The following is a 57,671-nucleotide window of genomic DNA, read 5'->3' as shown; positions in this document are numbered from 1 at the left end:
GGCTGCTGATTGCCAGCAGGGCTCATTCACTGTTCGCAGGTGACACGTTTGTCGAGGAGCTAACGGAGCTTATTCCTGGCCTGGATACCGTCTTGCTGCATGACGACCCCCATCCAGAGCTATGTCTGCAGAGCTGGTTCGAACCGGCCAAGGAATTGCGGTCGTTCCGACCGACACCGGCCGGCGAAGTGGCGTTCTTTCAGCTATCCGGTGGCAGCACCGGCACGCCAAAACTGATTCCCCGCACCCATGACGATTATCTCTACAGCGTTCGGCGCAGCATCGAGATCTGTCAGTTCGACCGCGACACCCGTTATCTCTGTGCACTACCTGCTGCGCACAACTTTCCGCTGAGCTCACCCGGCGCGCTGGGCGTGTTTCTCGCTGGCGGCCGTGTTGTGCTGAGTCCGGATCCCGGTCCGGCCAGTTGTTTTCCCTTGATCGCTCAGCAGCAGGTCAACGTTACCGCGCTAGTGCCGTCGGCCTTGGCCATGTGGCTGCAGGCCGCACGCGGTAGGCACGGTGAGCTCGATTCGCTGCAGTTGATTCAGGTTGGCGGCGCCAAGCTGCCGGAGGCCCAGGCCAGGCGTGTCCCTCAGGTATTGGGATGCAGGCTGCAACAGGTCTTCGGCATGGCTGAAGGATTGGTCAACTACACCCGACTGGATGATAGCGATGAGCACATCTACTTGACCCAGGGCCATCCGATGAGTCCGGCTGATGAGGTCAGGGTCGTAGACCGTGAGGGGCATCCCGTTGCAGGCGGCGATGTCGGGGCGCTGATGACGCGCGGGCCGTACACGATTCGCGGTTACTTCCAAAGTCCTGAGCACAACGCCGTCGCATTCGATGCCGAAGGGTTCTATCGCTCCGGTGACCTCGTCCGTCAGCAGGATGACGGCTACATCGTCGTCGTCGGCCGGATCAAGGATCAGATCAATCGTGGTGGCGAAAAGATCGCCGCCGAAGAAGTGGAAAACCTATTGATGGCGCATCCCGCCGTAACGCAGGCGGCGCTGGTTTCGGTGCCTGATGAGGCCATGGGCGAGAAGAGCTGCGCCTACATCGTCACCCACGACGCAACGCTCAAGGGAGTAGTGCTGCGCAAGTTTCTGCGTGGGCTCGGCCTTGCTGAATACAAGCTTCCCGACCGATTCGAGCACATCGACACGCTCCCGATGACCGCAGTCGGCAAGGTGGACAAGAACCGCCTGCGCCGCCGCGTGGCTGAACAACTGACCGTTACCGAATAAGGATTCGTTTCATGGCAATTCCCACTCTGACGCCATACCGCCTGCCCAGCGAATGGAGCGTGAACAAAGTGCAGTGGTCGCTCGAACCGAATCGCGCGGTTCTGCTGATTCACGACATGCAAGCGTACTTCTGTGATTTCTGGGGCCAGGACAGCGCCTTCATCGACCAACTGGTTTCCCGTCTGGCACAGGTTCGCCAGCGCTGCAAAGCACTGGGGATTCCAGTGGTCTACACCGCCCAGCCGGGCGAGCAAGCCGATGCGGACCGGGCACTGCTGAACGATATGTGGGGGCCGGGCATCACCCAATATCCCGAGCGTCAGACGGTCGTCTCTGGCCTGGCTCCCGCGGAGGGTGACACGGTCTTAGTGAAATGGCGCTACAGCGCCTTCCAGCGTTCACCGCTGGAACACATGATGAACGAGCTAGGCCGCGACCAACTGATCATCGGCGGCATCTACGGCCATATCGGCTGCCTGATGACCGCATGTGATGCCTTCATGCGAGATATCCAACCCTTCGTGCTGGCGGACGGTATCGCTGATTTCGGGGCGGCCGAACACGAGATGGCCCTGAACTACGTGGCGACGCGATGCGGCAAGGTAGTGACTTGCCGCGAAGTGCTCGAACTGGGCTCGGTAAACCGGGCATTACCGAGCAGGGAAGGGCTAGAGGCCCGGTTGCTGTCGATACTCGACGAGATGGATGAGCCCTTCGATCCGGACGAAAACCTGCTCGACTATGGTCTGGATTCGATCCAGATCATGACGCTGCTAAGCGAATGGCGCGAGCAGGGCCTTGAGCTGAGCTTCACCGATCTGGCCAAGACCCCGACGTTGAACGGCTGGTGGGCCCTGATCAGCGAACACGGAGGTGCCCGATGAGAGCGCTCGGGACTGCCCAGCAAGGGCTCTGGTTCGGCTACCTGCTCAACGAAGACCGCGCCATGTTCAATACCGCTGAATGCATAGCGTTCGCCGGCAAGATTCACGCAGTGACGCTGATTGCAGCGGTGCAACAGGCGGTGCGGGAGTGCGAGGCGCTATCCGGGGTATTCGTGGCGGATGAGGACGCGGCATTTTTCAATCCCTGCGAACTGCCAGTTGTTGTGCAACAGGTCCAGGTTCCGGTGACAGAGGATCCGGAAGACTGGGTCCGTGATTGGGCCATGCGCGACATTCGCGTACCGATCGATCTCGAACGCGAACTACCGTGCCGGTTCGTGTTGCTACAGGCAGGAAGTCGCGACTTTCTCTACAGCTGTGTGCATCACATTGCCTTGGATGGTTACGGCACCAACCTGCTTTACCAGCGAATCGCTGAGCTCTACGGCGCCGCACTGAACGGTGACCCAGCACCCGCCAATGGGTTTGGCCGATATGAAGATGTGCTCAAGGAAGACGCCGAGCGGGGCGCCCAGGGCCGTACCGCCGCTGCGCGCGGTTACTGGCTCGAGACCTTGTCACGCATGCCGGAGCCGGCCAGCTTCAGCGAACGCAGTGCGCCCATTTCAGCGTCGTTCATTCGTCATGGCGCCCCGTTCACGGAGCCCCTGTGGCGGGCTCTCAACCAGGTTGCCGAAGCTCACGGCGTGGGCTGGCCGGACCTCCTTCTAGCAGGTATATCCGCTCATCTCAGGCAGGTGAGCGGGGCGCGCTCCCAGGTACTGGGGCTGATGGTGATGAATCGCATCGGCTCGGCATCATTCAATGTGCCGTGCATGCAGATGAACATTGCGCCCTTGTGCCTGGATCTGCCGGACGACGCTGATCTCATCGTCAGTGCCAAGACCATCGGCAAGCTACGTCGGAGCAGCCGCAAACATCAGCATTACCGCTACGAATCGCTGCGTCGGGACCTCGGTCGTGTTGGTGGAGAGCAGCGCCTGTTTGGCCCTCTGATCAACATCATGCCGTTCGACCGTCCACTGGCTTACGGCAACTGCCCGGCGCGAACGCTGAACTTGAGTGCCGGGCCGGTGGAGGATCTGACGCTGGAAGTCCAGATCGGCGCCGACGGTATGCCGATACTCGACTACGACGCCAATCCGGCCTGCTACAGCCTCGACCAAGTGCGCGGCCTGCAGGAGGAACTGTTCGATCTGCTCGAATGCTGGCTGGCCGAGCCGCAGCAGCCACGAGCTGTGCTGCTCGAAGAGCTGTTTGCAGTTCGCCGAGCCTGGCAAGTTATTAAGGCTCCGTGCACTGCGTCCTATGTGCAACCGAGCAACGTGTTAGATGCCATACGCCTACAGGCACAGACCCAGCCCGAGGGCATCGCGCTGGTTCAGCATGAGCAGGCGCTGAGTTACGGCGAACTGCAAGCTCGGGCCGAGATGGTCGCTGCCGCGCTTGTCGATGAGGGGATTGAGCCTGGCCAGCGCGTCGGGGTGATGCTGAGCCGGTCGCCACAGGCGATCCTCGCCCAGTTGGGGGTCTTGCTCGCCGGTGCGGTGTATGTGCCGTTGGACCCGGAGCAGCCCGCCGATCGACAAAGGCTAATCTGCGAGACGGCAGACCTGGCTCTGGTCATCACTGAGGCAGCTTATCGGCATCGGTTGGCGGACATACATTCAGGCCCGATCCAACTGATCGGATTGCTGACCTCGGCCAACCGGACGTTCAGCCCGCGCAACAACGATGCGGGCTGTTATTTGATGTTTACCTCCGGTTCGACAGGTGCGCCGAAGGGGGTCGAAGTCAGCCATCGCGCATTGGCGCATTTCGTTCACGCGGCTCGGCAGCGCTACGGCATCGATTCAGCCGACCGTGTCCTGCAATTCGCACCGTTCAACTTCGATGCGAGCATCGAAGAAGTCTTCGTCAGCTTGTCGGCCGGGGCGACATTGGTGCTGCGTACCGACCCAATGTTGCAGTCGATGTCCTCGTTTGTAGAGGGGCTGGAGCAGCTGGCGATCAGCGTAGTCGACCTGCCCACGGCTTTTTGGAATGAGTGGGTTGTGGCGTTGCGCAGTGGTCAAGCGCAGATTCCAGCATCGCTCAAGACGGTAATCATAGGTGGCGAAGCGGTATACCCCGAGCAGCTTCAGGCCTGGCAGCGCGTCGGGCGGCACGATGTTCGTCTGGTCAATACCTATGGCCCGACCGAGACCACGGTTGTAGCGACTAGCTGTGATTTGCAAAGCCTCGAACCCAATCGCGAACGGCTGCCTATCGGTCAACCATTGGCAGGTGTCGAGGCGCTGGTTCTGGAGCGAGGCAATCGCCCCGGATCGGAAGGTGAGCTGGTGTTGTTTGGTCCGCAGCTGGCCAATGGTTACCTCAACAGCGACTCGCCAGCATTTGCCCATATTCGCATTGGCGACGAGACGATGCGGGTCTACCGCACCGGTGATCGCGTGCGGCTGGTAGACGGGCAGTTAGTGTACCTAGGCCGACTGGACAACGAATTCAAGATCAGCGGCTATCGCATCCAGCCGGGGGAGGTCGAAGCCCGGATGCTGGCACTACCGGGTATAGACGAAGCGTGTGTGCTGGGCCTGGAACTCGATGCCGGGGTGCGTCGGTTGGTGGCGTTTTTTGCTGGCCCGCAGGACGACGTTCGAGCAATCAAGCGCGAGCTGAGCGCTGTACTACCCGCAGCAATGGTGCCGACCGATTACCGTCATTTCGACGTCCTGCCCCGCACCGGTAGCAACAAGCTCGACCGTAAGCGCCTTCAGCAGGCCTACGTGCAAGGCACGTCCGAACGCGTATTGAACGACGAGACGCAGCGGCGCGTCAGCGCTATCTGGCAGCAAATCCTCGGGGTGAGCGGCATTCAACCGGACGACAATTTCTTCGAGCTCGGAGGGCAGTCATTGCAGACCATCCAGATCGTCAATCGACTTGGTGCGGAGTTCGGCACTGCAGTGAAGGTCTCCGATGTCTTCGATCACCCGCAGCTGGCGGACTTCTGCAGCTTTTTGGACAGCCGGCTGCAGCAACGGGAAGAACTCGTGGAAATGGTCTGGTGAAAGGGGGCGTGCAAATGAATGAGCAGATGAGCTTCAACGGGCGCAGCATTTGGGTTACCGGAGCCGGACAGGGGATCGGCCGCGCCGTGGCTGAAGGCTTTGCGCGGCTGGGTGGCCAAGTCATTGGCTTCGACCGCACCTTTTCCGAAGGTGACTACGGCTTCACCACTTACCTGCTTGATGTCGGTGACGCGGACGCGGTGCGCCACGCGTGCCACGAGCTGCTGGACGGGCAACAGCGGGTTGATGTCTTCGCCAGCGTCGCGGGCATCTTGCGGCTTGGGGCTATTGATGAGCTGAGTATGGCCAACTGGGACGATTCGATGCGCGTCAACGTGTCCGGCCCTTTTTATCTGCTACGCGAACTTATCCCGCGGTTCAAGGCGCAAGGCAGCGGAGCGGTGGTGGCGGTGAGCAGCAACGCGACCCACGTTCCGCGCATGCAGATGGCTGCGTACAGCGCATCCAAGGCGGCACTCACCAGCCTGGTCCGAACCGCGGGTCTGGAGTTGGCCGAGCACGGCGTGCGCTGCAACTTGGTCTCGCCAGGGTCTACCGATACCGCCATGCAGCGCGGCATGTGGCACAGCGAGGACGCGCGGGAACGGACCATCGTGGGCTTCCCTGAGCAGTACAAGCTGGGGATTCCGCTGCGCAAGATCGCCACGCCAGAAGAGGTCGCCCGCACCGTGCTGTTCCTCGCGTCGGACCTGGCGAGCCACATTACCCTGCAGGACATCGTCGTCGACGGCGGCGCCACTCTGGCGGCCTGAGACTCCGAGAGGTAGCAGATGCAAAAGAACATAATAGGCCTGCTGAAGCGCTTGGCTCAGCAGGGGGTGCACCTTGCGCTCAACGATCTGCAGCAGCTGGTTTCGCAGTCGAGCAAAGAGGCAATGACCCCCTCGCTCGGGCAGCAGATTCGTGACAACCGCGACGCCATTATCGAGTGCCTGAGGGCCCAACGCGCGTTCGTTGAGCCGATCGTGCCGCAACATCTCAGCGTAGGTCCGCTGTCTTCCTCCCAGAGCGGGCTCTGGTTCATCGAGCAGTACGAGCAGGATTCTCACCTGTACAACATGCCCGTCTTCTTCCGCCTGACGGGCGAGCTGGATGTGGCGGCGCTGGAGTTCGCGTTCGATGCGCTGATAGCTCGTCACGCCAGTTTGCGTACGCGCTTCCAGCGCAGCGCCGAGGGTCGAGGCGAGCAGGAGATACTCCCGCATACCGGGTTCCATCTGGCGCGGGAGAATCTGAGCCACCTCGAGCCGCTGGCGCGTGAGGACCGAGTCGCGCAGCACGTGCGGGAAGAGATCGAGCGTCCGTTCGACATCACCAGTGGGCAACTGACGCGCGTCACGCTGCTGGAGCTGGGCGAGCGTGAGCATGTGTTGATGATCAACCAGCACCACATTATCTCGGATGGCTGGTCGGTGAAGAACATGTTCGCGGACCTCAAGACCGCTTTTCTCGCTTACCAGAATCGCGAGCCGCTTAACTGGTCGTTGCAAAACGTAGGCGAGGCAGGCAAGACGAGGCAAACACAGCCGAAGAAGCGGAGTTTACGTTCGGTAAATGAGCATTCTGAGGCTGTGTTTAACGACGTATTGCCAACGCAGGTAGCTTTGCAGGGGCCAGCTCGCTGGGACGAGCCCGCTGGGACGAGCCCGCACTGACCTACATCGATTACGCACTCTGGTTCAACTCGCCCCTGTTCCGTGACTATCACGAGCAGTTCAAGCCGTTCTGGGTCGAACGCCTGGCGGGCATCCCCGAGGTACACAGCCTACCGCTAGACAAAGCTCGGCCCGCCCAACCCGCCAGCGGTGGCGAGGTGGTGTTCTCGACCATCGACAATACGCTCTGGGGGCGCTTCAAGGGTCTGTGTCAGCAACACAACACTTCCCCTTTCATTGGCTTGCATGCGCTGTTCGCGCTGCTGCTGGCACGCCATTCAGGTGAGCGCGACATTGTCGTTGGCACCCCATTGGCGTACCGCGAGCGGGCGGATATCGAGCCTTTGGTAGGTTTCTTCGTTAACACGCTGGTGTTGCGCACTCAGCTTCCCGAGCAGCAAAGGTTTGTCGACTATTTGCAACAGTGCCGCACCGACGACCTCGAGGCGTTCGATCACCAGCTCTATCGGTTCGAGGCGCTGAGCGAAGCATTGGGCATGGACCGCCACACTGCAATCAACCCGATCTTCCAGATCATGTTGGTGTATCAGGCACGGGTCGACTTCAATGACCTGATCCCCGGCTGTGACGCGGTTGAGGAGACCTCGCCGGTACTGCCTGCCAAGACCGATATTTCAGTCAAGGTCACCGAGCTTGTGGATTCGGTACGAGTCGACTGGCTTTACGCGACGGCGCTGTTCGACCGCAGCAGCATCGAAGGCTATGCGAGTCGCCTGCTGAATCTGTTGAAGGCTGTGGTCGATGCACCGGAGCAGGACATCTGGCAGCTGCCCATGCACGATCCTTTATTGCTGGAGCAGACCGCTGAGCGTCTGTCGGCATTGCCCGCGACTTTTCCCGAAAGACTGACCGCGCTTTCAATGTTCAGCGAGATGGCTCGGCTACATCCAAATCGTCCCGCGCTGCAGCAGGGGGAAGGCTATGTCAGTTATGCGGAGTTGGACGCCCGTGCCAACCGGCTTGCCCACTGGTTGCAGGCTCAGGGCAGCGCGCCGGGCGATCTGCTTGGCGTTCTTGCGCGGCGTGAAAACGCCTTTGCGGTCGCGTTACTTGCCTGCTGGAAAGTCGGTGCGGCCTATGTCCCATTGGACCCGAGCTATCCCCAGCAGCGCCTTAGCTACATCATGCGGGACGCTAACGTGGAGCTGGTCATCGGGCAGGGATCAGCGCCATTCAAACTGGAGCCGACCCAGCGTTGGGTGGATCTGGCCAGCCAGGAAATTCAGGCGCAGCTGGATGCGCAGCCGCCAACCGCGCCGCCGCACGAGCATGACCCGCAGCAACTTGCTCAGGTGATTTACACCTCCGGTTCGACCGGCATGCCGAAGGGCGTGATGATCGAACATGGATCGCTGGTCAACCTGTTGCTCGATCATGGTCGCCGGCTTGATGTCGCTCCGGGTGATCGAATGCTGGACTGCATGTCGTTGTCGTTCGATGCGGGCAACATGTGTGCGCTGGTGCCGTTGGTTCACGGTGCGTGCCTGCTCTGGGCGGACCCCGGCGAGGGCCTGCTGGACGAGATCGAACGCACCGAAACCACACAGATGATCTTCCCCACAGCGCTGCTCGCGACACTGCCGGAGCGCCCATTGCCGGCCATGAAAGCGGTGGGGTTTGGCGGGGAGGCGTGCCCGTCTGCGATTCCGCAGCGTTGGGCAAGTCAGTTCCGCCTGATCGACATGTATGGCCCGACAGAAGCCACCGTTACGGCGCTGACGAAGACGCTCGCTACAGGCACTCGCCTGACCATCGGCCGGCCTATAGACGGGATGCAGGCTGTGATTCTGGATCGGCATGGCGCTGTATGTCCGACAGGGGTTCCGGGGGAGCTCTGTCTTGCGGGGCTGGGGCTGGCTCGTGGTTACCTCAACCAGCCGGAGCGCACAGCAGAGGCGTTCCGTGAGCATGATATCGCCGGGGTGAAGCTGCGGCTGTACCACACCGGGGACCGCGCACGGCTGTTGACGAGTGGTGAGTACGAGTACCTGGGTCGTCTGGATGCGCAGATCAAACTGCGCGGCTATCGCATCGAACCGGGCGAAATCGAAGCCCAGTTACAGGCCAGCTGCGCTGGCCTGCAGGAAGTAAAGGTTATCGTCGCCGGTCAGGATTCGCGTCAGGCGCTGGTCGCCTACGCCACGGTAACCGCTGGCGAAGCGACACCCGAGCCAGACGCAGTGTTGCAGGCAGCGGCCAACCGACTGCCTGAATATATGGTGCCCAAGCGTCTGATCATTCTCGACAAAATGCCACTTACACCCAACGGCAAGCTGGATCAGGGGCTGCTGCCAACGGTTGAACTGGGCGATGCCGAACAGATGGTACCGCCTGCTGGCGATCTGGAACGACAGGTGCTCGAGATTTGGCAGGGTGTGCTGGAGCAGCCGCTGGGCGTTGAAAGTGATTTCTTCCGGTTGGGGGGCGATTCGATCCTGAGCATTCAACTGGCCACACGCCTGCGCGATGCCGGTTATCCCTGCAGCGTAAAGGAAGTATTCGAAGCGAAGACCGTTCGGCGGCTGTGCCGGGTGCTCGAGAAACCTCGCGAGACCCAGATGATCCGCGCCGAGCAGGGTCTTCTCACTGGCGATTTCCCTCTGCAGCCGATCCAGCAGTGGTTTCTCGACCAGCCGTTCGCTCAACCCCAGCATTGGAACCAGGGTGTAGTGCTGAGTCTGCCGACCGAGGTGAGTCAGCTCCAGCTTATGGATTACATGCGGCAATTGTTAGCTCAGCACGATGCGCTTCGGCTGGTAGTTATGCCGTCGGGCCAGTGTTACCGCGAATTTTTGCCGTTGCCCGAGCCTGCATGGCTGGATGCGGCAGAGCTGGGCGAGTCGGGATTACAGCACGCGCTGACTGAACTGCAATCTCGCTTTGATGCAGCGAGCGCTCGAACGCTCGCGTGGGCCGTTATCGAGAACTTGCCGAACGGCCAGCGAGGGCTGTTCATCGCCTTTCACCATATGGTCATCGATGCGGTGTCGTGGCGCATTCTGATTGAAGACCTGCAGCGATTGGCCCGCGGCGATGCGTTGCCGGACAAGACCAGCAGCTACCGACAATGGGGCGAGGGGCTCGGTGCCTATGCAGTGCGTGCCGAAGCGCAGCTGCCGTACTGGCGCGAGCAGGTCGGTGCCATGGGTGAGGCGTCTGGAAATCAAAGGTTCCCTCTCGATTGGTCCTCCAGCGAGCAGTCCGAACCGCAACTGTTGCAGCTGGACGAAGCCGCCACCCGGCGATTGACTCAGAACACGACCAAACGATTTAACGTCGACGTTCGGGAGTTACTGCTGGCTGCGCTGACCCGCACGCTGGTGGAGCTAGGTCTCGGTGAGCAGCAGTGCATCATGCTGGAAGGCCACGGCCGCGAACCCATCGATGCCGGGCTGGACGTGAGCCGCACGGTGGGCTGGTTCACCAGTATGTTCCCGGTAAGGGTGCACAACCAGGCGGATTGGCCAGCGTTGGTTCTGCATGCCGCCGACCAGTTGCGCCAGGTGCCGGACAAGGGTGTTGGCTACTTGCCGCTGCGCAGCAACCCGGCGCTTCGCGAGAGTCTGCCGTTGCCCGCCGTCGCGCTGAATTACCTTGGCAGTTACCAGAGCGGGGCGGGGCAGTGGCAGGCATTGCCACTGCCGGCGGGCAACCCGAGCGGTGCAGGCAACCTGTCAGCAGAACTGATCAGCCTGCATGGTGGCGTATTTGACGGCCTGCTGACATTACGGCAGATCGGCAGTTTGCGCTCGGACCTGGGAACCCGCTTGTTGCAGTTGTTGCGGGCGAATCTGCAAAGCCTGGCTGCACGTGGGGGTGAGCTGCTATGACGTCACTGAACGCGCATCTCGCGCACGTCTTTGTCCGCCACGCCGAGCGGCCAGCGCTTGGATGCCTCGGCGTCAGCTTCAGCTATGTCGAGTTGCAGTCTCGGGTTGCGGCCATTGTCTTGCAATTGCGCGAGGCGGGCCTGACTGCAGGTGATCGCGTCGGGCTGCACCTCGCTCGAGGCCCGGATCTGATCGCTGCGCTCCTTGCGTGCCTGCATGAAGGCCTGTGCTTTGTGCCCCTCGAGCCTGAGTTTCCCCTTGACCGTCTGCAAGGCATCGCCGACGACGCGCGCGTGCTCTTCGTCGTTCAGGATGAGCAGCCGTCGCGCTCGCTGACACCTTCGTTGCGCCTGAGGCCCGACCTGGCAGAGATGCCGGAGCCGCCGGATCTTGATGACGGGTTGCCTGCCTACATGATGTTCACCTCCGGCTCCACCGGAAAACCTAAGGGCGTCGTGATTGGCCGGGCGGCGTTAAGCAACTTTCTCGACGCAGCGACGCGTCGTGTCGGGGTTGGCCCTGACACGCGTTGGTTGTTTACCACCACGCCGGCCTTCGATATTTCTCTGCTTGAGATGCTCGGGCCGCTGTGGATCGGCGGCTATGTCGAAGTGGTCTGCGCGCCAGCTCACAAGGACCCGGTAGCCCTGCTGCAATTGCTCGATAGCCGGCCGGACCTGAACACCCTGCAGGCAACACCCGCGTTCTGGCGAATGCTGCTCAAAGCGGGATGGCAAGGTCGTCAAGGGCTGGTCGCGCTCTGTGGTGGTGAAGCCTTGGACGCTACGCTTGCGGCGCAGCTCAGTGAAACGGCGGGGCAGCTCTGGAACTGCTATGGCCCCACCGAGGCGACAGTCTGGTCAATGATGGCGCAGGTCGAACAGCCATTGGCCGGCCACAGCGTCCGGCTCAGCCAGTCACTCGACGGCTACCGCCACTGGGTACTCGACGAAAGCGGCAACGAAGTCGGGCCGGGCGGCGAGGGTGATCTGTGTATCGAAGGGGTGTCTCTGGCACAGGGCTACTGGCAACGCAGCGACCTGAGCGAGCAGGCCTTCATCAGCTGGCAAGGGCGTCGTCTATACCGTACCGGGGATCGGGTTCGCCGCATCGCTGATGATGAATTCCAGTATCTCGGACGTCGTGACGATCAGATCAAGCTGCGCGGCTTTCGAATCGAACTTGGAGAAATCGAAGCCAATCTGCGGCGCATCGATGGCGTGCAGGATGCTGCGGTGCGGTTGCTGGGTGAAGGGGACGAGGCGTGCCTGGTCGGTTATGTGGAGACACGTGGCGAAGGTGCGCCCGGTCGGGTTCAGATTCGCCGAGCACTGCACCTGATCCTGCCGCACTACATGATTCCGAGTCGCATCGTCCTGTTGGAGTCACTGCCGAAAACACCGAGCGGCAAGATCGACCGCAAGCGTCTGCCCGAACCGGCCTGATTGGTAAGCTCTACCCCGTGGCCAAGCGGCCACGGGGTGTATCTACGTCAGTTTTTTGCGACTGGCTCGGCGTTCTTTTTGCCGACGATGGACTCTACATCTTCGATAACCTGCAGAGCGGCCATCGGCCCACCCAGGGAGGTCCACAAGGATCCATCAACGGCGGCGAAACGCTTGGCCTGAATCGCGGAAAGCTGACGGAAGGCCGGAGTTTCTTCCGCCTGGCGGAGCGCCTCGACCGCTTCACCGCTGGTAGCCAGCGTACCGATCACCAGCCAGTCCGCATCCAGCAGTTCAAGCGATTCAAGGCTGAGCGCCATGGAATGGGTATGGCCGGGATCCTGCTGGTGAGCTGGGCGTACCAGGCCAACATCTTCAACGACGGTGCTGGAGAAGGCGTCTTTGAACATGTAGGACGGACCCTTAGGATTCCAGCGAACAATGCTGAACGTCTGGCCTTGATGATCCTTCAGATTCTCACGTGCTTCGGCTATCCGCGTTTCGTATCGGTCCAGAAAGGCCTTGGCTTCAGCATCCTTGTTCAGGACGTGCGCCGTTCGCTGCATGCTGGCTCGCCAAGGTTCCGCCCATTTGAAAGTCACGACCGTGGGCGCGATTTCGTTGAGGATCGCCAACTGCTCTGGCTTGACCGGCCCGGTGAGGATCAGGTCCGGCTCTAGCTCCAGAAGCGTTTCCAGGTTGGGGTTGTCCAGGTCTCCGACGACCTTGATGCTGGACGGCACCTTGCCTTCCAGATAACGCGGCGGTGCAGCCTGGCCGCGACCGTTGACGGTGCCTATCGGTGTCACACCCAGCGTCAGTGCCGTATCCAGATCGATCTCGTTAAGCGTGACAACCCGCTCAGGCATGGCTGGCACGGTGACGGTATTGCCGAACGCATCTTCCACCTCACGGGTGGCGGCTTGCGCACTGAGGGTCATCAGCCCCGCTAAAAGTGCAATGGTGAAATGCCAGGGGGTTCGTTTGATCATTGGGTCGTGTCCTTTTCAACGGGTTCGAGCACCGCTGGGGTGTGGGTGGCTGATGGTGCTGAGGAGGGATGCGCAGACGCTGCGAGCGAACGGCGACGTGGAACGATCACCGGGGCGCCGTCACCAGGCGCAGGCAGAATGTCCACCTCTGTCTGATAAAGGCGGTCCACCAGCGCTTTGGTCATCACCTCGCGTGCTGGCCCCATGGTCTGAATCTGCCCGTCGGCGAGCGCAATCAGGTCGTCGCAATAGCGCGCGGCGATACCGAGGTCATGGATGACGATCAGTACCGTGCGGCCCTCGGCTGCGATTCGGTGGACTGCTTCCATGACTTCGGCCTGGTGGCCGATATCCAGTGCGCTGGTCGGCTCGTCGAGCAGAATCAGATCGGTGTTCTGCGCCAGGATCATGGCTAGCCACGCTCGCTGCGCCTGTCCGCCGGAGAGCGAGGAAGCCTGGCGATGCCAGATGGCGTCGAGCTGCATGGCGGTACGTGCGCGGGCGACCTGGTGCGCATCCTCATCAGTCCACTGGTTGAACCAGCCTTGATGCGGATGCCGGCCGTACTGCACCAACTGCTCGACACGAATTCCTTCGGCCATCACGGGGCGCTGGGGGAGAAACGCCAGCTGACGAGCGAGGCTTTTCATCGAGTAACGGGAAAGCGACTGCCCGTGCACGTGGATTTCGCCACGTTGCAACGGAAGCTGACGCGCCAATAGCTTGAGCAGGGTGGATTTGCCGCTGCCGTTGGGCCCGACGATTCCGATCAACCGGCTCTTGGGCAGCGAGAAAGTGAGGTCGTCCAGGACCACCTTGTCCTGATAGGCGAAATGAAGGTGTTCGACGCTCAGTACCGTCATCAGTCAGCTCCTCGTCTGTCCTTGAGCAGCAATGCCAGCAGCAGGATGCCGCCAAGTAGCCGTGTCATGATGCCGGTGGGGATCTCTGCCGGCTGCGCCAGTACCCGAACCAGGGTGTCACTGCCCAACAGCAGGACCGCTCCGCAAAGAGCCGATAGCCAAAGTGGGGCTAGGTTATCGCGCGCCAGCCACGACGCCAGAATGGGGGCTGCCATGGCGATAAACACCACTGGCCCGCCAATCGCTGTACCCAGCGAGGCCACTAGAATGGCCAGGCCCAACACACCGAGCTGCACCAGCGGCACGCGGATGCCCAGGTTCTGTGCAGTGGCGTCGCCAAAACGCAGCAAGGCCAGGGGGCGGTTGACCAAGGCCATCAGCGGACACAGCGCGAGCAGCACCATGGCGATTGGGTTGACGGTCTGGTAGCTGACGCCAGCGAAGTGCCCCATGGTCCAGAGATAGAGACTGCCCAGGTGCACCAGCGGTTGAGTGGACATGGCGAAGTCACCGATCGCCCCGAGTAGCTCCGACAGCGCGATACCAATGACAATGAACAGATAGCCTTGCTCACCGGGGCGCCGACACAGGGTGAACAACGCCACAGCGGCCAGTACCGCGCCCAGCGGTGAAGCCCACCAGGGCCAGCTACCTAGCGTCAGGTACAGTGAAAAACCCACTACTGCGAGGGAGGCGCCTTCGTTCACACCGATCATGTCTGGTGTCGCCAGACGATTGCGCACCAGTGTCTGTATCAGGCAGCCCGCCATGCCCATGGCGAGGCCGGCAACGATGGCGGCTGCCACCCGCGGCATACGGATCTTGAACACCATGATCTCGTGCAGCTTGCTGCCATCGCCGAGCAGGGTGGCGATCACATCTTGTAGGCCCATCTTGCCGGAGCCCAGACTGATCGCCAGCGTAGCCAGTACGGCAAGCAACAGGGTCAGCAGGCCACACATCAGCCAGTTGCGGCGATGCAGTAGCAGGCTCAGGCCGCCGATGCGCAGGGCCCATACGCCACTGGGAGTGGTTGATTCCATTCTTACCTCACCGCCAACAGAGAGCGGAAGCCACCGCGCAAGACGATAGCGATCAGCGCCGGCGCGCCAAGCGCGGCCAGCAAGGTCCCGACGGGCAGCTCGAAGGGCTGCAACAGCCAGCGGGCCAGAACGTCAGCTGCCAGCAAAAACAGCATGCCGAACAGCGTTGAGAACAGCAGCTGTCGTAGCAGGGCGACCGGCTCGATCAAGCGAGCGCAATACGCAGCCAAGAACCCCACGAAGCCAACGGGTCCGGCTAACGAGATCGCACAGGCCGTAAGCAAGGTCGACGCGACCAGTACGCCCAGTCGCACCCACGTAGTGTGAATACCCAAGGCCCGGGCTTGGCTGTCACCCATCTGCATCAGGGTCAGTTGTCGGCACAGCAGCCCAGCAAGCGCAAGGCCTATCAGCGCGACGGGCGTGACGGTGCCCACCGCATCGAGCCGGGTGGCCGAGAGGGAACCCAGATTCCAGAACCGAAACTGCTCCAGCGCCACCCGTGTCGACAGCAGCATGAAATTCGAAAGGCCGCCGAATATCGCAGCCAGCGCCACGCCAGCCAAAATGAGTTTCAGCGGGCTGGCCTGGCCCAACATGAGGCCGATGCCGAGTACCACAAGATTGCCCAGCAGGGCACCGGCACCGGACCAGAGCAGGTAGCCCCGTGTCGATTCGACGCCGTAGAAAATGAGGCCGATGACCAGACCCAGTACTGCACCAGCATTCACGCCGAGCAAGCCGGGTTCGGCCAGCGGATTACGTGTCGCGCTTTGCAACAGCGAGGCGGCAATGGCGAGACTTCCACCAACAACAAGCGCTGCCAGCGTGCGTGGCAAACGCAGTGTTTGTACGACCATGGCGAGCTTTTCATCCGCCACGGCGAGTTGGTCTCCGAGCAGAAAGTGCAGCACGTCCACCGCGCCGTAGACTCCGGCGCCGGTGCTCATCGAGATCACCAGCAAACTCATCAGAAGCGCGCCACCCATAACGAGGACAGCTTGCTGGTAGCCGGGGAAAGTCGCGTCAGTTCGTGTCATTGGTTTTAAGCAAATTCCTGAACCCGGCAGCGAGCTGCCGGGGTGTAGCGGGGGTTAGATGTCGTAACTGAAGCCAACGAACACCGTGCGGCCCATGAGGATGTTGTCGACCGACTGGGCGACATCGTCGCGCTTCTCGTTGGTCAGGTTGTTCATGCCGGCTTTCAAGGAAAGCTCGCGGGTGGCCTGATACCTCGCACCAATATTCAGCTGATGGAACGCACCGCTTTCAACGTTTGGCTGGGCTGCCGAGACGTAGAGGAGTTGGCTACCGGTGTACTGGTAATCCAGATTCAGCCCCAAATCCGGCATGGCCTGCCAGTCGAAGCCGATGTTGGCGACATGCTGCGGGCTGTTGCGCAGCTGTTCGTCGGTATCTCGATCCTCTGCATCCGAATAGGTGTAGTTCGCCCGCAGTCCCATGGTATCGCTCAGGTTATAACGACCTTGCAACTCGTAGCCCTGAACACGCGCCTTGCTGACGTTGCTATAGGTCATCACGGCAGGTCGGTAGCCAACACGCCAGGTGTCGGTGATGATCATGTCGTCGATATCGTTGTTGAACAGCATGATGCCGGCCTCAACGCGCTCGTTCTGGTAGAGCGTACCGATCTCGTAGCTGGTTGCTGTCTCGGGCTTGAGGTTTGGGTTGCCGACCAGCGTACACATGCCACGGCAGGCCAAGACGCCATAGGTTTCGTCAGACTGATAAATGCTTGGTGCCTTGAACGAACGACCCACGCCGCCTTTGATTACCCAGTTGTCGGTGAGGTTGTACACGCCGTAGGCGCGAGGGCTAAATTCGCTGCCGAAGCTGTCATGGTCATCGAGGCGTCCACCCAGGGTCACGTCCAGATCACCGATAGAAAATTCGTCTTGCAGGTAGACAGCCTTCTGATCGACCTCGGTTTCGCTGCCCAGGTTCTGGTTGTGTGCCAGCTCGGTACGGCGCAATTCACTGCCGAGGGTAAGCAGGTGGTTGCCGAGAAATGCGGTCACCTGGCCGTCGACTGTGTGGTTCTTCTGCTCGATGTCGCCTTTCATGCCGCGCAGGTTGGTCATGATCTGCGAGTCGTCCATCAACTCCACGTTTTCGTAGTAATAACGAACCCGTGTGTTGAATCCGTCCCAGTTGCCGGTATGGCCGAGGCCAAAGCTCCAGCGCTCCATCTCCTGAATGTTTTGAACGACCGCACCGAAGTTATTCCACTCGGCTTCGCGGTCATCCTTGCGGTGGGTGATATCCAGGTCAACCGTCTGACGTTCGTCCAGCAACCAACTGAGGGAGCCGTATGCGCTGGTGGCCTGGCGCTGTTCGGCTGCATCGGTATTGGGGTTGACCGTTTGTTCGCTGAGCCAGGCGGCCTGGTCGGTTGTTTCAAGAATGAGATTGCCGAGTAGCTTGTTCTCGATCAGCGAGCCGCTGATGTAACCGCTAGCCTTATGGCTGTCGCCCGATTCGCCCTCGGTGGGGTGTTCGTAGGTGTAGGCGATACCGGCCTTGGTCTCTTCGGTGGGCTGACGCAGGATCACGTTGACCACGCCGCCCAGCGCATCAGCACCGTACAACGATGACATCGGGCCGCGAATCACTTCGATGCGCTCGATAGCCGCCATCGGGATCGAGGACAGATCGAAGTCGTTGGCATAGTTGGAGGACAGCGCATCGCGTGAATTGATCCGGCGGCCGTTGACCAGCAACAGGGTGTAGTCCGAGTCCATTCCGCGCAGCTTGATTTCCTGCCGCCCGTAGGTAGACGACGGGTTGAGATGGACGCCCGGCAGGTACTTCACCGCATCGGCCAGGTTGTACACCGGACGCTGCTCAAGCTCTTCGCGGGTAACGACCGATACGCTGGCCGGCGCACTGAGTTCGCTGTGCGAGGTCTGCGTGGCGGTGATGACTTGCTGTTCCAGGGCAACAGGCTCGGCCGCGAGGGCGGCAAGCGGCATAAGGCTGGCCAGAATGGTCAGGGATAGGTGACGGGGACGGCTGATACCCCGGTTTAGTGCGATAGACATAGCATGCTCCGTTGCTGCTCGAGGGTCGAAAGGACTGATCACGTATCCGCGGCGGGTTAGCCCGCCTGTTGTTTGGTTGAGGTCGGGCTCATGTCGCGCTGTCTGATGCCATGAAGCAGGTAAAGCACGCCGAGACCGGCCACGACGCCCGCTAAGGCGTAGAAGGCTGCTAGCTGTTCGAAGCCGATCACCTGGTGTTGAGGGCCTTCGCTCAGGTAGCGCGCTGAAAACAGACTGCCGAGTCCCGCTGCGATGTTCGAAACCGTTCCCTGAAAGGCCATGAACGCTGCGCGTTGGTGAGCATGGGGAACGCCGGCGGCAATGGTCATGCTGCTGTTGGTGCGCACGGCACTCAGCGCCATGAACAGCGTGAAGATGACGTAAAGGGACATGCCAACCGGGGCGGCGAACCCAAGCAGCGTCACCAGCGAGAGGCAGCCACTGCTGACAAGCACCACTGTTACGGCGCTGCCGCGATCAATCCAGGCGCCGCCGATCCTCATGGCCGCAAGGCTGGCCACACCGCCGAGCAGATACAGCAGCCCGAGATGCGCGCGGGGAAAATTCAGGTTGAATTCGAAGTAAGTGGCGAAGTGGGGCACCAACAGGAAGTGCCCGAACATCTGTAACGATGTGATGCCGAGCGCGGCCAGGCAGAGGCGCGAAGCCAGCAGCGATTTGACCGAGGCTTTCGGGCGCTCAATGGTCACGGGTTTGGGAAGCAACAACTGGCACAGTAATGCCAGCAGCAGCCCAGTGCCGCCCAACAGTAAGAAAGGAGCGGTCCAGTCCAAGCGAATCGAGCATTCCAAGGCCAATGGAATGATCAGGATCGCAGCAAGTGAAAATCCCATTCCAACGTAGGCGAGCTGACGGCCGCGTTCTGCGGGCGGTATCAGGTCGAGCATGGTGGCCATCAGGATTGCGCCCATCGGTCCCGCCACCAGACCGGACAACACGAAAATCGCAATTAGTTGGTTGGGCCCGGTCACCCAGGCACAACTGAGCAGCAGGAGAAAGCGCAAAACGATGAGGGCGACCAGTGCACGCTTACGGTCGAAATGATCCAACCAGGGTGCACTGACGAATCCGCTCAACGCGGCAGCCAAGGTGGCGCCGCCGCTGATGTAGCCGATGTGACTAGCCTGCATGCCGAGCTCGCGCACGAGGTCCGGCCCCAGCGGCATGACCATCATCAGGCTGCCAATGGACAGCATGTTGATCAGCATCGCTAGGTGAACGGCGATCCTCGTCTGGACGGCAACTTTCATCGGATTGCGGCACGCTCGGTTAGTCAGGCGGGCTGCATCCTAAGACAAGCTTAACGCTATATCAAACACAAATCGTTCGCATTAGCATAATCAGGCGATGCCGGTTGTTGCCTTCAGATGCAACAGCAACATTGCGCAACGCGCGAAACCGCAACCCGCATGTACAAACCGCAGCGTTGTGGCGGCTTATTTCGCGGCGGAGTGGGTGGGTTCGGTCGACCAGCATGTCGAGACCAAACGCGCGCGAGCGTGACCGTCTACGCTAATGCAGCCGGTCACCCACGCCAGTCAGCCGATGGTCATCAGGCTGGCATTGCCGCCCGCCGCAGCGGTATTGATGCTCAACGCCCGCTCGATCAAGAGCCGCTCAAGCGGAATGTCGGTGTCGCCGCTCATCATTCCCTGCACGCCGATAATCGGACCGCTGCGCTGCGACAGCCGCTGGCTGACCTCAAGCAGCTGGTCGGTGTCGCCGTGGTACAGCACGGCATCGAAACGCGTCGCGTCGCTGGTCCAATCCGGTGTCAGCGTGATCCTGGCTTGAACTGCCTGCGGGAGCGTGCCGTGCAGCGCTTGTACCGACGGTAGATCCGCCATTACCGCCTCGCTGCCTACGGCCAATACCGCAGCCAGCTGGGTCAACAGGTCGCCTTCGTCATCCGCCAGACACAGGACATGTTCCCGTGGTAGCAGGCTGTAGCTGTTACGTTCACCGGTGGGGCCGTTAAGCAGGCGAGTGGTGCCGCTCTGAGATTGACTGGCGTAACGGTCGCACAACGCGGCAATTGATTCCCGGCCGTTTCGCCGGGCCCAGTCCTGGAACTGCCTGGCGGCGTCGACCTGGGCGGGGGAACGACGCACTTCGGGCTGCGCAGGAGAACCGCCGAAGTCGAGTGCGCGCAACAGTGCGTCGTCCGGTCGCTCTGACAGCAGACGATATAGATACAGTGGGCCGCCAGCCTTGGGGCCGGTACCGGAAAGCCCTTCGCCGCCGAACGGCTGCACCCCGACGACCGCGCCGACGATGTTGCGATTGACGTACAGATTGCCCACCTTGGCCCGGTCGATGACCCTGGCGATGGTTTCGTCGATGCGCGTATGCACCCCTAGCGTCAGTCCATAGCCCGCCGCGTTGATCTGGTTCAGTAATTGATCAAGCTCGGTGCGGCGGTAGCGCAACACATGCAGTACCGGGCCGAAGACTTCCTGCTGCAGCTCATCAAGGCGTTCGAGTTCGATCAGCGTAGGTGTTACATAAGTGCCATGAGCACAGACTTTTTCATCGGCACGGGCCAGCTGATGCACGCGGCGACCCTTGTCGCGCATGGCTTGCAGGTGCCGCTCGATGTTGTCGCGCGCCTCGGCGTCGATTACCGGGCCGACATCCACTGACAAGCGCTGCGGGTTCCCCATACGCGCTTCGCCCATGGCACCCTTGAGCATGCCGATAACTCTTTCGGCGACATCCTCCTGTATGCAAAACACCCGCAGGGCTGAGCAGCGTTGACCGGCACTGTCGAAAGCCGAGGCCATCACGTCCATGACCACCTGCTCGGCCAATGCTGACGAATCAACGATCATCGCATTCTGGCCACCGGTTTCAGCAATCAAGGGAATGCTACGGCCGCGCTCATCCAGGCGACCGGCGATGCTGCGCTGCAGGATCGAAGCGACCGCGGTGGAGCCGGTGAACATCACGCCGCGGATGCGCTCGTCGGCGATCAGCTGGGCACCGACGGTTTCGCCGCGTCCCGGCAGTAGCTGCAGCGCGCTTTTAGGCACGCCTGCTTCATGCAGGATCTGCACGCCCAGCATGGCAATCAAGGGTGTCTGCTCCGCAGGCTTGGCCAGTACCGTATTGCCGGCGCCCAGCGCGGCGCAGACCTGGCCGGTAAAGATTGCCAATGGGAAGTTCCAAGGGCTGATGCAGACCACCGGGCCGAGCGGGAGATGAGTGTCGTTGTGGAAGTTGTCACGCACCTCGGCGCCGTAGAAGCGCAGGAAATCGACGGCTTCGCGCACCTCCGCTATCGCATTGGCGTATGACTTGCCAGCCTCACGGATGAGCACACCTAGCAGCTGCTGCATGCGCTGTTCCATCAATTCCGCAGCTTTTTCCAATGCCGCGGCGCGCTCTGCCGGTGGTGTGGTTCGCCAGGCACTCGCACTGTCGAGAGCACAGCGCAGGGCATTATCGACGTCCGTTTCGCTCGCTTCTTGCACGTGACCGACGATGTCTCGGTGGTCAGCAGGATTGAGCAAGGGGGCAGCAGAGGTCGTCGAAACGGTGTCGCAGCCGAGCAGTGGGCTGGCGGTGAGGCGCACGCGTGCACCGGCAAGCAAGGCGGACGAAAGCGAGGCCAGCCTTTGCTCGTTGGACAGGTCGATACCGCAGGCGTTGAGACGGCCTTCGCCATAGAGATTGTGCGGCAACGGAATCCGTGGATGCGGCAGGCCGAGGGTGCCTTCCGAGGAGAACAACTGCTCGACCGTCGTTACCGGGTCGGCCACCAGTTCGTCCAACGAGATGCTTTTGTCCGCAATGCGGTTGACGAAGGAAGTATTGGCGCCGTTTTCCAGCAGGCGACGCACCAGATAGGCCAGTAGGGTTTCATGGCTGCCAACCGGTGCGTAGATCCGGCAAGGCCGGTTTAGACGGTCTTCACCCTTGCCAACTACCTGTTCGTACAGCGGCTCGCCCATGCCGTGCAGGCACTGAAATTCATATTGGCCGGGGTAATAGTTCTGGCCGGCCAGGTGGTAGACCGCAGCCAGCGTGTGCGCATTGTGCGTGGCAAACTGCGGATAGATCGCCTCGGGCGCAGCGAGCAGTTTGCGTGCACAGGCAATGAACGACACGTCGGTATAAGCCTTGCGCGTATAGACCGGGTAGCCCTCCAGTCCGTTAAGTTGCGCCAGTTTGATCTCGCTGTCCCAGTAAGCGCCCTTGACCAGGCGGATCATCAAGCGATGGTGGCTGCGCTTGGCCAGGTCGATCAGGAAATCCACTACATAGGGGCAGCGCTTCTGGTAAGCCTGAATGACAAAGCCGATGCCATTCCAGTCGGCCAGTGACGGCTCGAAGCAGAGCCGTTCGAGCAGTTCCAGCGACAGCTCGAGACGGTCCGCTTCCTCGGCATCAATGTTGATGCCAATGTCGTAGCGCCGTGCCAGTTCAGTCAGCGACACCAGGACCGGATAGAGCTCGGCCATCACCCGATCGTACTGCGCACGGCTGTAACGCGGGTGCAGCGCCGACAGTTTGATCGAGATGCCGGGCCCTTCGTAGATCCCCCGACCGCGCGAAGCCATGCCGATGGAGTGAATCGCCTGTTCGTACGAGGCCAGATAACGGCGAGCGTCTGCGGCGGTCAGTGCCGCTTCGCCAAGCATGTCGTAGGAGTAGCGGAAGCCTCTTGCCTCCATGGTTTGGGCATTGGCCAGCGCCTCGTTGATGGTTTCGCCGGTAACGAACTGCTCGCCCATCAGCCGCATCGCCATATCCACGCCCTTGCGGATGAGCGGCTCGCCACCTTTGCCGATCAGGCGATTCAATGATGAAGAAAGGCTGGTTTCATTGTGCGTGGCCACCAGCCGGCCGGTGAGCATCAAGCCCCAGGTGGCGGCGTTGACGAAGACCGACTGGCTGTTGCCCAGGTGCGGTTGCCAGTTGCCGGTGCTGATCTTGTCGCGGATCAATGCATCACGTGTGCCTTTGTCCGGCACCCTGAGCAGCGCTTCGGCCAGGCACATCAGGGCGACGCCTTCCTGGGATGACAACGAGAATTCCTGAAGCAGCCCTTGAACCAGGCCCTGACGTCCGCCGGCACTTTTCTGATTACGCAGTTTCTCGGCGATGCGCAGCGCGAGACGGTGGGTCGCTTCGGCCTTTTCCGGTGACAGCCGCGCCTGCTCCAACAACATCGGCAATGCCTCTGGTTCAGGGCGGCGATAGGCTGCAGTAATGGCCGCGCGGAGCACCGACTGCGGCAGGATGCTTTCCGCAAACTCGAGAAATGGCTGACTGCCAGGGGTGACTTCAGCCGTCTGGTCCGGGCTGGCCTGCGGCGGCGGCTCGGTGTCGTGTGGTTGAGTGTCGCTCTCGACCTGTTCAAGGTAGCGCAGCAGCGCTTGCTCGATCACCCACTGCGGAGGACGCTCAAGCCGGTTGGCTGCCTCCTCGAGCCGATTGCGCATTGCCTCGTCGAGCTCGACACCGAGCGTGCTGGTGACCATGTGGCTGTCCTCCGGGGTGAGGTGAGGCTGGATACCTGAGCGGCGGCACGGTCAATGCAGTCTGTCATGTCGACCGATAGCCGAATGCGAACGTGGTCGGCATCCGTGTCTCTCCTCCTCAGCGTAGACCCTTGCAGTGCGTTAGACCGTCCTCCGGAGAACGGTGCAGGCCGTTGCCGGAGTGCGTGGTCATCTGCGCGCTGGCTCAACCGCATGCAACTGGGCTTCTCGAGGGCGAGCAGTGGCCAGCGACGCGCAAGCATCGCAACTCCTATGAGCAAGCGTGAAGGAGCCCAATTCAGCCGGTTCAACGGGATGTGAATGCACGCCACTGAGCGCCAATTCTCGCCGGGTCGCTGCTCGCCTGTCCGGTACTCGGTGCCCTATCCACGCCCGAGTAACCTGTTCAGTTCAACGCTTTTCAGGCTCAGGCACGTCGGTCACGCTGACTCCTTCCTCGCGTATTTTGTCCTCCGCTTCAAGTTCATCGTCCTCGTCGCCTTGCAGGCTTTGCTGATCAGGCGCTGGGTCGTATTGCAGTTCGACCAGCACGGGGAAATGGTCAGAGCCGAACGCCGGCAGGCGTTGGATGCGTACCAGTTGGAAATGGTGGCTATGAAACAGGTGGTCCAGCGGCCAGCGTAGAAACCAGTGCTGGGCATGAAAACTGTTGACCATGCCGCGCCCGACCCGGGGGTCCAGCAAGCCGCTGATCTTGCGAAACAGACGTGTGTTGGGTGACCAGGCTACATCGTTGAGATCGCCGGTGACGATGACCGGGATGTCTTCCAAATCGTCCCGAACGCTCTCAGCCACTACCAGCAGTTCGACGTCGCGCTCGGTTGATTCGTCGTTTTCCGTGGGGCTAGGCGGGGCGGGGTGCAGGAAGTGCATGCGAATCGCCAACTGATCATTCAGATGAACCTTGGCGTGCATAGACGGCACATCGTCTTCGACCAGGAAACGGGTCTCCGCGTTTTCCAGCGGCAACCGGGACCAGACATGCATACCGTAAAGGTTGTCCAGCGGGCACCGGCAGGAGTAGGGGTAATCGTCGCTCAGTTCCTCGAGCTGATCCTCCCACCATTGGTCTGTTTCGAGCGTCACCAGAATGTCGGGGCGATACTCACGGACAAGCGCCTTGAGCTTGTCCGTCTGGCGGTTAGGCGTCAGGACGTTGGCCGCCATGACGCGTATGCGAGGCTTGTCGCGGCCTGGGACGGCGGTTTTGACCTCGGAGCGCCACAAACGGGTGTAGGGAATGATCCACCAGGCCTGATAGGCGAGGCAGAAAATCGCCAGGGCGCTGATCAGAACCTGCAGCGGTTCTGAATAGGACAGCAATAATGCCTGGGCCAGTAGCAATGCAAAGGCGAGTACGCACAGTTGCAGGCGAGGAAAATCCAGCCCGCGTACCCACCAGACTGGGTTCTTCCATAGCGGTAGAAGCGTTAGCACGACCAGCAGGCCAGTCGCTGCCAACAAGATCCCTTCCGTCATGATCGACTCTCCATGGAGTTCGGCGCGATGTGATATCGGCCTTTTGGGTACCTGAAAGCAGGCATTAGGGATTCGTCCCGTTGATGCCTTCATTGGTTCCGCTTGTTATGTGCTGGAGCGAACGGGGAGAGGGTGGCAGCGTTAAGGAAGCGCTGAGTAAAAGGAGCCCACAAAAAAGCCTGACACGCAAAACGTGTCAGGCCTTCGCTGGAACGGTTATCTCTTGCTGTTACAGCGGCTCGCCAATGGCTGCGCAGCTGTTCGGGGTCGCGGCATGCTTTCTCAACACCGCCAACTGGGGCTGCTCCGCGCCTCCTGCTACGTCCAGGGCAAGAATGTAGTTGCCCCACCAGGGGCCGCCGGCCCAGTAGGTCATTGGAACGCAGTTCTCGCGTAGATAGCCGAGCAGGTTATCCATCGCGACGATCGCATCGGGGGCGTAGTTGGGCACGCCCATCTCGCCGATGAAACCGCGCAGGTTGTTGCTCCGCAGCCAGTCCACGAAAGGCTTGGCGCGATTGATGCCGAGCTCCGGGGCAAAGGTTTCGGTCTTGTCGGCGTACATGCCCGAGGTGTCCCGGTCCAGGTACATGTGAGCTTCGAAGATCAGGTTGTTGTTCGGATCGCGCATCCAGGGATCCGCGATCAGCTGGGTGTTGGATTGTGGCCAATGCCAGGCGCTTGAGAAGCGGTCGCCAGCCACGTAGATCCAATGTGTGCGGTCGATTTTGCGGATTTCCTTCGCGGCGGCCAGCGCCGCTTGGGGCCAAAGTCCCTTGGTGTTTGGCTCATTCATCAGTCCGTAACCACTCAGTGCCGGATGATTGCCGATTTTCTGCGCGATACGCTTCCAGGTATTGGCGAACGACTGGATCGATACAGTTTCGGATCCGATCGGTTGGCGGTAGTAGCGATAGTAGTTATGCATGTCCAGCACAACCTTGACGCCGTGCTTGTGGGCAAAGTCGAGTGACTGGGTAAGCAATGTCAGTTGCGCAGTGTCGAGTTCAGTGTCCAGCCGGGGTTGGATGCGCTCCCATAGGAATGGCAACCGGACCAGTTTCAGGCCTTGTTCGGCGTACTTCTTGTAATAGGACTCGGCCGGATAGATGTAATTGGTACCGTGCTTGCCCGGCAAAACAGAAGGACCGAAGGCGGCGCCGGACAGGGCTACACCGACCAGTTGAACAGGCTTGATTGTTGGCAGCGTGACATTGCCTATCGGCGAAGATCCGGCGGGCAGAAGAGCCGGCCCTGCGGCCAGCCTCAGTTTGTTTGGGTACCCAACACGATTGCCGTCAAGCGCAGGGCCATCCATGAACACAGACAGCGCGCCGCTGGCGGGCTTCACCGAGGTGATGGTGCGCACTTGGCCGTCGGCCGTGCGTACCGATGCGCCAACTATGAAGGCGGCCTTGTTCTGTGCCGTCGCAGCGACTGAGACGCCCGCCGAGGCGCGCCAGGAGCCGTTCAGCCAGTAGCTGTTGTTGAATTTGTTGATCAGCGCGGCATGGTTCGGGGCGGAAACCGGCGCAGGGCTCGCTTCGGATGGCAGCGGCAAGGTACTAGCCACGGCGCTTATGCGAAGCCTGTTGGGGTAACCGACCAGATTGCCGTTGAGCACCGGACCGTTCATGAACACCGTCAGCGCCCCGCTGGCGGGTTTGAGCGCGGTGACAGTTCGAATCTGTCCATCTGCCGTTCGCACCGCGGTGCCGACTTTGAACGCGGCCATATTCTGCTGGGTCGCGGCAACCGATACGCCTGCCGAAGCGCGCCAGGAGCCGTTCAGCCAGTAGCTGTTGGTGAATTTATTAATCAGCGCCGAGTAGGAGACGGTCGAGACGCCCGTAGTCGGGGTGGTAGCGGCGTAGAGACCGCTTACAGGGACCATAGCAAAAAGCGCGGACAGGGCAATTGCGGACATGGGCCCTTTGCAGGCCTTAGAAACAAACGAGGTAAACATCGGCTCACCGTGATCATGAACATCGAAACGCAGGTTTCGATGAAGCGACAGGGGGAGGTTGATCAATAAGCGGCGCTGCAAAGGCAGGCGGGATACCACAAACAGAACGAACCAATGGGTAAGCGAAATGGGCACCCGTGGCCGCCCGTTCCGCTTGGATAGTTATAATTTATTTCATATATCGCTAAAACATTAAGCGCCTTGTATAAGTCGTCAAAAAACAGTCAGCTTATAAGCTTGATATCAATTTGATGTTCAAATGCCATGCTCACCGGATTTCGAGAAGGGCTGGAAGCCGCTAGCTATAAAGGCGGCAGTAATAGTGGCGTCATTTTTTTGAATTCACCGTTAACGCCGTCTCGCTTCAGGCGGCAGAGATAATCCGATAAACGGCATCATTATTTTTGAACTATTTGCAAGCGGGTGAAGTTCATGGCGAATCGGTACACGGATAAGCCACCCGAAGCGAGGCTTGCGCTCACGCAGTTCGCGAGTTTGTGGCTACGTTGAGGAAGGGTTTTGGTTGTGCTTGTAAAGCGCTGATGCTTCGGGCAGGGTCGAAGCCAGGCTTCTATCTACGGAGTGAACTCATGTCGGAGCTATATCCCCGCGTCGACCCCGATGGACTGATCGAATATTCAGTTGTCTACACGGACCGATCGCTAAACCACATGTCCAAGTCGTTCCAGGGCGTCATGAACGACATATCCACCACACTGAAATCTGTCTACAACGCCCACTCGGTTGTTGTGGTGCCCGGCAGTGGCACTTTCGGAATGGAAGCAGTTGCGCGCCAGCTTGCGCATGACCGCAACTGCCTGGTCATCCGAAACGGCTGGTTCAGCTATCGATGGACGCAAATATTTGATATGGGCAGCATTCCGGCGCAGTCCACGGTGCTGAAAGCCCGACCGGTAGATCAGGCGGCGCAAGCTGCTTTCATGCCCCCGCCAATAGAAGAAGTCGTCGCCAGCATCGCCGCCAATAAGCCGGATCTCGTGTTCGCTCCGCACGTGGAAACATCGTCCGGGATCATCCTCCCCGACGACTACCTGCGCGCCGTCAGCGATGCGGTACACGCGGTGGGGGGGCTGTTTGTTCTGGACTGCATCGCCTCAGGTGCGCTTTGGGTGGATATGCAGGCAAGCGGTGTGGATGTGCTGATCAGTGCGCCACAAAAAGGCTGGAGCGCGTCACCCTGCTGCGCGCTGGTGATGCTCAGCGAGGCTGCCCAGGCACGCGTCGAGGCGACACAGAGCAGCAGTTTCGCTTGCGACCTCAAGAAGTGGCTGCAGATCATGCAGGCCTACGAGCAGGGCGGTCATGCCTATCACGCGACCATGCCAAGCGACGGATTGGCGCGATTTCGCGACGTCATGTTGGAGACACGGGATTACGGCTTCGAAACCGTTCGTGCACAGCAACTGGAACTCGGTCAGCGAGTTCGATCGTTGCTGACTCAACAAGGCTTCAAGAGTGTGGCTGCCGAAGGATTCGAAGCGCCCGGCGTAGTGGTCTGCTACACCGATGATGCAGGCATCAAGAACGGCAGCAAGTTTGCGGCGCAGGGGCTGCAAATTGCCGCGGGTGTGCCCCTACAGTGCGACGAACCAGCGGATTTCCAGACTTTCCGTATGGGGCTGTTTGGTCTGGAGAAACTGAAAAATATCGATCGGACCCTGAACATCTTGCAGCGCGCACTAGATGAGATTGTTCCCGTCTAGGTCACGGCTATTAGAGAGGTCCGGAAGAATAGAGACCGCTCGTCGAGCAATCAAAAGGCGTCAATACGATTCGCGGCCCAGTTGTTTAGCCATTCCGTGTGCCGGAGGCCTCGTGAATACTGTCGTTGGGAGGGGGTTAAGCGGCTGGAACCTGCGAGATAGACACATTCTTGAAACAAAATTGTGTTTGCACGAGCCGTTATGCTGACTACGCTGAAATTGTACAAAGCTTATTACAACAAGAAAGAGGGGCTAACTATGACCAACAACCAGAATGCTCAGGTCGTTGCACTCGAGTTATGGCGCTTTTGCGCACACTGCGTTGCTGCCATCGTTGTTGTAGGAGCGGTACTGATTGGGTTCCTTGGATCATGGGAGCTGGGCCTCAAGGTCGGCGTGCTGCCGTTACTGGCGCTCGTTGCCGCAGACATGTTGGCCAGACGTCGGGAGCATGACATTCAACTAAGGAATTCCTGACCACCTGCCATCCTGCGCCGACCCGTGCGGTTTGCGCAGGATAAACATCCCTTCTGGTTACCCGTTGCCTTTCCTCCTGCCGCTTAGCCACTGTTTCCAGTTCATCGTGCGCAGCCAAGACGCCATCTCATCGCCCACTGATGTCATCAATGGTAACGATCACGCCACTGGCGCAAGGGAACGTGCCATCCCTCCAGCTACTCCCATAAGTGCCCATAACAGAGCGCCCTAGCCCTGCCTTTCCGCTTCTGAGTCCGTCTGCATGCCTCAACCCCGCCTCACCTCCGCACGCGCCTGGCTTGATCGCCTCGACAAGTCACGTCACGCGATGACGCTGCTATTCCTAGCCTCCATGATGGAAACCTTGCTGATCCCCATCCCGATCGAGGTCATCCTCATCCCTTGGATGCTTTGCCACGCGGACCGTAAATGGCGAATCGCGACGGTCGCGCTGGCAGGGAACCTGACCGCAGCCACACTGGGTTACTACCTCGGTATGTTCGCGATGGATCAATGGGGCGACACGCTGGTCGGGCTCTTTGGCGGTGAGGCTGCGTATGAGGAATTCGACAAGCAGTTCCAGGAAGACGGTTTCATGGCAATCCTGGCCATCGGGATTGTCCCTATACCGTTTCAGATCGCCATGCTCGTAGCGGGCGCCAGCGCCTATCCCATCGTTCTCTTTCTCGCCGCTGCCTGTCTCGCCCGAGGGGCTCGTTATTTCGGCCTTGCGCTGTTGATAGCGGTGGCGGGCAAGGCGGCCCTGGATATCTGGAATCGACATGCCAAACCCATAGGTATTGCCGGGCTTGTGTTGTTTGGCGTTTGGGTATGGTTCAAATGGGGCGCTTGAGCCGCTGCGTCTTTAAGAGCTGAAAAAAGCGCTTTGGCTCCGCGGTGGCGACTACTCGAATTTGTCCGTTTCAAGATAATCACGGTAGTAGTCCAGCGTGGCGAGGTTCTTGTCCTTGGCCTCGAACATCATGTCGAACCGGTCGAGGAATTCACGCGCATAAAGGTTGGTCCACCGATTCCACATGCGTTTGCTGTGACTGTAGAGGTCACGTTTGCTGACCTTTTCCAGCAGCGCCGGTATTTCCAGCTTGTCATCGGCGTTGAATCCCAGCTCCATCAGGCTTTCCGGCGGCTGCGAGTAATGCATGGTCGGCCGTACACCGTGCCAGCTGTCGATGATGCGCGCCACACGCGGGTCCTGTGGGTCGATATACCGGTCTTCATTGATCCAGCAGTGGTGGATGTCCAGCACCACCGGCGCAAGGTCGGCAAGCTGGAGGCAGTCGTCGACGCCGTAGGTCTTTTCCTCGTTCTCGAAGGTGATGCAATTACGCGCCTCGGTAGAGAGTCGCGGCCAGATCGTGCGGATGCCTTCGCCGCCCAGGCGACCGGCTATGTGCACGTTGCATTTGAAGTCCTGGAACTGCCGACCGAAGCCCATCATGCGGATCATGTCGGCGTGATATTCGAACTCGGCCAGGCTGTTCTCGACGACCTGAGGCTTGTCCGAGCCGAGCACGCAATATTGACCCGGGTGCAGCGAAAGCCTGATGCCGGCTGCTCGTGCGCGCTCGCCAATCAGGGCAAAGCCTTTCTCCGTCGCCGCTTGCACCTCGGCCTGACGGTAGAAGTCGGCTGCTTCCGGATGGCTGTAGAACGGCAGCAAGTCGCTGCTCAGGCGCAACATGCGCAGTGGTGGTGGCAAGGTCTCGACGTATTCGAGCAAGCGTAACTGCGCGGCCAGGTTGTGTTCGATGATGCCGTTCAGCTTCTCGCGCGCCGCGTCCTGCGACACGCTGTTGAGCCAGCGCAGCGTGGTCGAGCGCGGATTGAAGGCGCGTTCGATGGCTTCCAGCTCCTTCAGCGACTCGCTGTGGCCGGGGTGTCGGTACATGCAGGCGAAACCGATTTTGTACATAAATGACCTATGCCGGACGGCTGGTGTAGCCGCTACAAGTGACTGTCTTGTTTAGTACTCGGACGCTGCGGCAGGTGCCCTGCCTCTGATGAACAGTCGACCGCCGCGGTCCGAACGTTATGTGTAAACCCTGTGGGGGCAGCAAGGGTCGCATTCGTATCTTGGTCCGTGCACAGGCGCGTCGAGCCATCGTCCCGCAGGCACGGTGATGCAGTCGGGGATAAGTGATTGCTGGTCGACGTGACCATTGCTCGCTCGGTCATCAGTCAGCGATGAAAAACCCGTACCATATCAACCACCTGTTGACGCCTTGGTTGTTAATTTCAATGTTTTCTGCCGTCAAGCGCTACAAGCTCCTGGTGTCGGGTGCCTTGGCGCGTTGTTTCCCTCGTACCTCCGCTTATCTGCAGTCGGAAGAGGAGCTGTTAGTGCGGCGCTGGCCGAACGCCGTGTCCAAACAGACGTTGCCACGTACGTGCAAAAAGTCAGCTGCAGCGGCGAAGATCGGCCGTACGACCAAGTCCCCTGCGGGGGCAGCTACCCCAGCCAAGCCCCGCGCAAAAGCTCGCAAGCCGGCCAGTGAAGGCATTTATGGGCCGGCTAAGTTGACGGTCGATGAGCAGCAGATTCAGGCAATGCGTCTTCGTGTCGGTCGCGCGGTAGAGGCTGGCGTGATCTGCGCGCCGTCGGATGAGCAATGGGCAATGATCCTTGGAGACAGCCCAGTGACGCGCATCTTCGCGGGCGCCGGCTCGGGCAAGTCCACCACCCTGGTGCTGCGTGTGGTGTTCATGCTCTGCCATTTGGGCATCGCGCCAGAACGGCTGACCGTCATTTCCTTCACTAATGCATCCTGCACTCAACTGCGCGAACAGCTGATCCGGGTGCTGGGATTCTGGAATTTCGATTTCGATCCCGCTAGTGCGCGGCAGTGCGTGAGGACGTTCCATTCGGCCATGGCAGCAATGACCAGGGACGTGCTGGGCAAGCCGGTCTGGTTCGAGCAACTGGACGAAAAGGGTGCCTCGCCTCTAGATCTGGATAACCCCCTGACCGCTTCACGCATGCGGCCGGCACAACAGCGACTGCTCAAACAGGCCTATCAGACCTGCTATGCCGAAGAGGATCGTTTTCGCACGCTGGTGCACGAGCTACTGCGCTTGCCATCGCCAGACGATAAAAAGCGCGCTCCAAAGGCGCCTCTGGACGTATTCAAGTTGGCCGGCGAGTTCACCCCAGCGCCGCTGTTCGAGGCGTTCTACGCGCAAGCCGGGTTTATCGAAAGCATCGGTATTCGCATCGACCAGATGCAACCCGCCCGACTGCAGGGTTCGTCGGTGGAACGTGCCTTCAGCGAGGCCTTGGTGCTGTTCTGGCGGCATTTCCAGGCGCTGCTCGCATCTCAGGGATTGACCACCTTCAACGGTGCGTTTCAAGCATTGACCCAACGTCTTGCGGCGGCCGACCGCAGTGTGTCGTCAGCGGCATTGACGCCGTTCAGCCACTTGCTGATCGATGAATTTCAGGACATCTCACCGCAGATCGTTCAGTGGCTACAGGCGCTGCACCGTGCGCTGTCGAGCCTGGGCGAGGCCGTCAGCTTGATGGCCATTGGCGACGACTGGCAGTCGATCTACGGCTGGCGCGGCAGTTCGCCGGAGCTGTTCATGGATTTCGACAAATACTTCCCTGGCCGCGGCGCATCGAAGAAGAGCAGGGTGCTGATGCTGGAAACCAACTACCGTTCAATCGAGCCAGTCATCCGCGATGGCGAGGCCGTGTTGAGCGGGGTGACGTTCAAGCAGACCAAGGTCAGCCAGGCGGCCAAGGCGACGCAACAGGGCGATCATGGCTTAAAACTGGTAACCCGCTTCGATGTGAAGAGCCGGCTGCCAGAGCTGATCCGCGAGATCCAGGCCCAATGCGAACATGTTGCCGCTCGCCCGAATGCTGACCGCAACGCGGTGCTGGTACTCAGCCGGCGCAACGAGCCATTGCGGGCCATCGAGGCGCAGCTGGACCGCAAGCTGCCGGTCAAGACCTACACCATTCATCGCGCCAAGGGCCTGCAGGCCGAGGTCGCGATCATCGTCGATGATTGTCTGCCGGCCGAGCGCCATCCTTTGCGAAACGCGCTGTATGCCTACTCAGGTTTCTTCCGTAACAGTTATGACCAGGCGATGGCCGACGAGAGCCTGCGCCTGGCTTACGTGGCGATCACCCGTGGCGTTAGCCGGGTGTTCTGGTATACCCAGAAAGTCCAGGGCGCAACGCGGCTGCTAGCCGACCATCGCAAGGCGCAGTGAGTAAGGCCGGCCGGCGGCCGATAGCCGTCAGCCGCTAGGGTGAAAGCGCTGAAATCCGATATCGACGCACGGGAGCACATCGAATGCTGAAACTTTGGGGGCGAACTAACTCGACCAACGTGAAAAAAGCACTCTGGTGCCTGGAAGAGCTGAATATCGAATACACCCGTGTCGATGCCGGCGGGGTCTTCGGGGTGGTTGGCGAGGCGGACTACATTGCGAAGAATCCCAACCAGCTGGTGCCTTGCCTGGAGGATGGCGAATTGGTGCTGTGGGAATCCAATGCCATCGTTCGTTATCTGGCGGCGCAGTACGGTGAGGGCACCTTGTGGCAGGTCGATCCGGCGCAACGCGCCCAGGCTGACAAGTGGATGGACTGGGTTACCTCGTCCCTGGCTGCGCCGTTTCGCACGGTGTTCTGGAACATGGTGCGCACCCCGCCGGGGCAGCGCGACATGCCTGCGGTGCACGCCGCAACAGCGGAGTGCGGCAAGTTGCTGGCGATTGCCGACCGGACACTGTCGGACCAACCCTATCTGTCCGGCGCGTCGTTCGCCATGGGTGACATTCCGCTGGGTTGTTTCGCCTATGCCTGGTTCGAGATGCCCATCGAACGTCCTGACCTGCCGCACCTGCAGGCCTGGTATGAGCGGCTTCAGCAGCGTAGGGCGTATCAGATCGCTGTTGTTACGCCTTTGACATGATGCAGTTCGCCCGGGCCCGTTGAAGACGCTTCAGCGCTGGAACCTGTCGGTAATTCAATCGTCGGTCAACCCGGGGTCGCCTGACCGAAAACTTGCCTGATCAGCAGGGGCAACTGTTCGCCAGCCGGCCCGGCCAACGCAAATTCCCGCTCGCTGTGATCGGTTTGGGGTTGCGGATTGACGTGGACGACCACAGCACCGGCGTGCCAGGCCAAGCCCGGAACCTCGGCGGCGGGGTAGACCATCCCAGACGTGCCGACGGAGATCAGCAGGTCGCACGATTGCGCGGCAGCGAAAGCGGTGTTCAACGCCTCAGTTGGCAGGCTTTCGCCAAACCAGACCACACCTGGACGCAGCTGACCACCGCATGCCGCGCAGCGTGGCGGCTCCAGACGGCGGCCACCTTCGGGCTCGTCCGGCATGGTTGGCGATGTGTCCGGGCTTTCACCGCAGTTGAAACAGCGAGGCTGATGGAGGCTGCCGTGCAAATGGATAACGTCGGTGCTGCCGGCTCGCTCATGCAAATCGTCGACGTTCTGGGTGACGAGCGTGAGACGGGGGACGTGCCGAGCCAATTCGGCAATCGCCATGTGGGCGGGGTTCGGCTGAGCCTGCAGCACCTTCATGCGCCGCCACTCGTACCACCCCCAGACCAGAGCCGGGTCAGCTCGGAAGGCTTCTGGCGTAGCCAGCGATGCGGCGTCGAAGCGTTCCCACAGGCCGGTGAGCGAGTCGCGAAATGTCGGAATGCCGCTTTCCGCTGACACGCCTGCGCCTGAAAAAACCACAACGTGCCTTGCACGGTGCAGCGCGTCGATCAGTGGGTCCGGGATCATAGACTGACTCCTTTGCATCAGCGGCTAAACGGGCATCGATCAATACCACTGAAGACACCGATACGCCAGCGGCAGCGATTTCTCCCAGGTCTTGCTCGGCTACTTCGACTGTTCAAGCTCCATCCCTGGGATGGTGGAGACTTGTCACATGCCACTGATTGATGCGCTACAACAGGGAGCATGTCTGCCTGATGTTTCAGTGAAAGCGCAACTCCGCGAGGGGTAGCAAGCGATGGCCTCAGGGCGCCAGTGTTCAACTGGGCCCTAAGGAATTCGGTCAACGAATGGCGAAGCGACCGCTGAGTGTGCCCAGTCGAGAAGCCAGTGCACTCAACCCGGCACTGTCCTGCTCCAGCTGGCTCGCATCCACGGCATTCTGTTCGGCAATCTGCTGAACACTCTGCAGGTGGCTGGCGATATCCGCAGAGACCGCGGTTTGCTCGTGGGTGGCGGCGGCTATCAGTTCGTTCATATGGCTGATGGCTTCGATTTCCTGCGCCATGGATTCCAGCAGTACCGTAGTTTTCTGACTGTCGTCGACGCAGCGGGCCACGCTCAGTCGGCTGTCCTGCATCGAATCGGCCGCTTTTCGGCTGCTCTGCTGCAGGCGCGTGATGATCTCCTGGATCTCGCGGGTCGAGGTCGACGTTTTCTGCGCGAGGTTACGCACCTCATCGGCAACCACGGCAAACCCTCGACCTTGCTCCCCGGCCCGAGCGGCTTCGATGGCGGCGTTCAAGGCCAGGAGGTTGGTCTGTTCAGCGATGCTGCGGATCACTTCCAAAACGCGGCCGATCTGCTCGGACTGTGCAGCCAGGTCTTGCATGACCTCGTCGGTTCCGTCGATGCGGTGCGCCAGCAGCGTGATCTCCTCACGGCTGGTCAGGACCGATTGGCGGCCCTGTCCCGCCTTCGCGTTTGCAGCCTGTGCCGCCTGTGAGGCCCGATCGGCGTGGCCGGCAACTTCCTCGATGGCGGTCGACATCTGCTGCATCGCATCGACCATCTGTGCGGTTTCACCCAGTTGCAGGTCAGCACCATTACGCATTTGCCGGGTGGCAGTGTTCAGGCTGCCAGCCGTGCCGTCGAGGCCGCGCGCATCCGCTACCACCGCACTCACCAGTTCGGAGAGTTGATCGAGCAAGTGATTGAAGCGCTCGCCCACAGGGCCACTGGCAGCAGAGCGCTGGTTGAGGTCTATCCGTTCTGGGTTGCGGGTGATCTCTGCCGCAGCGCGGAGCAATGCTTCGCCTTCGCGCGCTTCGGCATTGGCGCGTACCGCCAGGTAAATGAGGATTGCACTCTCAAGCACCACATAAAACGCATGCAGGAAGACCTCGCCCCAATCGCCCTCAGGCATCAAAAACACACCGGCACCTTGTTGCTGCAGTGCAAAGAAGGACAAGTGATGCACTGCGATTGTCGCCGCAGCCACGACGATGGGCAGCCAGTCCCGGTAGTACACCAGAAACGCGAGCAGGGCGAAGATGCCGAAGTGCATTTCCAGCATGCCGTGTTCCTGATTGATGTGCAGCGCTGACATGACCATGAACGCCGCACCGATGAGGCAACGCATCAACCGCTCGGCTGCAATCAGTGCGTTGAGCACCGTCATCGCGAGGGCGGTACCGCCGCCAATGACGAAGGCCTGTGCCCAGCTGCCACTCATCGCAGCCAGACCGAGCGCATATACGAAGAGAAACCACAGCACGCCGAGCATGATGCGGTCGGCCTTGCGGTAATGGTCTTGCATGGTGGTGGTCGTGTTGCTCATAGAGTGTCTCTCGTAAAGCGCTCGGGCGCGCATCGCTATATCGGCTGGGCTTGAACTGGCTATCAGACCGTTCATCGCCTCAGCGGCAACGTGTGGCTTTATACAAGCAGGGATGCTTTAGGGCAGGGCGCTCAAGCCAGTTGACACGACACGTCGGTGACGATCAACGGTGCGGGGTAGGCTGTTCTATGGGACGAGCCAGAAGCTTCGCGACGGGTTCACGCGATCCTCCGATGCAGCCAGCGAATCATCGAGCCAACGACGGGAAGGTGTTGATAAAGCAGGGCGCCCGCGTCGAAGTAGTCGCGATGACGCACCACTTTGCCTGCAGCGTCCCAGCGCAGCATGGTGCAGCCTTCCAGGCTGATGAGCTGGCCTTGACTGAGGCGGGGGTGACGAAAACTCATGATCCAGCGTAGATAGCCTTCGCCTTCGCGCACCTCGTCGAAGGCGAAGAATGCGAAGTCGAGGGCAGTGACGTTGGCGTAAAGCTCCGCGAAATACTCGTGCAGTTCGGCCAGTCCGCAGATTTCATGCAGCGGATCTGTGAAGTGAACGTTTTCTGCATAGAGCTCACTCAGGCGGTCTAGGTTCTGGGCATTAAGCTGGGCGAAGTTGGCTGAGAATTGCTGCAGAAAGCCGCTCACAGCGCCTCCCCCAGTTGCCTGAAGGCCGTAAGCGCGCGGTCACGGCTCATCGGCAAATCGATGATAGGGGTCGGGTAATCGACGGCAGCAAACAGACCGTTGAGTTTCGCAGGGTTGTGAATCGCGCGTTTGTCCAACTCGGCCAGCTCAGGCAGCCAACGCCGCAAGAAACGGCCGTCCGGGTCGAACTTGGCAGACTGACTGAGCGGATTGAACAGTCGGAAATAGGGCACCGAGTCGGTTCCCGTCGAGGCGCTCCACTGCCAGCCGCCATTGTTGGCTGCGAGGTCGCCGTCGATCAGGTTTTGCATGAACCACCGCTCACCTTCACGCCAGTCGATGAGCAGGTTCTTGCTCAGAAACATGGCGACGATCATGCGCAGGCGGTTATGCATCCAGCCGGTCGCCAGCAACTGGCGCATTGCCGCGTCGATGATCGGAAAACCGGTACGGCCCTGCTGCCAGGCGACCAGCTCATCGGGTGCGTGACGCCAGGGCAGGGCTTCGGTTTCTCGCCGGAAGCCTCGGCCCATAGAGACGTGTGGATAGCCCACCAGAATATGTTTGTAGAACTCGCGCCAGAGCAGCTCATTGATCCAGGTGACGGCACCTGGATTGCCGCTGTCGTGTTCACCGCGATTTGCTCTCAGCGCGGCATGCAGACATTGCCGAGGCGAAACGACGCCTGCAGCCAGATAGGCGGAAATCTGGCTGGTACCAGGCTCGGCAGGGAAGTCACGACGCTGTTGATAGTCTGCAAGGTCGTCTTCGGCAAACTGGGCGAGGCGCAGCTGGGCGAAGTCTTCGCCTGCCGGCCACAGCGAGCGCAGATAATCGCTGGGTTGGGCGAATCCATCGACTGTTTGCGGTACCGAGTCGCTGGGAATCAGCAGTGATGCCTGGCGATCCGGAACGGGTAGACACGCGGGAAGTGACCCTGCCAGCCGGGCATAGCACACCTTTCGAAACTGGCTGAAGACTTTGAAGTAGCCACCCGACAACGTAGTGATAGTTCCTGGTGCAAACAGCAGCTGATCAAGGTGGCGTCGCATGCTTGTGGGTGTTTTCCGAAGCGCTTCGGCGACTGCCTCGTCACGGCGCTGCTCGTTCACTCCATACTCGTCATTGACATGCAGGGTGCCGATCTCGTGGGTGCCGCAAAGGTCGGCGATCACAGCGGGCACTGCCTGCCAGTCTTGAACGGTGCGAATCAGCAACGGAACGTTCAGTTCTGAGAGGCGTAGCGACAGCTCAGCCAGGTTGCGTAGCCAGAAATCGACCTTGCAAGGCGCATCGTCATGGGCATGCCATTGGCCCGGCGTGATCAGATAGAGTGCCACCGTGGGGCCGGCGCTCATTGCGGCTGCCAGGGCGCTGTTGTCACTGACGCGCAAGTCGGTGCGTAGCCAGAGAAGCTGGTTCATTCCAGATACCCTTTGGGGTTTTCAAGCAGCGACCCAGCCTGCAGGGCTTCGAGCGCGGCGAGCGGGTCAATGGCGAGGGTCAGGCCGGGTATGTCACGCAGTTCAGCAAAGTGAATACTGGCTGCCGGCCCCGCCAGCAGCAGCGGCATGTCTTCCGGGTCGGCCAGGCGCGGCAGATGCCGCTTGAGGTAGCCGCTGTCCAGTGACTGGCTGGCATACAGCAGCAGACCCCGCGGCTTGATTCGCTCCAGGGCCAGTGGTAGTTCCGCCAGTGGTACACACCACTCGATCACTTCGGCAGCGCAACCTGCACTGGACACCAACCAAGCGCTGAGCCACAGCCCCGGATCGAAGCGCTGATCGCACAGGGTCGTCAACAGCAGCGGTGCGCCGCCATGCTGACGGTTGCTGTGATAGATGCGAGTACCGAGTTTGGTTCGCAGCCACGAACAGAACAATCCACGCTCGACTTCTGCGCCGAAAGAGCTGGTCCAACGTTGTTCGAGACTCAGCAGCAGTGGCAGCAACAGGTGCTTGCACAAGGTCAATGGCGGATACAGCGAAAGCGCACGGTTGAAACTGTCGTCGAGCTGTCGTTCGGAGAGTTCGGTGACGGCCAGAAACATCTGGTCATGCAGACCGCCCCATGGGCTGTGCTCGTTCAGACTGAGACTCTGGCGAGCATCCAGCAACTGCTTGACCTGGCCGACGGCTACACCCCGATTCAGCCATTTGAGAATGCTCTGAATCCGCTTGACGTGGCTGTCGTCATAGAGCCGATGGCCCTTGGGTGTGCGACGCGGCACGATCAGCCCGTAGCGACGTTCCCACGCACGCAGCGTGACCGGATTGACGCCGGTGAGGCGCGCAACTTCCCTGATCGGGAACCAGCCGTCTTCACGGCTCAGATCGATGTCGTCATCAACAGTCAGGGTCATGTCTAGATGCCGTTGCGCAGGCTGAGGTCTTCGGGGTGCGGCTGCAGATATACCTGGCTGGCCACATAGCGATCCGGATGACGGCGGAAGTGATGTTTGAGCAATGTCATCGGTACGACGAGCGGCACGATGCCCTCGCGGTATTGGCTGATAAGGCGTTGCAGTTCCTGCTTGTCGTCGCCGCAAAGATCGTTCTTCAAGTACCCGCTCAGGTGCTGCAGTACATTGCTGTGGGTGCCGCGCGATGCGGTGGTCTTGAGCGCGGCCATCAGCTGGCTGAAGTAGATCGGTGCGAACTCATCGAGCGGCTTTATGCCCACCGTTGCGACCATCCGGCCGAGGGCTTTGTATTGCCCAGGGTTTGTCGCCATCAGCTGATACTTGTGACGCGAGTGAAATTCGACCAGTCCCTTGCGGGTAAGCCCGGCTTCGAGCAAACGCTGCCATTCGGCGTAGGCAAAGATTCTTGTGAGGAAATTTTCTCGCAGTACGGGGTCGTTCAGCCGACCGTCTTCCTCGATGGGCAGGTCCGGTCGCGCTTCCATCAGCGCATGAGCGAACAGGCCGGTGCCGCCGCCGTCGATAGGATGCCCATTGGCATGGTAGACCTTGACCCGTTCCATCCCGCAGGAGGGGGATTTCTGCATCAGGATATAGCCGCTGATATCGCTCAGTTCGCGAGCGATCTGCTTGCCGTATGCAGTCAGGGCTTCGCTTACGTCCAGCTCCGGGTGCACGGTGCCCACTGCGCGAGGACTGTCGGGATCACCGACCAGGCGGATTGGCTCACGTGGCGTGCCGAGACCTATGGCGACCTCAGGGCAGACCGGCACGAATTCGAAATGCCTGGCCAACGTTTCGCTGCATAGGCGCGATTCCTTATGGCCGCCATTGAAACGCACCGGGCTGCCCAGCAGGCAGGCACTGATACCGACTTTGATAGGGGGACGAGAGCTATTAAGCATGTGATCGACCTCGCTGCACTTGTACAGGTAAGGTTTTCTGTACAATATGAGGCCATCATAAGTGATTACTTGTACAAGTCAATACTACATGTACAAGATTCCGTGAGGCAGCTGATGCTGCCTGCTAAGCGCCTACTTTAACGCCACCCGAACAGCCATTGCTGATCGTCGCGCAGGACCTGCCAGTCGATCCACTGGCTTCGTTGAGTGAGGACAGCCTGAAGCTCAACTTGCAGCACAACGTCGTTTTCATCCCGCAACAGCTCGGTAATGAGGAAGTGCTTTTCCTTGTTTTGGGGCGTAGTGGACGTCCACTTGGAAAGCAGCAGTTTGTCTGGATTGAATCGATTCATAACGACCTGACACCGGAAAAAGACTGAAAGAGCATTGGCAGCCTGTTGAGCGGTTGTACATAGGCTACGCTTGCATTACCAAGTTATACAGAAGTTGATTTCTGTATAGGTGTAACATCAGAATGTAGCAGCCCGCTGAGTCATCGGTGCGGGCCCACAGCTGAGATGCGGAGGCTGCAATGAACATATTGCTCACCGGCGGGACTGGCCTGATTGGTCAGGCGCTGTGTAAACACTGGTTGCCACAGGGGCATCGGCTCTGGGTCTGGAGTCGGTCACCCGAGCAGGTTTCGGAGCGTTGCGGCGAGTCGGTAAAAGGCATTGGCGAGCTTCGCGAACTGGACCAGGTCCAGCTCGATGCGGTTATTAACCTGGCAGGTGCACCGATTGCCGATCGGCCCTGGACCAAGTCCCGTCGGTTGCTGCTGTGGAACAGTCGCATCAAATTGACCGAGCAACTGGTGGAATGGCTTGCGACCCGGCAGCAGAAACCCAATGTGCTGATCTCCGGCTCTGCGGTCGGTTGGTATGGCGACGGTGGTGAGCGGGAACTGAGCGAGGACGATAGTCCGGTTACCAACGATTTCGCTAGCCAGCTGTGTGCTGCGTGGGAAGAGAGTGCCATGCGAGCGGAGTCGTTGGGTATTCGCGTGGTCCTGATCCGGACCGGCTTGGTGCTGGCACCTCAAGGCGGCTTTCTGCAACGTCTCAGGCCGCTGTTTGCGCTTGGGCTTGGCGGCAGACAGGGCAATGGCCGTCAGTGGATGCCTTGGATTCACATAGACGATCAGATCGGCCTGATAGATTTTCTGTTACACCAGCCCGAAGCAGGCGGCCCCTACAATGCGTGCGCACCACAGCCGGCACGCAATGCCGAGTTTGCTAAAGCCTTCGCAGCGAGCATGGGGCGTCCGGCAATACTGCCGGTGCCTGCGCTGACCTTGAAGGTCGGCTTGGGCGAACTTTCCGGGCTGATCCTTGGCGGACAAAAAGTGCGACCGTTGCGATTGCAGGTCGCAGGATTTCAGTTTCGTTTCGAGACATTGGATGCGGCATTGGCAGACCTGCGCAAGGCGTGACCGCTGTGTGAAAATAGCGTCGCGACCCGAGGGTTGCGGCGCGATCCATTAAATCAGTAGTTGGAAATGTGCATGTCCGAGCAGGCGTTGTTGTTGGTCAATCTGGGTTCTCCGGCGTCCACCGAAGTGGCCGATGTTCGCCGCTATCTCAATCAGTTTCTGATGGACCCTTATGTCATCGACCTGCCTTGGCCCGTTCGCCGGCTGCTGGTCTCGCTCATCCTGATCAAGCGCCCGGAACAGTCGGCACATGCCTATGCGTCCATCTGGTGGCCGGAAGGATCACCTCTGATGGTGCTCAGCCAACGCCTGGCCGACGCTGTTCGGCCGTATTGGAAAGAGGGCCCGGTCGAGCTGGCGATGCGCTATGGCGAACTGTCTATTGAGCGCTCGCTGCTGAAATTGGCAGGGCAGGGCATCAGGCAGGTCACTCTGGCGCCGCTGTATCCACAATTCGCGGACAGCACCACGACCACCGTCATCGAAGAGGCACGGCGGGTGATTCGCGAACGCGGCCTCGACATTCAGCTGTCCATTCTGCAGCCTTTCTTCGACCAGCCGGAATATCTCGAGGCGCTGGTTACGAGTGCCCAACCGCACCTGGAACAATCGTTCGACCACCTTCTGCTGAGCTATCACGGCTTGCCTGAGCGGCATTTGCGCAAAACGGATCCGACCGGCGCGCATTGCCTGAAAACCGATGATTGCTGCCAGCGTGCCGAAGGCGCGGTGCTCGCCAGCTGCTACCGCGCGCAGTGCATTCAGAGCGCAGCGGCATTTGCCGAGCGTGCCGGCTTGCAACCCGAACAGTGGTCGGTGTCATTCCAGTCTCGACTGGGGCGTGCCAAGTGGATCGAGCCCTATACCGAGGCGCAGCTGGAAGAGCTGGCGGCCAGAGGCGTGAAGAAGTTGCTGGTGATGTGCCCGGCGTTCGTGTCTGACTGCATCGAAACGCTTGAGGAAATCGGTGATCGAGGCCGCGAACAGTTCGTTGCGGCCGGTGGTACGGATCTACAGCTGGTCCCTTGCCTGAATACCCATGAGCAGTGGGTGCAGGCGCTGGTCACCCTGTGTCGCCGGGCCCCGCTGGCGCTGTAAGCGGCCCATCTCGGCGTGAGGTACGCGAATGCGACCCTCACGCCACGGGTTCGAGCTCCAGCGCTTCGAACGCTTCTAGCGGCACGGGACGGCTGAACAGATAACCCTGGAACATGTCGCAACCATTGGCAACCAACAGGGACCGTTGCTCTTCCGTCTCGACCCCTTCGGCGATCACTTCCAGATTGAGCCCGGAGGCAAGCGCGCAGGTGGTACGGATGATGGTCTGGCTGCTGACGTCATCGACCAGCTGACGAACGAACGACTGGTCGATTTTCAGTTGGTCGAGCGGCAACCGCTGCAGGTAGGCCATGGACGAATAACCTGTGCCGAAGTCGTCGATCGAGAACCGAATGCCGTGCTGCTTCAGCGTCCTCATTCGAACTACCGCTTCTTCCATATCATCGAGCAACAGGGATTCGGTAATTTCAAGCTTGAGCAGTCGCGGATTGGCACCGGTGCGTTCGAGCAACGCGAGCACACGATCAACGAAGTCGGCCTGATAGAGCAGGCTTGCACTCAAGTTGACGGCAAGCGTCAGTGTCGCCCAGCGTGGCTGTTTGGCCCAAGCGGCGAGCTGTTCGCAGGCCTGTGTGAGCACCACGAAATCCAATGTCTCGATCAGCCCGGCCCTTTCGGCCGGCCCGATGAAGTGGAAAGGGCTGAGCAAGCCGCGTTGCGGATGCTGCCAGCGAACCAGAACTTCAGCACCCACGATCCCACGATGGCGTTCAATTTGGGGCTGGAAATGAATCACGAACTCGCCGGCTGTCAGGCCTCGGCGGATTTCGTCTTCAAGGCGCAGGCGTTCTTGTACAGCCTGCTGCATGCGCGGGTCGAAGAAGCGCAGGGCGTTCTTGCCGGCCTGTTTGGCTTCGTACATCGACATGTCGGCGCGCTTCATCAGCTCTTCTGCGTCCCCGTCATTGCTGTTCAGCAAAACCACACCAATGCTGGCGCTACTGTGCAGCAACAGGGCGCCCAGTCGGTAAGGCTGACCCAATGCCGACAGAATCCTTTCGCCTATCTGCTCGGCCTGGGCGGCTGCGTATTCCGCCTTGGCATCCAGATCTTCGAGCATGACCACGAATTCGTCGCCGCCGAGGCGGGCAACGGTGTTGATGCCACGGACCTCACCGCTCAGGCGTTCGGCCACCATGCAGAGCAATTGGTCGCCGGCCTGGTGGCCATGAAGATCATTGATGTTCTTGAAGTTATCCAGATCGATGAACATCAGCGCGCCGTAATGCTGGCTGCGTACAGTGGCTGCCAGGGCCTGCTTGAGGCGATCGAGCAACAGACGACGGTTGGGCAGGCCGCTCAGGGGGTCGTAAAAAGCGAGGTTATGAATGCGTTCTTCGGCTTGCTTGCGTTCGGTAATGTCGGTGAAGGCCGCCACGTAGTTGGACACAGCGCCCTGAGCGTCGAGCACGGTGCTGATCGACAGCCACTCGGGGTATACCTCGCCAGTCTTGCGGCGGTTCCAGATCTCGCCCTGCCACGCCCCTGTCTGCTGGATACTGCGCCACATGGTCAGGTAGAAATCGGGCGCGTGGCGACCAGAGGCGAGCAGGCGCGTGTCTTGTCCGATGGCCTCGTCTGCGCTGTAGCCGCTGATCTCGGTGAATGCCTGGTTAACCTGAAGAATGCGGTTCTTGGCGTCGGTGATGATCATGCCCTGCTGGGATTCGAAGGCAATTGCGGCGATGCGACGCTCCTGTTCGGCTTTGGCACGCTCGCTGATGTCACGGCTCAAACACACCACGGCTGGCTTGTACGGTTGCGCCAGTGGCAGGCGCTGGGCGCGTACTTCGAATATCTTCAAGCCATTTGCGGTCTGGATAGAATATTCAAGCAGGCCGGGTGTGCCGCTGGAAAGTGTGTCACGAATCAGTTCGCGGAAGCGTTCTGCCTGGATGGGAGGGAGCACATCATCCACAGTCTTACCGATCAGGTTTTGGCTGCCTCCTTGAAGCAGCGACGAGTCGTTGGCGATCACCTCCAGGTAGCGACCGTCCTCATCAAGCACCAACAGCACGTCGGGGATTGCCTGAGTGATTGCCCTTAAACGTGCCTCACTGAGATGCATCGCGCGTTCGATCTGGTCGCGTCTGAGCAGATCGGCCAATAGCAGACCTAATAGCATTACCGCTGTTGGCAGCACCAGCAACATAGGCACCGCAACCTGCTCGAGTGTAGGTGCGACAAGCTGAGCCGGTAACAACAACAGTGAGGCTACGACACCGCCATGCAGGACCAGGCCAAAGATCAGCAATTGCCAGCTGCCGACGGCGATCTGGCCGCGGCGATGGAAATGACGGTAGGCAAGGCCCAGGGCGACGGGTAACAGTACGTTGATCAACCCGACCCAGACGCCTACACCACCCACCCACAGCCGATACGCGCCGGCAACCAGCGCCGCGATACCCGCGGCGATCGGGCCTCCAAACAAGGCCGCCATGCTCAGCACAACAGTGCGCGCATCGAAGATGACACCGTCCTGGACGGATATGGGCATCAGCATGCCAACGATGCAGGCTCCGCCGAACCAGATACCAGCCGTGCATTGGGCCCATATCTGGTGGCTCTGGCCCCAATGACGCGCGGTAACCGATAGCAGCCAGCAAAGCGCAAGCAGCACCGTTGCGTTTTCAACGAAAGCGTAGGAAGTCAAAGAAGCGGACCTGAATTCAGCCGCCGTCCAAGTTGGCGGGAATGTAATGGCAGATGGCAATTATTCGTGTTTTCCCAGCAGTCTGCATCAATAAATGCACTTTCTGGTCACAAGTGTTGCCGCGACTTCAGGCTGAAGCGCCTAGCAGCCTTATCGGCAGCCCTGATGAAGGCTGGAGTGCCACGTAGTACGTACCGATATGTGGCAGGCTGGTTAGCTCCGGAGGGCAGCAAGCTGCTCCCGGAGTTGCTGGACTTCGGCTTCAAGCTCACGGACTCGTTGCTTGGCTTCGACTTCCGGGGTGACGTCCTTCTGGATACCGATGTAATAGGTGAGCTGATCACCGTCGTTAAACACAGGTGTAATGGACAGTTCGTTCCAGAAGGCACTGCCGTCCTTACGGTAGTTACGAATAATCTGGCGGCAGGGAGTGTTGCTTCGAACTGCTTCACGAATCGCTGCAAGACCCGGCTGGTCACGGTCGTCCGCCTGCAGGAAACGGCAGTCCTGGTAGAGGATGTCGTCGACCTCATAGCCCGTGAGGCGCTGAAACGCAGGATTAGCGTAGATCAGAATATTGTCGTCGCCTTCCTGCTCGGCTACCACGATCCCGTCGTTGGAGGCTTCGATTACCAGTTGCAGCAGTTTGGCATTGATCATCAGGGTGTCTCTTGTGCGTTTTTCGGCATTCTAGAACAACTACCTGAAGGCTGGCACAAGGCTTTTTGTAGCGAGGCGGTTCTGCCGGTTGGCAAGTCGGTTGACGCCTCAACGGTGGCTGCGAAAGCGCTCAGTCGTTGCGCGCCCTCAGTGCCTGGTAAACGGCTGGGCTATTGGTTGCGAAGTTGCGGTCGTCAGCCCGAGTGCGGGGCGGTCGCCATGGGCCGAGCGCCTCGGCACGGCCCCGGCAGATCTATAGGGTCTGGCGCAGAGCAGATGCTCCGGTACCGGCGGTAGAAAGTGCGGCCGAGCGATGGATAGCCCGTCAGCTGACGAGGGGAGTGGTTCAGGCGAGGCGTTGCCCGCCGCTGGCAGCGAGCGTAATGGAAACCGATTCGGCAAACCGCAGCGCATGTGGCTTGTCGACCTCGACCTCGGCGTACTCAACGCTGGGCAGCCGCATAACCAGGTCCAGGATTTCCTGTGTCATGCGCTCCAGCAGGCTGAACCGATTGTGCTCGACGTGGGAGATGACCGCTTTGGTCAGCGTCCGGTAGTTCAATGCAGTGTCTATGTCGTTATCGCGAACCGCATCGACGGCCTTGTAGAGCACCGTCAGGTTGATCAGCACGTCCTGCTTGTTGAGGATTTCATCCTCATTGATGCCGATGTAGGTGCGCAGACGTAAATCCTTGACGCGGATGCGGGCCATGCCGGATTCCAGACGAGGCATTAGCGATTCCCCCCAATTAGCTGCAGGAATTCCATTCGGGTGGTGCAGGACTCCCGGAAGGCACCCAACATCACCGACGTGTTCATCAGCGAGTTCTGCTTCTCGACCCCGCGCATCATCATGCACATGTGCTTGGCTTCGATGACCACCGCAACGCCAGCTGCGCGAGTTACTTCCTGAATCGCCTCGGCGATCTGGCGGGTGAGGTTCTCTTGAATCTGCAAACGGCGCGCATACATGTCGACGATGCGTGCAATCTTGGACAGACCGAGCACCTTGCCGGTCGGGATGTAAGCAACGTGTGCTTTGCCAATGAAGGGCAGCATGTGGTGTTCGCAGAGAGAATAGAGCTCGATGTCACGGACGATGACCATTTCGTCGCTATCCGAGGCAAACAGGGCGCCGTTGACCACTTCCTCGAGGCTCTTGCCGTACCCATTGCACAAGTACTGCATGGCCTTGGCGGCGCGCTTCGGGGTGTCGAGCAAGCCTTCGCGCTGCGGGTCTTCACCGACCCCCAGAAGTATTTGGTGAAAATGGCCGGGCAGTTCGTTCATGGGTGATCCTCTGGGAATCCGTCCGTAGGCAAACCCTACGTGCTTGGGGCGTGGCGAAGGCGTCAATGGCGAGCAGCCTGTACAGCCTCGCTGGTGAGGCAAAGCTATACCAAATAATTTATCTGTACAAGAAAATTACAATAGCCTGGCGCCATGAGATCAGAGCTTGAACCGCTTAACTGGCTTTATCTCCCCCGTCTTGTAGCGTTTCCTGAGCAGTTGAGCTGAACAATGCAGCATGCATGAGCATCTGTGCCTGTAGAGGTTTTTCTGGGCGGCAAGGTGTCAAAAAGGATCGCAACGGTCGGTACAACGGCTGCTGCCTTCGGGATGGGGTAGCCAGCCAAGATGAGGTCGCGCCAGGCTGAACAGCCAATAGGCGAGCAGGAGCAGGGGTCGTAACGGACGCCAACCCAGAGGCGCGGCCCATTTGCCAAGGCCTGCCGCGCGCCAGCTCCAGTAGGTCGCGTCAAGACCTGTAAGCCAGTGCCCATCGGCGCTGCGCGCGTGAAGCTTGCCGCGGAGCTGGTCAAGCGATCGCTCCTCGCTAACGAAACCAGGCGAACTGATGTCCACCAGTCGCAGGCGCTCCTGTGTGGCATGACGCCGCAACCAAATGACTTCGCGGGCACAGAGCGGGCAGGCACCGTCGACATAGAGCGTAAGCGGTAGCTTAGGAGACATTGCACAATCCTGTACTTGTATAACTTCTGTACAGCCTATGCCTGCAGGCCCTGAGTTACAATGCGCCCATTCCTTTGCATGAGCTGTGCGCGTCATGACCGAATTTGCCCGTGCCTCTTCGCTGCTTTCTTCTTCATCCCTTAAGCAGGAAGAGTTGTTCCCGATCCGAGAGGTTTCACGCCTGACGGGTGTCAACCCGGTCACCTTGCGTGCCTGGGAACGACGCTATGGCTTGATCCAACCGACTCGCACCGAAAGCGGTCATCGCCTTTATTCGATGGCTGATGTCGAGGCGGTGCGCAGCATCGTGGCTTGGACGGAACGTGGCGTGGCAGTGAGCAAGGTGGGCAGCATTCTGTCACGCAGCGCTGCAACCCGAGCGGCGGTGCCGCCTGAACAGCAGGAGGCCGTCGCCGGCGAGTGGGGTGAATGGCAGGCTCAGGTGCAGCGGGCAGTGAGCAGTTTCGATGAGAGCCGCCTCGATCAAGTGTATGGACAGGTCTTCTCGACGTATCCACTACCCGTGGTATTTCAGGACGTGCTGTTGCCTTTGTGGCAACAGTTGCTGGTGCGCCAGGATGAGTTCGGTCAAACCAGCGAGTGGCTCTTCCTCGACAACTTCCTGCGTGCTCGCGTGTTGCAGCGGCTGCAACTTGCCCGAGCCCAGGCGCAAGATCGCGTGCTTTTGGCGGCTGTCCCTGGTCAATGCCGCGAACTGGAATTACTGATTGCCGGCCTGTTGCTTTCCAGCGACGAGGTCGCCGCCAGCGTATTGGCCATCGGCCAGCCATTGGATGAGCTGACTCTGATCTGCGAGAAGGTCCGCCCGCGCGCATTGGTGTTGTACTCCAACGTTCCGCCCAATGCAGCTTTGCTAAAGCAACTGGCCAAGCTTGCGCTGAGCCTCGACTGCCCCTTGGCTATGGCGGGCGAAGCGGCCGAGTTTTCTCAGGAAGGGCTGCGCGGATCGCCGATCGCCTGTCTGGGCAATGCCGGCAAATTGATGCAGCGCCGTCTGCTGCAGTTTCTCGACGGGCATCTGGACACCTGACGACCGCGGGCTTTGCCGAGCCTGATCAGGGTTCGAGACTTAGGCATCATTGTGTCAAGCGAACCTCGGCGCGATCCTCCAACTCTCAGCCGGAACACGTTGCCAATGCACTCGTCAGCCGATCCCGCCCAGCGACCACCGCAAAAAAACCTTACCCATGGTTTGCGCGTGCGCCTGTTGCCGTTGGTTGGCGGCACGAAGGCGGCAGCACTGGTGCGAGTGCACGCCGGCTCGCATGACGCGCCGAGTGCCTATCCGGGACTGGCGCACTTTCTTGAGCACCTGCTGTTTCTCGGCAGTCACAACTACTCTGCAGCAGAAGGTCTGATGCCCTTCGTCCAACGGTGCGGAGGGCAGCTGAACGCCTCGACCCGAGAGCGGCATACCGACTTCTTTTTTCAACTACCGGCCAGTCAGTTCGAAGAAGGCTTGCACCGTCTCCTGGATATGCTCGCCCATCCGCTGCTCGACCCCGAAGCGCAGCTGCGCGAACGCGAGGTGTTGCAGGCTGAGTATCTGGCGCGTGCGCAGGATGCCGAAACGCTGTGCGATGCGGCTTTCGGGCATGCAACCGGCTTAGCCCATCCGTTCGGCGGCTTTCATGCGGGCAACCGCAGCACGCTGCCGGTAGAGGACGCTGCCTTTCAGCAGGCGCTGCTTAGCTATCATCGGCGCTTCTATCACACCGGCCAGATCGAGTTACTGCTGGCCGGGCCTCAGGATAAGGACACGTTGCAGCGTCTCGCCGAGCGGATGGACGCTGAACTTGCTAGCCATTCGTTCGTGCCACATGAGGCTCAGCCATTGCGCTGGAACACCAACGCCTGGTTTCGCTTGCAACTCAGCAACGCTCAGCCACGCCTGCACCTGGCGTTTGTGCTTGATCAGTTGCCGGAGCATGCCGGGCCTGCGCTGGATTATCTGTTTGTCTGGCTCGCCTCCGAAGCGCCAGATGGTCTTTCTCAACGGTTGCGAGAAGCCGGACTGTGCCAGTCGGTGAAGCTGCGCACCCCATACTGGTATGCAGGGCAAGGCGTTGCGGTCATCGAGCTGTTGCTGACAGAGCGGGGGTTGGACGCTCGCGCCGCTGTCGTCGATGCGGTGCTCGACTGGATAGGTTTCTTCTCGGATGACGCGCGTTGGCAGCCATGCCGCGAGGAATACCAACTGATCCGTGAGCGAAGCCTGCATAACGCGGAGCCTCTGGCACGGTTACGTTACTGGGTGGATCCGCAGGCATGGGGCCTCGACAGCGATGAAGCCGAGATTCGCCAGGCGCTGCGGTCGCTTACGGCGCAGATGCTAGGGGCCCCGCCACTGGTCCTCATCACCGACAAGAGCGACTGTCTGCCCATCGAAACCTGCGGTTTTCCGCTGCGCTTGAAAACGGAGCCGCCGCAGCATACGGTCCCGGCTGACTGGCGCTGGCAACAACCCGCTGCGAATCCCTGGTTGAAGCCCAACATTGTTCGCCATGAGGCGGGTGCTATCACGCCTGCACTGCGTTGGCAGGGTCCGGAAGACATGAGCGGACAGGGCGCCCTGTTTCTGCGCTGGCAGTGGGTGCGAGGCCAATCTTGCACGGCTTTGTGGCACACCGTGGCGCATGCCCTGCAGCCGGCTGCATGGGCTGCGCAGCAAGCGGGCGTAACGCTGCGTTTCGAGGATTTCGGGAGTGCCTGGTGTCTCAGGCTGGAAGGTTTTGCCGACGCCATACCGGCAATTATCACTGACATTATTTCAGTGCTTGGCGTGCCGCCAGCCGCAGCGTTCGCCGAGGGCGTTGCACTGGCCGAGCGTGATGCTGCGCTCGGCAACGATGAGATGCTGATTCGCCAGTTACTTAAACATCTGCCTCGACTGCTGACGAACTCTGCTGTGGTTGACGGCCAGCCGGCGGACATCTGTCCTGGCTCACTGTCTCGGCTGTGGCAATCAGCTCAGTGGCATGGTCTGGCCATCGGCTTCGCGCCGTCCCTGGGTGGACCGCTGGCCGACGCCATCAAAGCATTGCCTGGAACGCCTGCGGTAATACCCCCTGATCGGCGTAAGCCCGCAGCTTTGAAGCATTGGCACGACGTCCGCGGCGACGGCGCGATGGTCGAAACCGGATTCCTGCTGTTCTGCCCGTTGCCGGACCGCACCGCCAAGTGCGAAGCGTCCTGGCGGCTGTTGGCGCGAGTGATCGAAGCCGACTTCTTCCGGCGGTTAAGGAGCGAGTTGCAACTGGGCTACGCTATCTTCAGCCGCTTCTGTCAGTTCGGTGAGCATGCTGGAATACTTTTCGCGGTGCAGTCACCGAGGGCGTCGGCCAAGGAAATCCTCGAGCATGTCGTGAAGTTTTTCGACGACAGCGCGGTGAAACTGGCCGACCAAGCTGACATTGAGGCCGAGCGAGCTGCACGCCAGGCCGGTGACCAGCACGTAGCCAGCAGAGCAGACTTTCGCGCCCAAGCCGAACAGGCATGGCAGTGCCTGCAGGCTGGACATGAACTCGATCGACCTGCCGAAGTTGCCGCCGAAATGCGCATGCTTCAGCGACAGGATCTGATGGCAGCCCTGGATGCACTGCGCCGGGATGACGCCAGCTGGATAGCGGTGGCCAACGCGCCGGCCCCAGACTTGAGCTGGCGCTGACCTCAACAGCTCCTAAAAACACGCTCCGTTGGAACTGCCTGACCGCGCATATGCGTGTCCGGAGCTGCCGCCTTGCGTCTGCTGCTCTACTTAAGCGCAACGGCGTAAGACCTAAGCGCTACTCCGAACGGAACGGCAGGGAGGGCCTTAACGCCTGATTCGTTAAGCGTGGCGAAAGTAGTAGCCAGTCGCCGCCATTGGAGCGTATGGCCCTCCGGTTGTGCTTTCGATAATCCGCCTCGACACGACTGCCTGTCGTCACATCAGCGGAGAGCGCCATGCACAACAAGAAGAAAGCGGTTACCACACTATTGCCTTTGGCTCTGGCCAGCGCGATTGGCATGACCCTAAGCCAGTCGGCAGTTGCCGAAATCATGCTTTACGACAAAGACGACACCACCTTTACCGTAGACGGCTACTTCAACACCTTCTACGTCAGCAGCGATGTCGATCGCGCTGGGGAGCAATTCGACCGGGATCAGTCCCGCGTGAAGATGGGCTTCCTGCCCAATTACATCGGCTTCAACTTCGGCAAGCAGCTCGACGACCTCAAGGTCGGCGGCCGCTCTTCCTTCTGGGTCACGATCAACGACAGTGACACCAACGGCACCGAGACCGGCATCGACGTTCGTCAGTTCTACGGCACGGCGTCTAACGACCAGTGGGGCGAGGTGCTTTTCGGTAAGGACTTCGGCCTGTTCGGCCGCTCCAACATTTTCCTCGACGAGATGCTGACCGGCTATGGTCAGGTTAGCGACACCCTGGGCCTGGTTGATTTCGGTGGCGTGTCCTTTGGCAACATTGGCACGGGTTACCCCTATCCGTTCCCAACCTCCCAGGTCACCTACCGCTCGCCGGTGATGAGCGGCCTGCGTGTGGCCGTGGGCATCATGGACCCCGTCGATACCACGAACGACGCCAGCAGCGCGTTGGACGAGGCCTACCAGGACAGCCCGCGCTTCGAAACCGAGATTACCTATCAGTTCGAGGTTGGCGGTGCTCAGATCTATTCCTGGGTCAACGGCATGCAGCAGACCTCGAAAAACACCGACAGCACCGTCGACGAAGTGGATTCCCAAGGCATCGGCTACGGCGTACAGGCCAAGATGGCCGGTTTCTCCGTGACCGCGTCAGGCTTCCAGGCCGAGGGCATCAACCCCTTCTACACCAACAACGCAGGCGAAGCGCAGCTGCGTGACGTGGACAGCGATGGCTATCTGCTGCAAGGCTCCTACACCTTTGGCAAGAACCGCATCGCACTGTCATCCGGCAAGACCAAGGATGACGGCAATGGTCTGGGAACGGCGGCCGATTACGAAACCCGTGGCATCGCCTATTTCCGCACCATCAATGACAACCTGAAGCTGGTGGCCGAAGTGAACCAGTTCGAGTTGACCGGTCGAGATACCAGTGCCATTGATGAAGAAACCCGCACCTACGCCATTGGTGCCACGCTGAGCTTCTAACCCCAGCCGGCGACAATCAGACGGATGCCTTTCGGGGCATCCGTTTTTTTGTTTGGGGCGCCACCCGCAGCCGCAGCAACAGGCGCCGTGGTGTTTCGTCGCTTTGCTACCTTGGCAGGCCGCAGCCGGTACTGAAGTAGCATGTTCGTACCCTATGCCCTGACCAAGAATGCGGTCATACGATATCGATGTATGGGGTGGGGTGCGTGGTCGAGCAAGAATCCTTAGCAGTGCGCACAGCAATGTCTGAAGCGCGGGACGCCGAAACGGTGGCCCAGGACCTGGCACGCCAGCTGATTCATCCGCATCTCGGCTTTGTCCTGTTCTTTTGTTCTGCTGAGTACGATCTGCCAGCACTGGGCGATGCGCTGCACCAGTACTTCGGTGGCGTCCGCATGGTCGGCTGTACGTCGGCGGGTGAGATCACCTCGCAGGGCTATGGGCGCAGCTGCGTGACCGCGGTTGGCTTTGATCACCGCAACTTTTCCATCGCCTGCGAGCTGATCGATGAGATGGACCGTTTCAGCCTCACCGATGCTCAGCAACTGGTCGAGCGGCTGGGCAGCGATTGCCGCAGCAACTCGCTGGCGCCGATCAAGGATCACAGCTTTGCACTGACCCTGTTGGACGGGCTGTCCAGCCGCGAAGAAATCGTGCTCTCCGCACTTAGCGCTGCCTTTGGCAGCATTCCGCATTTCGGCGGCTCCGCCGGCGACGACAATCACCTGGCCGACACGCACGTCTACTACGACGGCAAGTTCCACAGCGGGGCAGCGGCGGTCGTACTGATCAATACCTGGCTGGATTTCGAGGTGTTCACCACACATCACATGCTGCCACGCACCGACAAGCTGGTGGTGACACGCGTGGACAGCCATGCGCGGCGTGTCTATGAACTGAACGCTGAGCCCGCCGCCGAAGAATACGCACGGCTTATCGGTGTCGAGGTCAGCGATCTCGATCACCGCCTGTTCGCTGCGCATCCGCTGGCGGTGCGTATCAACGAGCATTACTACGTACGCTCGATTCAGAAGGTCAACGATGATCTGAGCCTGACGTTCTATTGCGCGGTTGAGAACGGCATCGTACTGACCGCGATGCATCCGGGGCCGCTGATGCCCAACCTCGAAGCCGTGTTCGAGCGTCTCGAACAGCGTCTCGGCCCGCCGTTGCTGACCATCGGCTGCGACTGTTTTCTGCGACGGCTGGAGATCGACGGCAATGGCTCCAGCGACGACATCTCGGCGTTCCTTCGACGCCAGCAGGTGATCGGTTTCAACACCTACGGAGAGCAGTTCAATGGCATGCATATCAACCAGACCTTCACCGGCGTCGCCATCGGCCGGCCAGGTGGACGGGCTGGAGAAAGAGGTGCCCGTTGAGCAACTCGACCGGCAGGCCGAGCTCGAGCGCGAAAACCATAAGCTGCGGCGCATCAACGCGGCGCTGATCGAGCGAATCGAGTCCAGCAGCACCGGGCGCGACGCGTCTTACGCGGCCTTCCAGCATTCGGTAGAGCTGGCCGAGCAGGTGCGCGAACGCACCGATGCGCTGAACCAGGCGATGGCCGAGCTGAAAGCCAGCAACCGCCTGCTCAGCGACGCCCGCCTGCGTGCCGAAACTGCGCATCAGCATCTGGTCGATGCCATCGAGAGCATTTCCGATGCCTTCGTGCTGTTCGACAAGGACCAGCGCATCGTTCTGTTCAACAAGCGCTTCAAGGCGCTCTGGAGCCGAACCCGAGCGCGCATCAACAGCGGCACTCGGCTCTCGGAGCTCAAACGGTTGGCTGAAAGCAGCGGGCTGATCGCCGAGGAACACCGGGGCAAGGCCAACGAACCGACCGTCTACCGTTTGCAAAATGGACGCTGGGTGCAGCTCAGCGAGCGGCCTACCCGCGAGGGTGGCCTGGTGATGCTTTACACCGACATCACCGAGGTGAAAATCAGCGAAACCATGCGCCGCGAGCAGGCCTTGGCGCAGAAGTCCCGCTTGTTGCAGCGCGCCGTAGACAACCTTTCCCAAGGCGTGGCCATGGTCAGCGCCGATGGTGGCCTGGAGCTGTGGAACGGTCGCTTTCTTGAGCTCTGCGGCCTGGCGCCCATCGAGGCGCATCGACCATTCGACGAGGTGATGGCCGACAGTGAGCTGAAACTGCTGACGCCCAACACGCTTGACGCCGAAGGCCAGCCCTTGAAGGAGTTGGAACAGCACCTGTTCGACGGGCGGACGCTTGAAGTTCGGACACATCCGTTGCCCACAGGCGGCTTCGTCAACACCTTCACCGACATCACCGAACGTTACCGCCATGCCGAAGCGCTGCGTGAGAGCGAGCGCTGGATCCGCCTGATTACCGACCACGTGCCGGCGCTCATCGCCTATGTGTCAGCCGACCTGACCTACGAATTCACCAACAAGGTCTACGAGGAATGGTATCGCTGGCCCAGTGAAGGCATGCTCGGCCAGTCGCTGCGTGACATCCACAGCGGCGAACACTGGCAGCAGCTCGAACCCTATATTGATCGAGCCCTGTGCGGCGAAAGCGTCAGTTTCGAGATGGCTGAGCACAACCACTCGGGGCAGCAGCGTTACATGCTGCGCTCTTACGTACCAAACCGTCAGGCCAGCGGCGAGGTGGTTGGTATCTTTGTGCTGATTCAAGACATTACGGATCGCCGGCGCACGGCCGAAGCGCTGCACCAGGCCTATCAGAACCTCGAACAGCGAGTCCGTGAGCGCACGGCAGAACTCACCAGCCTCAACGACCAGCTGCTATGCGAAATCGACGAGCGCGCCCACGCCGAGGCGCGGTTGCGTGAAGCCAAGCGCGAAGCGGAACTGGCCAACCTGTCGAAGACCAAGTTTCTCGCCGCAGTGAGCCACGATTTGCTGCAACCCCTGAACGCTGCTCGGCTGTTCACCAGCGCACTGCTGGAGCAACCTTCAGCACCGAGTGGCGGACTGATCCGCAACATCAGCAATTCATTGGAAGACGTGGAAAACCTGCTGGGTACGCTGGTCGACATTTCCAAGCTCGATGCGGGCGTGATCAAGCCCGATATTGCCCCGTTTGCCGTCAGTGAACTGCTGGAGACCCTGGCTGCGGAGTTTCGCCAGATCGCCGGCAGTGAACAGCTGCAGCTGGACTTCATTCCCTGTTCCGCATTGGTACGCAGCGATATCCAGTTATTGGCGCGCATCCTGCGCAACTTGCTGACCAATGCCATTCGCTACACCCCACATGGTCGCGTGCTGCTGGGTTGCCGTCGCCGGCGGCAGAGCCTGTCAATCGAGGTGTGGGACACGGGAATCGGCATCCACGAGGACAAGCTCGAGGAGGTCTTCCACGAGTTCAAACGCGGCGAAGGCGTGAGGCCTCAGCAGGATCGTGGGCTTGGGTTGGGTCTGGCGATTGTCGAGAAGATCGCGCGTATTCTCGGTCACCGGATTCAAGTCAGTTCGGTGCCTGGGCGCGGCTCCAAATTCGCCATTGAAGTGCCGCTGGCCAAGCGGGCGCCGAAAGCCAGCGTAGAGCCGTCAGCTACCGACCAGTTGCTCGAACGACTCAAAGGCGCGCGCGTATGGGTTCTGGATAACGACACCGCGATCTGTGCCGGCATGCGCACATTGCTTGAGGGCTGGGGCTGTCATGTTGTAACGGCGCTCTCGGAACAGGACCTGGCCGGTCAGGTCGACAACTTCCACGCCGATGCCGATCTGATCATCGCCGACTACCACCTGGACAACGGCTGCAACGGCGTCGATGTTGTCGAGACGGTCAATGCCCGGCGTGCCAGCCCGCTACCGGCGCTGATGA

General features: G+C 60.3%; 41 protein-coding genes (2 of these 41 cut by a window edge). 19 read left to right on the top strand and 22 right to left on the bottom strand.

All coding sequences use genetic code 11. The annotated features are described in order from the left end of the window. The 7 genes in view from ACSSNI_RS15135 to ACSSNI_RS15105 are tightly spaced (at most 18 nt apart) and all read left to right on the top strand, a layout consistent with a single transcriptional unit that may run on beyond the window. A protein-coding gene (locus ACSSNI_RS15135; RefSeq protein WP_200639625.1) for a (2,3-dihydroxybenzoyl)adenylate synthase crosses the window boundary here: on the top strand, positions 1–1,253 show its 3' portion. 373 nt of this gene lie to the left of the window's left edge; 1,253 of the gene's 1,626 nt are visible here — the last part of the coding sequence; the start codon falls outside the window, past its left edge; its stop codon occupies positions 1,251–1,253. Between the two features lie 11 nt (positions 1,254–1,264). Further along, positions 1,265–2,137, top strand: coding sequence for an isochorismatase family protein (locus ACSSNI_RS15130; RefSeq protein ID WP_200639626.1), 873 nt, complete (start codon positions 1,265–1,267; stop codon positions 2,135–2,137). After that, a complete protein-coding gene (locus ACSSNI_RS15125) occupies positions 2,134–5,229 on the top strand; it encodes a non-ribosomal peptide synthetase (RefSeq protein ID WP_200639627.1) in 3,096 nt (1,031 codons plus the stop codon). The genes ACSSNI_RS15130 and ACSSNI_RS15125 overlap by 4 nt, the downstream gene beginning before the upstream one ends. A gap of 14 nt (positions 5,230–5,243) precedes the next feature. Then, positions 5,244–6,002 carry a 2,3-dihydro-2,3-dihydroxybenzoate dehydrogenase gene (dhbA, locus tag ACSSNI_RS15120; RefSeq protein WP_418952674.1) on the top strand — a complete coding sequence of 253 codons (759 nt, stop codon included), beginning with the start codon at positions 5,244–5,246 and terminating at the stop codon, positions 6,000–6,002. Between the two features lie 18 nt (positions 6,003–6,020). Beyond that, on the top strand, positions 6,021–6,905 hold the full coding sequence (locus tag ACSSNI_RS15115) for a condensation domain-containing protein (RefSeq protein WP_325166590.1): 885 nt from the start codon (positions 6,021–6,023) through the stop codon (positions 6,903–6,905). Continuing rightward, positions 6,836–10,756, top strand: coding sequence for an amino acid adenylation domain-containing protein (locus ACSSNI_RS15110; RefSeq protein WP_448259601.1), 3,921 nt, complete (start codon positions 6,836–6,838; stop codon positions 10,754–10,756). Before ACSSNI_RS15115 ends, ACSSNI_RS15110 begins: the two co-directional genes overlap by 70 nt. Then, positions 10,753–12,201, top strand: a complete 1,449-nt coding sequence (locus ACSSNI_RS15105; protein ID WP_200639631.1) for an amino acid adenylation domain-containing protein — start codon at positions 10,753–10,755, stop codon at positions 12,199–12,201. The genes ACSSNI_RS15110 and ACSSNI_RS15105 overlap by 4 nt, the downstream gene beginning before the upstream one ends. Positions 12,202–12,248: 47 nt before the next feature. Here the strand turns inward: ACSSNI_RS15105 and ACSSNI_RS15100 are convergent, their stop codons facing one another. The 9 genes from ACSSNI_RS15100 to ACSSNI_RS15060 form a co-directional block, all read right to left on the bottom strand. Beyond that, a complete protein-coding gene (locus tag ACSSNI_RS15100) occupies positions 12,249–13,193 on the bottom strand; it encodes an ABC transporter substrate-binding protein (RefSeq protein ID WP_200639633.1) in 945 nt (314 codons plus the stop codon). Continuing rightward, positions 13,190–14,056, bottom strand: coding sequence for an ABC transporter ATP-binding protein (locus ACSSNI_RS15095; protein WP_200639634.1), 867 nt, complete (start codon positions 14,054–14,056; stop codon positions 13,190–13,192). Before ACSSNI_RS15095 ends, ACSSNI_RS15100 begins: the two co-directional genes overlap by 4 nt. Next, positions 14,056–15,099: a FecCD family ABC transporter permease gene (locus ACSSNI_RS15090; RefSeq protein WP_200639635.1), complete on the bottom strand. Its 1,044-nt coding sequence runs from the start codon at positions 15,097–15,099 to the stop codon at positions 14,056–14,058. The genes ACSSNI_RS15095 and ACSSNI_RS15090 overlap by 1 nt, the downstream gene beginning before the upstream one ends. A 2-nt stretch (positions 15,100–15,101) precedes the next feature. Continuing rightward, complete coding sequence (locus tag ACSSNI_RS15085) at positions 15,102–16,139, bottom strand: FecCD family ABC transporter permease (protein ID WP_200639636.1); 1,038 nt, start codon at positions 16,137–16,139, stop codon at positions 15,102–15,104. Positions 16,140–16,193: 54 nt separating this feature from the next. Then, positions 16,194–18,161 (bottom strand): TonB-dependent receptor domain-containing protein, encoded by a 1,968-nt coding sequence (locus ACSSNI_RS15080; RefSeq protein WP_200639638.1) that lies wholly within the window; start codon positions 18,159–18,161, stop codon positions 16,194–16,196. A 56-nt stretch (positions 18,162–18,217) separates the two neighbouring features. Continuing rightward, entirely contained in the window at positions 18,218–19,432 is a 1,215-nt protein-coding gene (locus ACSSNI_RS15075) for an MFS transporter (protein ID WP_200639639.1), read from the bottom strand. A gap of 288 nt (positions 19,433–19,720) precedes the next feature. After that, complete coding sequence (gene putA / locus ACSSNI_RS15070; RefSeq protein WP_200639642.1) at positions 19,721–23,668, bottom strand: trifunctional transcriptional regulator/proline dehydrogenase/L-glutamate gamma-semialdehyde dehydrogenase; 3,948 nt, start codon at positions 23,666–23,668, stop codon at positions 19,721–19,723. A gap of 411 nt (positions 23,669–24,079) precedes the next feature. Continuing rightward, positions 24,080–25,168 carry an endonuclease/exonuclease/phosphatase family protein gene (locus ACSSNI_RS15065; RefSeq protein WP_200639651.1) on the bottom strand — a complete coding sequence of 363 codons (1,089 nt, stop codon included), beginning with the start codon at positions 25,166–25,168 and terminating at the stop codon, positions 24,080–24,082. A gap of 229 nt (positions 25,169–25,397) precedes the next feature. Then, complete coding sequence (locus tag ACSSNI_RS15060) at positions 25,398–27,095, bottom strand: glycoside hydrolase family 5 protein (protein ID WP_200639653.1); 1,698 nt, start codon at positions 27,093–27,095, stop codon at positions 25,398–25,400. Positions 27,096–27,724: 629 nt separating this feature from the next. Between ACSSNI_RS15060 and ACSSNI_RS15055 the strand changes: the two genes are divergently transcribed. From ACSSNI_RS15055 to ACSSNI_RS15045, 3 genes are all read left to right on the top strand, one after another. Continuing rightward, positions 27,725–28,858 (top strand): aminotransferase class V-fold PLP-dependent enzyme, encoded by a 1,134-nt coding sequence (locus tag ACSSNI_RS15055; protein WP_200639655.1) that lies wholly within the window; start codon positions 27,725–27,727, stop codon positions 28,856–28,858. A gap of 201 nt (positions 28,859–29,059) precedes the next feature. Beyond that, positions 29,060–29,335, top strand: coding sequence for a hypothetical protein (locus ACSSNI_RS15050; RefSeq protein WP_234484575.1), 276 nt, complete (start codon positions 29,060–29,062; stop codon positions 29,333–29,335). 262 nt (positions 29,336–29,597) lie between these two features. Beyond that, complete coding sequence (locus tag ACSSNI_RS15045; RefSeq protein WP_148924342.1) at positions 29,598–30,188, top strand: YqaA family protein; 591 nt, start codon at positions 29,598–29,600, stop codon at positions 30,186–30,188. 51 nt (positions 30,189–30,239) lie between these two features. On the opposite strand, the gene uvsE is transcribed toward ACSSNI_RS15045, so the two are convergent. After that, the gene (gene uvsE, locus ACSSNI_RS15040) at positions 30,240–31,268 is read right to left on the bottom strand and encodes a UV DNA damage repair endonuclease UvsE (protein ID WP_200639657.1); all 1,029 of its coding nucleotides are present in this window, start codon (positions 31,266–31,268) and stop codon (positions 30,240–30,242) included. Positions 31,269–31,594: 326 nt separating this feature from the next. Here uvsE and ACSSNI_RS15035 point away from each other — a divergent pair, with 326 nt between their 5' ends. After that, a complete protein-coding gene (locus ACSSNI_RS15035; protein ID WP_200639660.1) occupies positions 31,595–33,574 on the top strand; it encodes a DEAD/DEAH box helicase in 1,980 nt (659 codons plus the stop codon). Positions 33,575–33,657: 83 nt separating this feature from the next. Next, positions 33,658–34,278: a glutathione S-transferase gene (locus tag ACSSNI_RS15030; RefSeq protein ID WP_200639661.1), complete on the top strand. Its 621-nt coding sequence runs from the start codon at positions 33,658–33,660 to the stop codon at positions 34,276–34,278. A gap of 65 nt (positions 34,279–34,343) precedes the next feature. On the opposite strand, the gene ACSSNI_RS15025 is transcribed toward ACSSNI_RS15030, so the two are convergent. The 7 genes from ACSSNI_RS15025 to ACSSNI_RS14995 all read right to left on the bottom strand — a co-directional run bounded on the left by ACSSNI_RS15025 (position 34,344) and on the right by ACSSNI_RS14995 (position 41,215). Then, positions 34,344–35,114, bottom strand: coding sequence for an SIR2 family NAD-dependent protein deacylase (locus tag ACSSNI_RS15025; RefSeq protein WP_200639663.1), 771 nt, complete (start codon positions 35,112–35,114; stop codon positions 34,344–34,346). Between the two features lie 277 nt (positions 35,115–35,391). After that, a complete protein-coding gene (locus ACSSNI_RS15020) occupies positions 35,392–36,888 on the bottom strand; it encodes a methyl-accepting chemotaxis protein (protein WP_200639665.1) in 1,497 nt (498 codons plus the stop codon). A gap of 218 nt (positions 36,889–37,106) precedes the next feature. Continuing rightward, positions 37,107–37,535 carry a nuclear transport factor 2 family protein gene (locus tag ACSSNI_RS15015; protein WP_200639667.1) on the bottom strand — a complete coding sequence of 143 codons (429 nt, stop codon included), beginning with the start codon at positions 37,533–37,535 and terminating at the stop codon, positions 37,107–37,109. Then, positions 37,532–38,959, bottom strand: coding sequence for a deoxyribodipyrimidine photo-lyase (gene phrB, locus ACSSNI_RS15010; protein WP_200639669.1), 1,428 nt, complete (start codon positions 38,957–38,959; stop codon positions 37,532–37,534). Before phrB ends, ACSSNI_RS15015 begins: the two co-directional genes overlap by 4 nt. Then, complete coding sequence (locus ACSSNI_RS15005) at positions 38,956–39,897, bottom strand: MerR family transcriptional regulator (protein WP_200639671.1); 942 nt, start codon at positions 39,895–39,897, stop codon at positions 38,956–38,958. The genes phrB and ACSSNI_RS15005 overlap by 4 nt, the downstream gene beginning before the upstream one ends. Positions 39,898–39,899: 2 nt before the next feature. Further along, entirely contained in the window at positions 39,900–40,862 is a 963-nt protein-coding gene (locus ACSSNI_RS15000; protein ID WP_200639673.1) for a YbgA family protein, read from the bottom strand. A 137-nt stretch (positions 40,863–40,999) separates the two neighbouring features. After that, positions 41,000–41,215: a TIGR02450 family Trp-rich protein gene (locus tag ACSSNI_RS14995; protein WP_200639675.1), complete on the bottom strand. Its 216-nt coding sequence runs from the start codon at positions 41,213–41,215 to the stop codon at positions 41,000–41,002. 179 nt (positions 41,216–41,394) lie between these two features. Here ACSSNI_RS14995 and ACSSNI_RS14990 point away from each other — a divergent pair, with 179 nt between their 5' ends. Together ACSSNI_RS14990 and hemH are read left to right on the top strand one after the other, a co-directional pair. Beyond that, positions 41,395–42,294 carry a TIGR01777 family oxidoreductase gene (locus ACSSNI_RS14990; protein ID WP_200639677.1) on the top strand — a complete coding sequence of 300 codons (900 nt, stop codon included), beginning with the start codon at positions 41,395–41,397 and terminating at the stop codon, positions 42,292–42,294. A 72-nt stretch (positions 42,295–42,366) separates the two neighbouring features. Beyond that, positions 42,367–43,392, top strand: coding sequence for a ferrochelatase (gene hemH / locus ACSSNI_RS14985; RefSeq protein WP_200639679.1), 1,026 nt, complete (start codon positions 42,367–42,369; stop codon positions 43,390–43,392). A 37-nt stretch (positions 43,393–43,429) separates the two neighbouring features. On the opposite strand, the gene ACSSNI_RS14980 is transcribed toward hemH, so the two are convergent. The 5 genes from ACSSNI_RS14980 to ACSSNI_RS14960 form a co-directional block, all read right to left on the bottom strand. Then, positions 43,430–46,066 carry an EAL domain-containing protein gene (locus tag ACSSNI_RS14980; protein ID WP_448259568.1) on the bottom strand — a complete coding sequence of 879 codons (2,637 nt, stop codon included), beginning with the start codon at positions 46,064–46,066 and terminating at the stop codon, positions 43,430–43,432. Between the two features lie 213 nt (positions 46,067–46,279). Beyond that, positions 46,280–46,726: a PAS domain-containing protein gene (locus ACSSNI_RS14975; protein WP_200639686.1), complete on the bottom strand. Its 447-nt coding sequence runs from the start codon at positions 46,724–46,726 to the stop codon at positions 46,280–46,282. A 346-nt stretch (positions 46,727–47,072) separates the two neighbouring features. Continuing rightward, the gene (gene folX, locus ACSSNI_RS14970) at positions 47,073–47,459 is read right to left on the bottom strand and encodes a dihydroneopterin triphosphate 2'-epimerase (protein WP_159967780.1); all 387 of its coding nucleotides are present in this window, start codon (positions 47,457–47,459) and stop codon (positions 47,073–47,075) included. Beyond that, positions 47,459–48,016, bottom strand: coding sequence for a GTP cyclohydrolase I FolE (folE, locus tag ACSSNI_RS14965; protein ID WP_148924327.1), 558 nt, complete (start codon positions 48,014–48,016; stop codon positions 47,459–47,461). Before folE ends, folX begins: the two co-directional genes overlap by 1 nt. 285 nt (positions 48,017–48,301) lie before the next feature. Next, positions 48,302–48,700, bottom strand: a complete 399-nt coding sequence (locus ACSSNI_RS14960; RefSeq protein WP_200639688.1) for a thiol-disulfide oxidoreductase DCC family protein — start codon at positions 48,698–48,700, stop codon at positions 48,302–48,304. A gap of 94 nt (positions 48,701–48,794) precedes the next feature. Between ACSSNI_RS14960 and ACSSNI_RS14955 the strand changes: the two genes are divergently transcribed. The 5 genes from ACSSNI_RS14955 to nahK form a co-directional block, all read left to right on the top strand. After that, the gene (locus tag ACSSNI_RS14955) at positions 48,795–49,751 is read left to right on the top strand and encodes a MerR family transcriptional regulator (protein WP_148924325.1); all 957 of its coding nucleotides are present in this window, start codon (positions 48,795–48,797) and stop codon (positions 49,749–49,751) included. A 105-nt stretch (positions 49,752–49,856) separates the two neighbouring features. After that, on the top strand, positions 49,857–52,388 hold the full coding sequence (gene pqqF / locus ACSSNI_RS14950) for a pyrroloquinoline quinone biosynthesis protein PqqF (protein ID WP_200639690.1): 2,532 nt from the start codon (positions 49,857–49,859) through the stop codon (positions 52,386–52,388). A 278-nt stretch (positions 52,389–52,666) separates the two neighbouring features. Further along, positions 52,667–53,854 carry a porin gene (locus ACSSNI_RS14945; protein WP_200639691.1) on the top strand — a complete coding sequence of 396 codons (1,188 nt, stop codon included), beginning with the start codon at positions 52,667–52,669 and terminating at the stop codon, positions 53,852–53,854. Between the two features lie 188 nt (positions 53,855–54,042). Beyond that, positions 54,043–55,236, top strand: coding sequence for a nitric oxide-sensing protein NosP (gene nosP / locus ACSSNI_RS14940; RefSeq protein ID WP_372239357.1), 1,194 nt, complete (start codon positions 54,043–54,045; stop codon positions 55,234–55,236). Next, on the top strand, positions 55,154–57,671 hold the 5' portion of the coding sequence (gene nahK / locus ACSSNI_RS14935; protein ID WP_200639695.1) for a hybrid sensor histidine kinase/response regulator NahK/ErcS'. 131 nt of this gene lie beyond the right edge of the window; only the first 2,518 of its 2,649 coding nucleotides appear in the window; the start codon lies at positions 55,154–55,156; its stop codon lies beyond the right edge, outside the window. Before nosP ends, nahK begins: the two co-directional genes overlap by 83 nt.

It is taken from the genome of Stutzerimonas tianxiuensis, from assembly GCF_053470365.1.
The sequence above is the reverse complement of the archived record's forward strand: the minus strand, read 5'-3'. Positions and strand labels throughout refer to the sequence as shown.

Excerpts from the sequence above, each read along its gene's own strand:
- ACSSNI_RS15130 (WP_200639626.1), top strand. The coding sequence starts at position 1,265 with ATGGCAATTCCCACTCTGACGCCATACCGCCTGCCCAGCGAATGGAGC.
- ACSSNI_RS15125 (WP_200639627.1), top strand. The coding sequence starts at position 2,134 with ATGAGAGCGCTCGGGACTGCCCAGCAAGGGCTCTGGTTCGGCTACCTG.
- dhbA (WP_418952674.1), top strand. The coding sequence starts at position 5,244 with ATGAATGAGCAGATGAGCTTCAACGGGCGCAGCATTTGGGTTACCGGA.
- ACSSNI_RS15115 (WP_325166590.1), top strand. The coding sequence starts at position 6,021 with ATGCAAAAGAACATAATAGGCCTGCTGAAGCGCTTGGCTCAGCAGGGG.
- ACSSNI_RS15105 (WP_200639631.1), top strand. The coding sequence starts at position 10,753 with ATGACGTCACTGAACGCGCATCTCGCGCACGTCTTTGTCCGCCACGCC.
- ACSSNI_RS15100 (WP_200639633.1), bottom strand. The coding sequence starts at position 13,193 with ATGATCAAACGAACCCCCTGGCATTTCACCATTGCACTTTTAGCGGGG.
- ACSSNI_RS15095 (WP_200639634.1), bottom strand. The coding sequence starts at position 14,056 with ATGACGGTACTGAGCGTCGAACACCTTCATTTCGCCTATCAGGACAAG.
- ACSSNI_RS15090 (WP_200639635.1), bottom strand. The coding sequence starts at position 15,099 with ATGGAATCAACCACTCCCAGTGGCGTATGGGCCCTGCGCATCGGCGGC.
- ACSSNI_RS15085 (WP_200639636.1), bottom strand. The coding sequence starts at position 16,139 with ATGACACGAACTGACGCGACTTTCCCCGGCTACCAGCAAGCTGTCCTC.
- ACSSNI_RS15080 (WP_200639638.1), bottom strand. The coding sequence starts at position 18,161 with ATGTCTATCGCACTAAACCGGGGTATCAGCCGTCCCCGTCACCTATCC.
- ACSSNI_RS15075 (WP_200639639.1), bottom strand. The coding sequence starts at position 19,432 with ATGAAAGTTGCCGTCCAGACGAGGATCGCCGTTCACCTAGCGATGCTG.
- putA (WP_200639642.1), bottom strand. The coding sequence starts at position 23,668 with ATGGTCACCAGCACGCTCGGTGTCGAGCTCGACGAGGCAATGCGCAAT.
- ACSSNI_RS15065 (WP_200639651.1), bottom strand. The coding sequence starts at position 25,168 with ATGACGGAAGGGATCTTGTTGGCAGCGACTGGCCTGCTGGTCGTGCTA.
- ACSSNI_RS15060 (WP_200639653.1), bottom strand. The coding sequence starts at position 27,095 with ATGTCCGCAATTGCCCTGTCCGCGCTTTTTGCTATGGTCCCTGTAAGC.
- ACSSNI_RS15055 (WP_200639655.1), top strand. The coding sequence starts at position 27,725 with ATGTCGGAGCTATATCCCCGCGTCGACCCCGATGGACTGATCGAATAT.
- ACSSNI_RS15050 (WP_234484575.1), top strand. The coding sequence starts at position 29,060 with ATGCTGACTACGCTGAAATTGTACAAAGCTTATTACAACAAGAAAGAG.
- ACSSNI_RS15045 (WP_148924342.1), top strand. The coding sequence starts at position 29,598 with ATGCCTCAACCCCGCCTCACCTCCGCACGCGCCTGGCTTGATCGCCTC.
- uvsE (WP_200639657.1), bottom strand. The coding sequence starts at position 31,268 with ATGTACAAAATCGGTTTCGCCTGCATGTACCGACACCCCGGCCACAGC.
- ACSSNI_RS15035 (WP_200639660.1), top strand. The coding sequence starts at position 31,595 with ATGTTTTCTGCCGTCAAGCGCTACAAGCTCCTGGTGTCGGGTGCCTTG.
- ACSSNI_RS15030 (WP_200639661.1), top strand. The coding sequence starts at position 33,658 with ATGCTGAAACTTTGGGGGCGAACTAACTCGACCAACGTGAAAAAAGCA.
- ACSSNI_RS15025 (WP_200639663.1), bottom strand. The coding sequence starts at position 35,114 with ATGATCCCGGACCCACTGATCGACGCGCTGCACCGTGCAAGGCACGTT.
- ACSSNI_RS15020 (WP_200639665.1), bottom strand. The coding sequence starts at position 36,888 with ATGAGCAACACGACCACCACCATGCAAGACCATTACCGCAAGGCCGAC.
- phrB (WP_200639669.1), bottom strand. The coding sequence starts at position 38,959 with ATGAACCAGCTTCTCTGGCTACGCACCGACTTGCGCGTCAGTGACAAC.
- ACSSNI_RS15005 (WP_200639671.1), bottom strand. The coding sequence starts at position 39,897 with ATGACCCTGACTGTTGATGACGACATCGATCTGAGCCGTGAAGACGGC.
- ACSSNI_RS15000 (WP_200639673.1), bottom strand. The coding sequence starts at position 40,862 with ATGCTTAATAGCTCTCGTCCCCCTATCAAAGTCGGTATCAGTGCCTGC.
- ACSSNI_RS14995 (WP_200639675.1), bottom strand. The coding sequence starts at position 41,215 with ATGAATCGATTCAATCCAGACAAACTGCTGCTTTCCAAGTGGACGTCC.
- ACSSNI_RS14990 (WP_200639677.1), top strand. The coding sequence starts at position 41,395 with ATGAACATATTGCTCACCGGCGGGACTGGCCTGATTGGTCAGGCGCTG.
- hemH (WP_200639679.1), top strand. The coding sequence starts at position 42,367 with ATGTCCGAGCAGGCGTTGTTGTTGGTCAATCTGGGTTCTCCGGCGTCC.
- ACSSNI_RS14975 (WP_200639686.1), bottom strand. The coding sequence starts at position 46,726 with ATGATCAATGCCAAACTGCTGCAACTGGTAATCGAAGCCTCCAACGAC.
- folX (WP_159967780.1), bottom strand. The coding sequence starts at position 47,459 with ATGCCTCGTCTGGAATCCGGCATGGCCCGCATCCGCGTCAAGGATTTA.
- folE (WP_148924327.1), bottom strand. The coding sequence starts at position 48,016 with ATGAACGAACTGCCCGGCCATTTTCACCAAATACTTCTGGGGGTCGGT.
- ACSSNI_RS14960 (WP_200639688.1), bottom strand. The coding sequence starts at position 48,700 with ATGTCTCCTAAGCTACCGCTTACGCTCTATGTCGACGGTGCCTGCCCG.
- ACSSNI_RS14955 (WP_148924325.1), top strand. The coding sequence starts at position 48,795 with ATGACCGAATTTGCCCGTGCCTCTTCGCTGCTTTCTTCTTCATCCCTT.
- pqqF (WP_200639690.1), top strand. The coding sequence starts at position 49,857 with ATGCACTCGTCAGCCGATCCCGCCCAGCGACCACCGCAAAAAAACCTT.
- ACSSNI_RS14945 (WP_200639691.1), top strand. The coding sequence starts at position 52,667 with ATGCACAACAAGAAGAAAGCGGTTACCACACTATTGCCTTTGGCTCTG.
- nosP (WP_372239357.1), top strand. The coding sequence starts at position 54,043 with ATGTATGGGGTGGGGTGCGTGGTCGAGCAAGAATCCTTAGCAGTGCGC.